The 57671-nt window shown below is 43.9% G+C and carries 57 protein-coding genes (1 of these 57 running past the window's edge); 20 read left to right on the forward strand and 37 right to left on the reverse strand.

From position 1 onward, the window contains the following. Positions 1-30 precede the first annotated feature (30 nt). Positions 31-1047, reverse strand: coding sequence for a tRNA (adenosine(37)-N6)-threonylcarbamoyltransferase complex transferase subunit TsaD (gene tsaD / locus LOZ91_RS00005; protein WP_005171546.1), 1017 nt, complete (start codon positions 1045-1047; stop codon positions 31-33). Positions 1048-1194: 147 nt separating this feature from the next. On the opposite strand from tsaD, the gene rpsU reads away from it, so the two are divergent. Next, the gene (gene rpsU / locus LOZ91_RS00010; RefSeq protein ID WP_001136722.1) at positions 1195-1410 is read left to right on the forward strand and encodes a 30S ribosomal protein S21; all 216 of its coding nucleotides are present in this window, start codon (positions 1195-1197) and stop codon (positions 1408-1410) included. 33 nt (positions 1411-1443) lie between these two features. Continuing rightward, a complete protein-coding gene (locus LOZ91_RS00015) occupies positions 1444-1890 on the forward strand; it encodes a GatB/YqeY domain-containing protein (protein WP_004280076.1) in 447 nt (148 codons plus the stop codon). A 69-nt stretch (positions 1891-1959) separates the two neighbouring features. On the opposite strand, the gene LOZ91_RS00020 is transcribed toward LOZ91_RS00015, so the two are convergent. From LOZ91_RS00020 to LOZ91_RS00080, 13 genes are all read right to left on the reverse strand, one after another. Continuing rightward, entirely contained in the window at positions 1960-2319 is a 360-nt protein-coding gene (locus tag LOZ91_RS00020; protein WP_244782436.1) for a hypothetical protein, read from the reverse strand. A 106-nt stretch (positions 2320-2425) separates the two neighbouring features. Beyond that, on the reverse strand, positions 2426-3868 hold the full coding sequence (locus LOZ91_RS00025) for a M48 family metalloprotease (protein WP_244782437.1): 1443 nt from the start codon (positions 3866-3868) through the stop codon (positions 2426-2428). 86 nt (positions 3869-3954) lie between these two features. Then, positions 3955-4923 carry a D-glycerate dehydrogenase gene (locus LOZ91_RS00030; protein WP_244782438.1) on the reverse strand — a complete coding sequence of 323 codons (969 nt, stop codon included), beginning with the start codon at positions 4921-4923 and terminating at the stop codon, positions 3955-3957. Between the two features lie 21 nt (positions 4924-4944). Continuing rightward, positions 4945-5586 (reverse strand): hypothetical protein, encoded by a 642-nt coding sequence (locus LOZ91_RS00035; RefSeq protein ID WP_005096584.1) that lies wholly within the window; start codon positions 5584-5586, stop codon positions 4945-4947. A 205-nt stretch (positions 5587-5791) separates the two neighbouring features. Continuing rightward, positions 5792-7681 (reverse strand): M48 family metalloprotease, encoded by a 1890-nt coding sequence (locus LOZ91_RS00040; RefSeq protein WP_244782439.1) that lies wholly within the window; start codon positions 7679-7681, stop codon positions 5792-5794. A 90-nt stretch (positions 7682-7771) separates the two neighbouring features. Further along, positions 7772-9307 (reverse strand): amidophosphoribosyltransferase, encoded by a 1536-nt coding sequence (purF, locus tag LOZ91_RS00045; RefSeq protein ID WP_005096582.1) that lies wholly within the window; start codon positions 9305-9307, stop codon positions 7772-7774. Between the two features lie 24 nt (positions 9308-9331). After that, the gene (locus LOZ91_RS00050) at positions 9332-9913 is read right to left on the reverse strand and encodes a CvpA family protein (RefSeq protein WP_005096581.1); all 582 of its coding nucleotides are present in this window, start codon (positions 9911-9913) and stop codon (positions 9332-9334) included. A gap of 5 nt (positions 9914-9918) precedes the next feature. Then, the gene (locus LOZ91_RS00055) at positions 9919-10920 is read right to left on the reverse strand and encodes a quinone-dependent dihydroorotate dehydrogenase (RefSeq protein WP_005096580.1); all 1002 of its coding nucleotides are present in this window, start codon (positions 10918-10920) and stop codon (positions 9919-9921) included. A 90-nt stretch (positions 10921-11010) separates the two neighbouring features. Continuing rightward, positions 11011-11490, reverse strand: coding sequence for a type II secretion system protein GspM (gene gspM, locus LOZ91_RS00060; RefSeq protein WP_180083124.1), 480 nt, complete (start codon positions 11488-11490; stop codon positions 11011-11013). Further along, the gene (gene gspL / locus LOZ91_RS00065) at positions 11490-12629 is read right to left on the reverse strand and encodes a type II secretion system protein GspL (RefSeq protein WP_244782440.1); all 1140 of its coding nucleotides are present in this window, start codon (positions 12627-12629) and stop codon (positions 11490-11492) included. The genes gspM and gspL overlap by 1 nt, the downstream gene beginning before the upstream one ends. Before the next feature lie 29 nt (positions 12630-12658). Continuing rightward, positions 12659-13114, reverse strand: a complete 456-nt coding sequence (gene sixA, locus LOZ91_RS00070; RefSeq protein ID WP_005096577.1) for a phosphohistidine phosphatase SixA — start codon at positions 13112-13114, stop codon at positions 12659-12661. 78 nt (positions 13115-13192) lie between these two features. Then, a complete protein-coding gene (locus LOZ91_RS00075; RefSeq protein ID WP_074382969.1) occupies positions 13193-14266 on the reverse strand; it encodes an NAD(P)H-dependent glycerol-3-phosphate dehydrogenase in 1074 nt (357 codons plus the stop codon). Positions 14267-14299: 33 nt separating this feature from the next. Beyond that, positions 14300-14881, reverse strand: coding sequence for a nitroreductase family protein (locus tag LOZ91_RS00080; RefSeq protein ID WP_005096574.1), 582 nt, complete (start codon positions 14879-14881; stop codon positions 14300-14302). 264 nt (positions 14882-15145) lie between these two features. Here LOZ91_RS00080 and LOZ91_RS00085 point away from each other — a divergent pair, with 264 nt between their 5' ends. After that, positions 15146-15523, forward strand: coding sequence for a hypothetical protein (locus tag LOZ91_RS00085; RefSeq protein WP_005096572.1), 378 nt, complete (start codon positions 15146-15148; stop codon positions 15521-15523). Between the two features lie 59 nt (positions 15524-15582). Here LOZ91_RS00085 and rhlB read toward each other — a convergent pair whose 3' ends face one another. Beyond that, the gene (gene rhlB, locus LOZ91_RS00090; protein ID WP_005096570.1) at positions 15583-16734 is read right to left on the reverse strand and encodes an ATP-dependent RNA helicase RhlB; all 1152 of its coding nucleotides are present in this window, start codon (positions 16732-16734) and stop codon (positions 15583-15585) included. Positions 16735-16835: 101 nt separating this feature from the next. Next, positions 16836-17051: a cold-shock protein gene (locus tag LOZ91_RS00095; protein WP_004280099.1), complete on the reverse strand. Its 216-nt coding sequence runs from the start codon at positions 17049-17051 to the stop codon at positions 16836-16838. Positions 17052-17436: 385 nt separating this feature from the next. On the opposite strand from LOZ91_RS00095, the gene LOZ91_RS00100 reads away from it, so the two are divergent. The 5 genes from LOZ91_RS00100 to LOZ91_RS00120 all read left to right on the forward strand — a co-directional run bounded on the left by LOZ91_RS00100 (position 17437) and on the right by LOZ91_RS00120 (position 20191). After that, positions 17437-17670 (forward strand): sulfurtransferase TusA family protein, encoded by a 234-nt coding sequence (locus LOZ91_RS00100; protein WP_225552730.1) that lies wholly within the window; start codon positions 17437-17439, stop codon positions 17668-17670. A gap of 136 nt (positions 17671-17806) precedes the next feature. Further along, positions 17807-18676, forward strand: a complete 870-nt coding sequence (gene rpoH / locus LOZ91_RS00105; RefSeq protein ID WP_005096567.1) for an RNA polymerase sigma factor RpoH — start codon at positions 17807-17809, stop codon at positions 18674-18676. A gap of 119 nt (positions 18677-18795) precedes the next feature. Beyond that, the gene (locus LOZ91_RS00110; RefSeq protein ID WP_005096565.1) at positions 18796-19161 is read left to right on the forward strand and encodes a DUF423 domain-containing protein; all 366 of its coding nucleotides are present in this window, start codon (positions 18796-18798) and stop codon (positions 19159-19161) included. Positions 19162-19196: 35 nt separating this feature from the next. Next, positions 19197-19394, forward strand: coding sequence for a sulfur carrier protein ThiS (gene thiS, locus LOZ91_RS00115; RefSeq protein WP_004280105.1), 198 nt, complete (start codon positions 19197-19199; stop codon positions 19392-19394). 14 nt (positions 19395-19408) lie between these two features. Then, positions 19409-20191 (forward strand): thiazole synthase, encoded by a 783-nt coding sequence (locus tag LOZ91_RS00120; protein ID WP_074382971.1) that lies wholly within the window; start codon positions 19409-19411, stop codon positions 20189-20191. Between the two features lie 324 nt (positions 20192-20515). Here the strand turns inward: LOZ91_RS00120 and LOZ91_RS00125 are convergent, their stop codons facing one another. Beyond that, positions 20516-21127: a glutathione binding-like protein gene (locus LOZ91_RS00125; RefSeq protein ID WP_005171574.1), complete on the reverse strand. Its 612-nt coding sequence runs from the start codon at positions 21125-21127 to the stop codon at positions 20516-20518. A gap of 215 nt (positions 21128-21342) precedes the next feature. Here LOZ91_RS00125 and LOZ91_RS00130 point away from each other — a divergent pair, with 215 nt between their 5' ends. Together LOZ91_RS00130 and trmB are read left to right on the forward strand one after the other, a co-directional pair. Beyond that, a complete protein-coding gene (locus tag LOZ91_RS00130; protein ID WP_244782441.1) occupies positions 21343-22788 on the forward strand; it encodes a SulP family inorganic anion transporter in 1446 nt (481 codons plus the stop codon). 151 nt (positions 22789-22939) lie between these two features. Further along, entirely contained in the window at positions 22940-23656 is a 717-nt protein-coding gene (gene trmB, locus LOZ91_RS00135) for a tRNA (guanosine(46)-N7)-methyltransferase TrmB (protein WP_244782442.1), read from the forward strand. Positions 23657-23748: 92 nt separating this feature from the next. Here trmB and LOZ91_RS00140 read toward each other — a convergent pair whose 3' ends face one another. From LOZ91_RS00140 to LOZ91_RS00160, 5 genes are all read right to left on the reverse strand, one after another. After that, positions 23749-24525: a Rossmann-like and DUF2520 domain-containing protein gene (locus tag LOZ91_RS00140; protein ID WP_159138064.1), complete on the reverse strand. Its 777-nt coding sequence runs from the start codon at positions 24523-24525 to the stop codon at positions 23749-23751. Positions 24526-24607: 82 nt separating this feature from the next. Next, positions 24608-25405: a thioesterase family protein gene (locus LOZ91_RS00145; protein WP_100329793.1), complete on the reverse strand. Its 798-nt coding sequence runs from the start codon at positions 25403-25405 to the stop codon at positions 24608-24610. Between the two features lie 63 nt (positions 25406-25468). Next, the gene (locus LOZ91_RS00150) at positions 25469-26140 is read right to left on the reverse strand and encodes a class I SAM-dependent methyltransferase (protein ID WP_100329794.1); all 672 of its coding nucleotides are present in this window, start codon (positions 26138-26140) and stop codon (positions 25469-25471) included. A gap of 368 nt (positions 26141-26508) precedes the next feature. Then, positions 26509-28197: an AMP-binding protein gene (locus LOZ91_RS00155; protein WP_005171582.1), complete on the reverse strand. Its 1689-nt coding sequence runs from the start codon at positions 28195-28197 to the stop codon at positions 26509-26511. Between the two features lie 96 nt (positions 28198-28293). Further along, on the reverse strand, positions 28294-28929 hold the full coding sequence (locus LOZ91_RS00160) for a TetR/AcrR family transcriptional regulator (RefSeq protein ID WP_035337915.1): 636 nt from the start codon (positions 28927-28929) through the stop codon (positions 28294-28296). Positions 28930-29076: 147 nt separating this feature from the next. Between LOZ91_RS00160 and LOZ91_RS00165 the strand changes: the two genes are divergently transcribed. From LOZ91_RS00165 to LOZ91_RS00200, 8 genes are all read left to right on the forward strand, one after another. Next, the gene (locus tag LOZ91_RS00165) at positions 29077-30249 is read left to right on the forward strand and encodes an isovaleryl-CoA dehydrogenase (protein WP_005096545.1); all 1173 of its coding nucleotides are present in this window, start codon (positions 29077-29079) and stop codon (positions 30247-30249) included. A 35-nt stretch (positions 30250-30284) separates the two neighbouring features. Further along, complete coding sequence (locus tag LOZ91_RS00170; protein ID WP_100535526.1) at positions 30285-31886, forward strand: carboxyl transferase domain-containing protein; 1602 nt, start codon at positions 30285-30287, stop codon at positions 31884-31886. A 12-nt stretch (positions 31887-31898) separates the two neighbouring features. Continuing rightward, on the forward strand, positions 31899-32693 hold the full coding sequence (locus LOZ91_RS00175) for an enoyl-CoA hydratase/isomerase family protein (RefSeq protein ID WP_074382975.1): 795 nt from the start codon (positions 31899-31901) through the stop codon (positions 32691-32693). A gap of 19 nt (positions 32694-32712) precedes the next feature. Continuing rightward, positions 32713-34707 carry an acetyl/propionyl/methylcrotonyl-CoA carboxylase subunit alpha gene (locus tag LOZ91_RS00180; RefSeq protein WP_244782443.1) on the forward strand — a complete coding sequence of 665 codons (1995 nt, stop codon included), beginning with the start codon at positions 32713-32715 and terminating at the stop codon, positions 34705-34707. Continuing rightward, positions 34704-35606: a hydroxymethylglutaryl-CoA lyase gene (locus tag LOZ91_RS00185; RefSeq protein WP_005171595.1), complete on the forward strand. Its 903-nt coding sequence runs from the start codon at positions 34704-34706 to the stop codon at positions 35604-35606. The genes LOZ91_RS00180 and LOZ91_RS00185 overlap by 4 nt, the downstream gene beginning before the upstream one ends. Before the next feature lie 101 nt (positions 35607-35707). Beyond that, positions 35708-36412 carry a CoA transferase subunit A gene (locus LOZ91_RS00190; RefSeq protein WP_074382978.1) on the forward strand — a complete coding sequence of 235 codons (705 nt, stop codon included), beginning with the start codon at positions 35708-35710 and terminating at the stop codon, positions 36410-36412. A gap of 2 nt (positions 36413-36414) precedes the next feature. Next, positions 36415-37053 carry a CoA transferase subunit B gene (locus LOZ91_RS00195; RefSeq protein WP_005096536.1) on the forward strand — a complete coding sequence of 213 codons (639 nt, stop codon included), beginning with the start codon at positions 36415-36417 and terminating at the stop codon, positions 37051-37053. A gap of 97 nt (positions 37054-37150) precedes the next feature. Continuing rightward, positions 37151-38563 (forward strand): TIGR00366 family protein, encoded by a 1413-nt coding sequence (locus LOZ91_RS00200; protein WP_005096535.1) that lies wholly within the window; start codon positions 37151-37153, stop codon positions 38561-38563. 55 nt (positions 38564-38618) lie between these two features. Here LOZ91_RS00200 and LOZ91_RS00205 read toward each other — a convergent pair whose 3' ends face one another. From LOZ91_RS00205 to LOZ91_RS00220, 4 genes are all read right to left on the reverse strand, one after another. After that, positions 38619-40103, reverse strand: coding sequence for an OmpA family protein (locus LOZ91_RS00205; RefSeq protein WP_244782444.1), 1485 nt, complete (start codon positions 40101-40103; stop codon positions 38619-38621). Positions 40104-40295: 192 nt separating this feature from the next. Continuing rightward, complete coding sequence (locus tag LOZ91_RS00210; RefSeq protein ID WP_180083111.1) at positions 40296-41531, reverse strand: dihydroorotase; 1236 nt, start codon at positions 41529-41531, stop codon at positions 40296-40298. A 10-nt stretch (positions 41532-41541) separates the two neighbouring features. After that, positions 41542-42558, reverse strand: coding sequence for an aspartate carbamoyltransferase catalytic subunit (locus LOZ91_RS00215; RefSeq protein WP_005171612.1), 1017 nt, complete (start codon positions 42556-42558; stop codon positions 41542-41544). 219 nt (positions 42559-42777) lie between these two features. After that, positions 42778-43122 (reverse strand): hypothetical protein, encoded by a 345-nt coding sequence (locus LOZ91_RS00220; RefSeq protein WP_159137940.1) that lies wholly within the window; start codon positions 43120-43122, stop codon positions 42778-42780. A gap of 232 nt (positions 43123-43354) precedes the next feature. On the opposite strand from LOZ91_RS00220, the gene rlmKL reads away from it, so the two are divergent. Continuing rightward, entirely contained in the window at positions 43355-45559 is a 2205-nt protein-coding gene (gene rlmKL / locus LOZ91_RS00225; protein ID WP_005096529.1) for a bifunctional 23S rRNA (guanine(2069)-N(7))-methyltransferase RlmK/23S rRNA (guanine(2445)-N(2))-methyltransferase RlmL, read from the forward strand. A gap of 90 nt (positions 45560-45649) precedes the next feature. Here the strand turns inward: rlmKL and LOZ91_RS00230 are convergent, their stop codons facing one another. The 4 genes from LOZ91_RS00230 to crp form a co-directional block, all read right to left on the reverse strand. Further along, the gene (locus tag LOZ91_RS00230; RefSeq protein WP_244782445.1) at positions 45650-46933 is read right to left on the reverse strand and encodes a DUF945 family protein; all 1284 of its coding nucleotides are present in this window, start codon (positions 46931-46933) and stop codon (positions 45650-45652) included. A 228-nt stretch (positions 46934-47161) separates the two neighbouring features. Further along, a complete protein-coding gene (clpB, locus tag LOZ91_RS00235; RefSeq protein WP_180075753.1) occupies positions 47162-49741 on the reverse strand; it encodes an ATP-dependent chaperone ClpB in 2580 nt (859 codons plus the stop codon). Between the two features lie 579 nt (positions 49742-50320). Next, positions 50321-51370 carry an NADP(H)-dependent aldo-keto reductase gene (locus LOZ91_RS00240; protein WP_244782446.1) on the reverse strand — a complete coding sequence of 350 codons (1050 nt, stop codon included), beginning with the start codon at positions 51368-51370 and terminating at the stop codon, positions 50321-50323. Between the two features lie 191 nt (positions 51371-51561). Next, the gene (crp, locus tag LOZ91_RS00245) at positions 51562-52269 is read right to left on the reverse strand and encodes a cAMP-activated global transcriptional regulator CRP (RefSeq protein WP_005171629.1); all 708 of its coding nucleotides are present in this window, start codon (positions 52267-52269) and stop codon (positions 51562-51564) included. A gap of 147 nt (positions 52270-52416) precedes the next feature. Here crp and LOZ91_RS00250 point away from each other — a divergent pair, with 147 nt between their 5' ends. Continuing rightward, positions 52417-52839, forward strand: coding sequence for an OsmC family protein (locus LOZ91_RS00250; RefSeq protein ID WP_005171632.1), 423 nt, complete (start codon positions 52417-52419; stop codon positions 52837-52839). Positions 52840-52927: 88 nt separating this feature from the next. On the opposite strand, the gene LOZ91_RS00255 is transcribed toward LOZ91_RS00250, so the two are convergent. The 7 genes from LOZ91_RS00255 to LOZ91_RS00285 form a co-directional block, all read right to left on the reverse strand. After that, a complete protein-coding gene (locus tag LOZ91_RS00255) occupies positions 52928-53965 on the reverse strand; it encodes a metallophosphoesterase (protein WP_244782447.1) in 1038 nt (345 codons plus the stop codon). Between the two features lie 653 nt (positions 53966-54618). Next, complete coding sequence (locus LOZ91_RS00260; RefSeq protein WP_244782448.1) at positions 54619-55302, reverse strand: hypothetical protein; 684 nt, start codon at positions 55300-55302, stop codon at positions 54619-54621. Between the two features lie 151 nt (positions 55303-55453). Continuing rightward, complete coding sequence (locus LOZ91_RS00265; protein ID WP_244782449.1) at positions 55454-55759, reverse strand: DUF6527 family protein; 306 nt, start codon at positions 55757-55759, stop codon at positions 55454-55456. Beyond that, positions 55756-56502, reverse strand: coding sequence for an N-acetylmuramoyl-L-alanine amidase (locus LOZ91_RS00270; RefSeq protein ID WP_244782450.1), 747 nt, complete (start codon positions 56500-56502; stop codon positions 55756-55758). The genes LOZ91_RS00265 and LOZ91_RS00270 overlap by 4 nt, the downstream gene beginning before the upstream one ends. Further along, positions 56499-56858, reverse strand: a complete 360-nt coding sequence (locus LOZ91_RS00275; RefSeq protein ID WP_244782451.1) for a hypothetical protein — start codon at positions 56856-56858, stop codon at positions 56499-56501. Before LOZ91_RS00275 ends, LOZ91_RS00270 begins: the two co-directional genes overlap by 4 nt. A 58-nt stretch (positions 56859-56916) precedes the next feature. Continuing rightward, positions 56917-57093 carry a hypothetical protein gene (locus tag LOZ91_RS00280; RefSeq protein WP_244782452.1) on the reverse strand — a complete coding sequence of 59 codons (177 nt, stop codon included), beginning with the start codon at positions 57091-57093 and terminating at the stop codon, positions 56917-56919. 3 nt (positions 57094-57096) lie between these two features. Then, a protein-coding gene (locus tag LOZ91_RS00285) for a phage tail protein (RefSeq protein WP_244782453.1) crosses the window boundary here: on the reverse strand, positions 57097-57671 show its final stretch. Its footprint extends 5089 nt past the window's final position; the window shows 575 of its 5664 coding nt (coding positions 5090-5664); its start codon lies beyond the right edge, outside the window — the gene reads right to left on this strand; the stop codon is at positions 57097-57099.

The raw sequence follows: 57671 nt of genomic DNA on the forward strand, positions 1-57671 counted from the left end.
AGGCCTAAGCCTCTTTCTGTCAAGCTGAATTTATACTTCCGCAGGATTGGTTAATTCCGTCATTGGCCAACGTGGTGTCGTCGTCACCGCCAAGCCATCCTGTTGCCCTGCTTTTAAACGCTGATAACCGGCAAAGGCAATCATCGCGCCATTATCAGTACAGAGTGCCGGTTCTGCATAATAAACAGTCGCTTTAATTTTGGCTAAATCTGCTTCTAAACGCTCACGTAAGCGTTTGTTGGCACTGACACCACCGGCAATCACTAAACGCTTCAAGCCCGTCTGTTTCAATGCTTTAACTGACTTTTTCACCAAGGTATCGACAATGGCTTCCTGAAAACTTGCTGCAATATCTGCATCACGGTTTTCATCACCCAGTTTTTTCATTTGTACAGATACAGCAGTTTTTAAACCGCTAAATGAGAATTCCAGCCCTTGATGGAGCATTGGACGTGGGAAAGCAAAAGCAGCAGGATTGCCTTGTTCAGCCAGTTTGGAAATGTTTGGCCCACCTGGATAGGGCAGACCCATCATTTTCGCCACTTTATCGAATGCTTCTCCGGCTGCATCATCAATCGATTCACCCAGCAATTCATACTGGCCAATGCCATAGGCTGCCATCAGTTGTGAATGCCCACCAGAGACCAACAGCGCCACAAATGGAAATTCTGGCGCTGTTTCAGACAACAATGGTGCGAGCATATGCCCCTCCATATGATGAACACCAATTGCCGGTTTGTTCAATGCAAAGGCCAAAGTTCGACCAAACAACGCACCTGTCATTAATGCGCCCATTAAACCTGGCCCACGTGTATAGGCAATGGCATCAATTTCCGATTTTTTGACGTCAGTTTGCTCCAATAATTCATTCATTAATGGAATCAGTTTACGCACATGATCACGTGACGCCAGCTCTGGAACTACACCGCCATATTCTGCATGCAGTTTAATCTGGCTATAAAGCACCTGTCCGCGCAAACCCAACTCGCTGTCATACAGCGCAAGTCCTGTTTCATCACACGACGTTTCCAAGCCTAAAACGATCATTAAACTGCCTATAACCTGTATCAATTCTATTGCAGCAACTATTATAGACTTGTGGTATGAGATGTAAATGAGTAAAATACTGACCTTCACTTGTGATTGAGGGCAATTCAGCCCGAGATCTTACCCTAACTGATATGAGGATTCTTCATGCCACAAGTTAAATTGAAAGAAGGCGAACCAGTAGACGTAGCTATCCGTCGTTTCAAACGTTCATGCGAAAAAGCGGGTGTTCTTGCTGACGTACGTAAGCGTGAATTCTACGAGAAACCAACTCAAGAACGTAAGCGCAAAAAAGCTGCTGCTGTTAAACGCTACCAAAAGAAATTGGCGCGTGAATCAGTACGTACGACTCGCCTTTACTAAGATTAATTTGTGATTGATTGCCTGGAATAAATAATGACGACTTTAAAAGACCAAATCACGGATGTTTTGAAAGCAACAATGCGTGCCAAAGAAATGTCCAAGCTGACGGTCATTCGTAGTCTACAGGCAGCAATTAAGCAAATCGAAGTCGATGAGCGCAAAGAACTTGACGACGCTCAGGTTCTTGCGGTCATTGAAAAACAAATTAAACAACGTAAAGAATCGGTTAAAGCCTTTGCAGGCGCTGGCCGAGATGATTTAGCTAGTAAGGAACAAGCCGAAATTGAGATTTTGTCTCAGTTTCTACCAGAAGCTATGACTGAGGAAGAACTTGATTCCATGATTGCGCAAGCTATTGCAGCGCAACAAGCTACTAGCATGAAAGATATGGGTAAGGTGATGAATTCTCTGCGTCCGCTCATAGCCGGGCGCGCCGATCCTGCACAAGTTTCCGCCAAAATCAAAGCGCAACTTGCTTAATCCCTACTTTCTAGTATTTCCTCTTTAACGTTGAACTGCCTTTAATCAAAGACAGTTCCTGACGTATTCTTATTGCAAATTACAATCGACCTGATAACGTTTCAGTAATTGCATCTCTTTAGACGATTTCACTTCTACAATTACATCCTGTTTACTCATATTTTGAAACTGACGATCCAGATAAGCACGATTCTGGTCAGCGGCTTGATATAAACGATCAACATAGCGTCCTACTATTCCACAAAATTTTGCATTCTGCTCAGGACTAAATCCCTGTTGCTGCGGATTTAAACCACTTAAAAATTGACGCGATTCCTTTTTATAATCCGCATTAATTCGTTCTACCGCTTCTACATATTCAACAGCACTCGCAGCAAAAACCCCATAATTCCACCCCAGTAGACACACGCCCAATAGTATTTTTTTCATATCATGCTTCGGATTTAATCACACTAATATTTAGAAAGATTGTAGCCTGATTGAATATATTCTTGCCATAACATCCTGATACAAAAACTTAAAACCCAGTTCAGCTTTAAATCTTATATTGATGTGCCTGCTGCATCTGTTTCAGACGTTGGCGAATGGCGGACGATAAAGATTGATTGTTTTTCACGCTACGCTGTGCATGTAATAATGATTTGATCGCGGTTTCTTCATATCCCGACCAGTATTCTACTTCTGCACGATAGCGCAGCACATTAGCAGCCTTGATCGGCGAATCTGGCTCTGCATTGGCAGCCAGTTGCATCAGTCTCCAGCCACTGACATCACGTGAATTGGCATTTAAAAATCGCTGTACCAAGACTTTTGCCTGATCCAGTTGCTTGGCACGAATCAACACTTCTGCATATTTATAATTAAGCGCTCGATTCTCCGGCATGATCCGCGCTGCTGACGCTACACTTTTCAAGGCTGCATCAAGCTGGTTCTGTGCTAAATAAATATCGCTCTGAAATAAAACTTGTAAAGGATGCATCTGGTTATGCTTTTTTGCTCGATCTAAAGTAGCCTGCGCGGCCTGAAAATCGCTCTGCTGGATTTGATAGGCAGTTAAGGCAAGCTGGCCTGCAAAATTTTTTTGCTGGTCCATCAGGATAAGCTGCTCTGCATTGGTCTGACCAGACAATACCCTGCTATACCACTTGATAATCTCAAAGTCTTGGTCATTGAGATTGCGTTTCACCGCAGGAAGCTGGTTGGCACGTAAACGCGCCTCACTCATACGCTCAGTCGTCAGTGGATGAGTGAACCAGAAATCCGGCAGAAAGCTCAATCGGCTGGTCGAGCGATGCATGACTTCAAAAAAGTCTGCCATGCTATGCGGGTTATAGCCGGCACGATACATATATTGCATACCAATCCGGTCTGCTTCACGCTCCTGATTACGACTATAAGTCAGCTGTTTATCCATCAACGCGGCTTGCGAACCCATCATCACCGCAGCACCCGCATCACCATCCGCCTGAGAGGCCACCAATGCCCCGACCAAAATTCCGGCCAATGCCAGTAAACCCTGCCCTTTAAAAGCATCTTGAGAGCGACTGTAATGACGTTGTGTGACATGTGCAATTTCATGCGCCATCACCCCCGCCACTTCATCCATATTTCGGGCTGAATTGATTAAACCAGCATTAAGAGCAAACAGCCCTCCCGGCACAGCAAAAGCATTAATTTGTGGATCATTAATCACCAGCAAACCAATGGGCTGTTGTAACTGAGTCTGACTGAGAATATGAGAAAATACCGACAGCAGCTGGTCTTCCAGCCATGGATTCTGCATGACTGGCATTTGCTTATGCACTTCGCGATAGACTTTTTCACCGATCATTCTTTCTTTTTGCTGATCGAGTAAACCCACGCCTGTACCAATATCAGGCACAGAAAAGTGTGCAGTCGCTTGATTAGAATCATGGCTAGAGCTATGCCCTGTCACCATGCACATCGTTAAGCCACACGCCAACGCCAATCGTTTCAATGAAAAATCTCTAAATCTATTGTTCTAAGCTGCCTTGAATATAGCATTGAAAAATGGGCATATACGCAAGAAAATGTTATTTAATATTATTGAAACTCAGGATTAACCACATAGCGTGGCACTCGCCCTTCTAAAGCATCCACCAGATTCTGATAAGCCAATTCGGCCATTTTTTTACGGGTGGCAGTCGTCGCAGAACCCACGTGTGGCAATGTAACCACATTGTCCAACTGAAATAATTCAGATTCTTTTAAAGGCTCTTTCTGATAGACATCGAGACCGGCAGCAAAAATCTGCTTGGCTTTTAAAGCGTCAATTAAAGCCTGCTCATCAATGACTGAGCCACGTGAAATATTCACCAATACCGCATGTGGTTGCATTTTTGCCAACTCAACCGCTGTAATCAGCGCTTTGGAATCAGCATTTAAGTCAACCGCAATAACGACAAAGTCGGAACGCTGTAATAGTTCATCTAAGTCAGAATACTGTGCATTCAGGCCTTGGGCCAATTCTGGTTTTTCACGGCGGTTATGGTACAAAATATTCATATTGAAACCATAAAAACCACGACGTGCAACTGCAGCTCCAATATGACCCAGACCGATAATACCTAAAGTTTTTCCAAAAATATCCAGACCAAATTGTGCTTCACCAACAGTACGCTGCCATTGTCCTTGTTTGGTCCAGTGATCCAGATAGGCCACTTTACGTGCCGCAGACATCAGCAATGTAAAAGCCAGATCTGCCGTGGTTTCAGTCAGTACATGCGGGGTATGGCTGAGATAGATATTTTTTTCATTTAAATAATCAAGTTCATAGTTGTCATAACCGACACTGACACTGGAAATGACTTTAAGCCGGGTGGCAGTCGCCAGATTGTTACGATTCAGCAATCGACCTGCTCCAATCATGCCATCGGCATCCTGAACCTGCTGCAAAAGCTGCTGGTTCACATCGCCTAACTTGGGTTGTATATAGGCGACATCATAAGTTTGTTCAAGTTTATTTTGAATATCAGCATCGATCTGACTAAATACAACCACTTTTTGTTTCATATTTTTTATTCCAAACTCATATTATTTCAAGCTGGCAGACCTATTTTGCATAAACTGCCATAAACGTTTTTTCAAAATTGGCTGATCCAGCATTTCCTGTAAAGAAGCCAACTGGATTATTTTACTATTTGAAATATAAGGTACAGTTCCCAAGAAAATAATATTTTTCTCGGCACTCATCCCATCGAGAAAACCCTGAATATAAGAGTCCACACCGCGCCCATCCTGAACATTGGCCCAAGGAAATGGCCAGTTCAGCTCACAAAACTCGCTGACCACTGCACGCTGGATATTCGTCCATAAATTCTGGGTTTCTTCAGTCATTGCAGTCGCATCAATCACAATACTGCAATAGGCCAGACTTAAAATCTGCAAACTAAATGGCGGAATTTGTATGATTTCACGCTGTTCCTGAACCAGTACTGGCGTGGGCACTGATACCACAGGCATGACTTCAGCTTCGGGTTGAATAACCGGCTCAGGAATTGATAGATCTGTAAATACCTCGGGCTGCTTGGACTGAGGCAAGACAATGTCACTGTGAAATTCTGGTGCGGCCTGATCACGCCAGATCGAGACCTGATGTGGCTGACATGCGCTGTCCCTAGGAATCCAGAGATCAATTCCTAATGTTGCCAGTATGTCACGCTGATGCCCTATCATCTTTTCATCATCACCAATTTCAGGCTGAACATTTTAGCCGGATTGCCTCTACTTTGCCGAACTTTTTCCGCTTTTCTTTTTTATCCTGATGGATTCTAATACAAAGTCGATCTGCCTGCTAAAAACTGTATTTTTAATACGCAATTAAATCACTGCCTCTGTTATAACAGATGCAGTCTCAAACTCTGAATTGTTATCTTCTTTTTTACATAATGGTTAAACTGTTTTTCTTCAACATTTGTTGAATAATCTGCTCTGCCTCAAAACCCAAGCGCCAATAAAGCAGTTCCATCACATCCAGTTCGTCCTGAGTCACAATACGGTCGCTCCACAAACAGGCTTCTGCGATCCCCAAAATCCCGAGACGTTCACGCAGTAAAAGTCCCGCAATATCATTCAGAATTTCCGCCAGATCAATCGGCTCATCAGAAATTTCATTGTATAAGTCCAATTCTCGAGCCGACAAAATCCGGTTTAAAATGCGTTCGCGAACCTCAAGCTGGTTTCCGCTATTAATCTGCTGCACATGCAACAAGGCATCAATCAGACGCACAATCTGGGGCTTAACTTCATCCAAAGCTGTTGGAATATGTGCAGACAATAGATTCAGCTCATATTTGACACATTCCAGCAATAAGGCATCAAGCAAGCCAATTTCACCATCTTCCTGAATAATTCGTGCCAGTTTCATCAAAAACTGACGTGCAACTGTGGTGGGCATCCCGCCAATATTCTTGCAGGCTTGCTGGAAAATCGAAATATGCACCCGCCCATCCAGATTCAGCAGTGAATCTACAATGGCGCGGCTCACTTCAGCCTCAGTCGGAATAAATTCACGATATTGACGAATCATCAAAATGGCGACCATGACTTCACGCGAGCCGGTCGCCGTCTGCAATGCACGTTCGAGCAACTCCGGACGCGGCATACTCAGCCGCAGCTCCGGATTCAGCGGTTTAATCGCATCCTTAATCGCAAAACTGATTGGCGACAGACGCAACAACGGCAGAGGCTGTGGCGAACTCCAGCTCATCGCAGTCTCGGGCACCACTTCTTCCAGAGAACGAAATAAACTGAATAAAGGCTGATTCTTGAGTTTCTTCAAGTTCTCGAGCTGCAAATCCTGAATCAGGGCAGGATTTAATTCATAAATTCGTTGATTAATATTTGGGTGAATATTCAACCAGTTTTGCGGACTCAAGGAATTGGCAAAACACATATGGGAAATGGATTCGGCATATTCACTATAGATTTGCGAACCGGAATGATGCACATGAATTCTGAGTAAAGTCTGGATATTGGCATCATTTTGAATCAGGCGGCGAGTTTTCTGGTCATTCTTAAAAGTGCGTCCACCCAGTGAAATATATTTAATAAAGCGTGTGATTAATACACCTAAACTGCCAATCAGCCAGATTACTGCGCCAATTGCGACATAAAAGGTTTCAAACTTATTTTCACGTCGAATGCCAGTTCGATAGAAACCGGATTTGGCAATTTTGCTGCCCCACTGGCTAAAGGTGGTTAAACTGCTATACAAAATTTTTAAGCGGGTATTTTCCGCAGTTTCACCCGACAGAATTTTATTAAATTCGTGACTGAGTAAACCATATAGCTCGACTTTATCCAGAGTTTGTACCGCACCCCAAGTCAGAATAATCGCGGTATCTCGCGGGCTAAAACCCGCCGTCAGCGTATTAACTCCAACTTCATCGGGCAGTACATACACCGCCGGAGGTTCAATTAAAAAGGTATCGGCCAGCTGCTGGGTAATTTGCAGTGCCACACTTTCCTCAGGAATACTTTCCATCGGGCTGAGACGGCGCGCACCCATCTGTTTTGCCAGCGAATAACCGCCATTCCGGAAAAGATAAAATTCATAGATGACCGAGATCATCATGGCACATAACAGCAAAGCAATCAGATAAGGACTGAGCATATGCCAGAAAATAGACTGGGTAGAATCAACATAAAAAACGAATAGACCAACAACGGTATTGATAATAAAAATAGTTAACAGCACAGCAATCAAGCAGAAGCTTACAGGCAATACGATATTCTTGTTTTTTATAAAATCATATCCTACGTTGCGCAATGTAGAACCCTAGTTAAGATTATTTTCAATGGGTTCATCATAAAACAAAAAAGCGGGAAATTCCCGCTTTTTCATGATGATTTTAAGCGCTTAGACTTCACGTACGCCAGTTAAATCCACAGAAGCTGCATCGATATTCACATCGATGTAATTCCCTTCTTTCATGGCACTGTCACTACGTTTTTGCTGTAGATCATCCAGATACTGCGCATCAATACCACCCGCGACATAAACGCCGTCAAATACCGAACAGTCAAAATCTTTCAGATCTGGCACTTTGGTGGTTCGAACTGCATCTTTTAAATCTTCCAGATCCTGGAACACCAAACGGTCTGCACCAATAATTTCACGAATTTCTTCAACGCTACGATCTGAGGCAATTAGCTCTGATTTTGCCGGCATATCGATACCGTACACGTTTGGATATTTCACCATCGGTGCTGCGGAAGCAAAGAAGACTTTTTTCGCACCAGAATCACGTGCCATCTGGATAATTTCATTACAGGTCGTACCACGCACAATCGAGTCATCGACCAATAGTACGTTTTTACCCTTAAATTCAAGCTCAACCGGGTTCAGTTTTTGACGTACCGATTTTTTACGTAGTTGCTGACCTGGCATAATAAAGGTACGACCGATATAACGGTTTTTCATGAAACCTTCACGGAATTTCACACCCAGCATATTGGCAAGTTCCAATGCAGAAGTACGTGAAGTATCCGGAATCGGAATCACCACATCGATATCATGCTCTTCACCCCACTCGCGCAGAATTTTTTGCGCCAGCTTCTCACCCATTTTCAGACGTGCTTTATACACCGAGATTCCATCAATAATGGCATCCGGACGGGCAAAATACACATATTCAAAAATACATGGACGATATTCAGGATTGCTCGCACATTGCTTGGTAAAGAAATTACCTTGTAAATCGATAAATACCGCTTCACCTGGCTGAATATCACGCTCAACTTTGAAGCCCAGCGCAGTAATCGCAACCGATTCAGAAGCTATGATATATTCCATGCCCTGTTCAGTTTCACGTGAACCGTAAATCAGTGGACGGATACCATTCGGATCACGGAAGCCCACCAGACCTTGTCCGGTAATCATTGCTACCACACCATAAGCGCCTTTACAACGCTCATGCACACGTGTTACCGCATGGAAAATATCTTCCGAAGTCGGCACCAATTTGCCATGTTTTTGCAATTCATGCGCTAGCACGTTTAGCAGCACTTCTGAATCAGAATCCGTGTTCATATGACGCAAGTCAGTTTTGAACAGGTCATCGTGAATTTCTTCGGCATTGGTCAAATTACCGTTATGCGCCAAGGTAATTCCATACGGCGAGTTCACATAAAATGGCTGTGCTTCTGCACTGCTCGATGAACCGGCTGTTGGATAACGCACATGACCAATCCCGTAATTTCCTTTCAAGGCACGCATATGACGGGTATGAAATACATCACGCACCATCCCATTGTCTTTACGAAGGAACAGACGCCCTTCATCACATGTCACGATCCCAGCTGCATCTTGTCCACGATGTTGTAACATCGTTAATGCATCAAACAACATTTGGTTAACGGGTGATTTACCAGCTATACCAACTACTCCACACATAGCAACCTCGCAGACAAGCTAGGATTAATAAAAAGGATTATTTGTAGACTCATCTGCAGCTCCAGATTTGGACGATGTTTCAGATGATACAGCTGAAGGTTTCGATGTCCCTTCAGGCTTGATATGTTGTAGTGCGCCATTCGCGGCGTCTTTCGACATTTGAGTCGCCCAAGGTGCATAAGGCAATAAGGCTTGAATAAACTTGGACTGTTTCCAGTGCGGTGAGCTTTCTACCCATGGGCCAATGCCTTGCATAGTAATCAGTACAATCAGCAAGCCTTTCAGGCTACCAAAGACACCACCTGCCAGACGGTTAAGCGGACCCAGTTTAAGACTCTTTAAAATACGGTTTAAAAGCGCAGTGACGATCCAGGTCAGAACCACAATTAACAGGACGATAAAGGCGAAGGCTGCTATCTTTTGTACGACTGGATCTGTACTCAGAGCAACCATAGACGGCGCAAGTAGCGTTGAATATTTTGCCGCAACAATCAGGGCAAAGATCCATCCCACTAAGTTCGCAAAGGCTTTAATAAATCCTTGACGCAAACCGTTGAGCCCTCCAATGAGCAAGATAATCAGCAGAAAGATATCAATGGCATTCATAGGATTTAAAGTGCGTCTACACAATCTTTTACAAGTTCAGGTCCAGTATAGATGAGGCCACTATAAACTTGTACAAGGCTGGCACCTGCCTGTTTCTTGGCAACAGCATCTGCGCCTGAAAGAATACCACCCACACCAATCAAGGGAATTTGTCCTTTTAACACCTGAGCAAATGCAGCCAGACATGCGGTACTTTTCTCAAAGACTGGCGCGCCAGATAGACCACCTGCCTCCTCTGCATGCGCCAGACCTTCCACCCCTTCACGTGACAGTGTGGTATTGGTCACGATCAGACCATCAATCTTGAATTGCAGTAACTGCTTGGCAATAAAGGCAATATCGGTTTCGTCCAGATCAGGCGCTACTTTCAGTACCAAAGGTACATAATGCTGGTATTCCTGCGCCAATTCAAGCTGACGGTTTTTCAATGTTTCAAGCAGTTCGGTCAGTGCATCACCACTTTGTAAACTGCGCAGATTTTTGGTATTGGGAGAAGAAATATTGACGGTAATGTAAGACGCATAATTATAGACTTTTTCTAAACAGATAAGGTAATCATCTACTGCTTTTTCTACCGGAGTATCAGCGTTTTTACCGATATTGATGCCGAGAATGCCTTTAAATTTGGCCGCTTTGACATTTTCCACCAGCTGATCTACACCCTCATTATTAAAACCCATACGGTTAATAATGGCTTTGGCCTGTGGCAAACGGAATAACCGCGGATGGGGATTGCCGGCTTGCGGTCGCGGGGTAATGGTGCCAATTTCAATAAAACCAAAACCTTGACCAGCAAGGGCGTCAATATAAGCACCATTTTTGTCTAAACCTGCCGCAAGACCTACTGGATTGGGAAATTCGATTCCCATACAAGTCACAGGTTTCGCAGCAACATTTTGACGCATCAAGCCCATTTTATGGGATGATTTTAATAGTGATAGTGTCAGCTCATGTGCACGCTCTGGTGCTAAAGAAAACAACAAAGGGCGGGCTAGAGAATACAACATATCTAGAAAAGTCTACTGCTTTTTAAGTCGGCATATTATAGGCATAGGCTGACAAAAAAACCATGCTTTGCAAATCTTTATTTTTACCGTTTATTGCACGGTCGCGGTTAATTTAATCTGTCCTGCTTCATTATTTAGTTCCATTTTCTCAACACTTAGACCCATTTGTGCCAGTTGAGTCAGGAAGTTTGCCAATACTGCATAATTTTCATGCATGACCGCCAATTGAATTTTTCCATCTATTTGCTGGGATGCAACCGAAAGACCTTGTTGCTGTGCCACCCGCTGTACTTTCTCTGCGGCATCCAGCTGCATGTCTCCAGCAGGTTTCATGGTGACTGCATTACTTTGCATCCAGACAATGGTATCTTTCAGCTGATTTAAACGTTTCTGCTGGGTGTCTGCTGCCTGATGCATATACCAGAGTGCTGAACTGACCGCAGCCACAACTACAAAAATAGTGGTAAAAATCACCAATACCCGTTCACGTGCCGAGAGACTGTCCAGATAATCACTCATTTTTTCAAAAGACTGATCCATGCGATTTTGTAGCGCTTCGATGGCTTTCATTATTGCACCCTCACCAGCCCAATGGCACCTGTTCCGCTGGCCTGAATATTCCCCAGCTCCACTTTAAAGCCTTGCTGACTCAATTGCTTGGTCAATGCATTTAGCGTATCTGATGAATTGGCCTTGAGCTCCATACTCAACACAGACGCATCATAATTGATCCGTTGTGCCACAATCTGGTTCTGCATCAAGACTGGTCCAATCCGACTAATCAGCTGTAATGCCTGTGTATCGGCGATCTGGCTTTGACGCAACTGCCCTTCAAACTGGCTTTTGATATTCTGCTCAGTGACCGGATAATTTTGCCCAAACCAGTACTTGAACTGATCAACGGCCTGTGCAGCGGTCTGATTTGCCACTTTTTTATATTGATACCAGCGCACCGCATCATAACTAAACTGTAAGACTAATATGCCCAGAAATACAGCTGCACATGCTTTCCAGTAACCGGAAATGGCACCTTCAGATTTAGCTTTGGGCAATACATTAAACGCATGTTGTTTGGGTTTTTTCAATACAGGAAGGACATACTGAAAAGATTCTAACTGCTCCTGTGTGACCAGTGCTTCTAGGCTACTTAACTGATCCTGATTCAGATTACTAACTTTATAATGCAAATCTTTGGGCTGATAATCCAGATACAGACTCAGATCATCCAGCGACTGGCCGATATATTCTGCCTCTCGTACCAACAAGCGCCCACCAATTTGGGTAATCACCCGCTGATTGGCTTCAGGAACTGGCAGTACCAAAAAGTCTGGCAGCAAAGCCGCCAGCTTGACGGGAATCAGGTTGAGAGAATACTGCAAGGTCTCGAGGGTCGAATTCGCAATCCCCATAATACTGACCTGATCAGGCTGCTGAAAATGATGCAGCACTTTCATGGCATCGACGGGCAGCACCACATATTCTTCAAGCAGATACTTGATGCCCTCATTGCCCATTTTTTTATATTGGCTCTTGGGCAAAGTCTGCTGCAAAATTTGCACATGACGGCTCGGGAAAAACACTACTGCTTCTTCGCCATGATGAGCCTGGATCTCCTGAATCAACTGCTCAAGTGTTTCCGCAGTATTCCAGAATTCCCCAGTTGACCATTGCCAAACCCCATTGGCCTCAGGCATCCATAAATACAACATCGATTGTGTACTACCGTTTTAATTGGTTTTTATAATGTAGGAATAAAACTTTTAACTGTTGTCGACAAACCCGCGGCAATGACTGGCTGCGCATAGATACGTGCTTCTGCCAATGCATAGGGATGAAAAGACTCCGCCAGCAAAATAGAAGAAATGTGCGCCACCACATTCATATGACACACCACGGCAATCGATTCATAAGGCAGTTGCGACAACCATTCAACCGCGACCTTGGCATCATCATCGGGTTTAATCGCATTACAGATCACCACCGGCACATCTTGAAAATACTGCTGCAGATGGGCCAGGGTTTCCTGCGCACGCAATAAGGGACTGACCACAAATACTTCAGGTTTAATCATATTTTTTAAGAACTGTGCAGTTTGCTCAGCCTGCTGATGACCACGCTCCGTCAATGGACGCTTGCTATCATTGCCATTGACTGGTGGAGCAGCCTCACCATGTCGCACTAAAGTCAGTTGCATTGGGTTTCCTTATTTTCTTTTGCCTGCATGATAACTGGCCAATATGACAATTCACATACAGTCCCTTTGTGTTATAGATCAGACTTGATGATGTGGCAAGACAAATTCCACATCACTGCGATGACCGTTTTTCATCAATGACAATGCAATGCTGAGTGGTGGTGCACCTTCAAAAATCACATCATACAAGGCAGAAGTAATTGGCATATAGACATCCAGTTCTTCGGAACGCGCCTTGACCTGTACGATGGTATTGATCCCTTCTGCAGTTTGACCCAGTTCAGTAGTAGCCTGCTCCAAAGTCTTGCCTTTGCCCAAGGCAAAACCAACCTGATAATTACGACTCAGCGGACTGCTACAAGTCGCAAATAAATCACCCACACCGGAAAGCCCAAGGAAAGTCAGCGGATTCGCGCCCAATTTTACCGCAAAACGGCTCATTTCGGCCAGTGCACGGGTCAGGATCATACTCTTGGTATTTTCACCCACGTTATACGCGGCTGCCATCCCCATCGCGACGGCATAAATATTTTTTAAGGCACCACCGAGTTCTACACCATGTACATCATCACTGGCAAAAACACGGAACAAGGCACTATGTAAGGCTTGCTGTACGGCATAACGTACCAGCTCAGACTCGCTGGCAATCACGGTTCCTGCCGGCTGACCTGCCACAATTTCCTTGGCGAGATTCGGTCCTGATAACACGCCATAAGGCACTTCTGGCAACACTTCCCGAATAATATCACTCATGAAGCTAAAAGTTTTGGCTTCAATCCCTTTGGTGAGTGAAATCACGGCTTGTGAGGTGATAAAAGGCTTGATTTGTTGCAGGACATCCCGAAAAGAATGACTTGGAATCGCGACTAAAATAATATCGCGATCACGCACAGCCAGTTCCAGATCCGACACAGCCAGTAAGTTTTCTTCCAGCTGGAAATCGGGCAAATAACGTTTATTGATATGCGTGGCATTAATATCTGCCGCAACGGCTTCGTCACGAATCCAGATCATGGTATTACAACCATTACGCACTGCAGTATTGGCCATTGCGGTACCAAAACTGCCCCCACCCAACACCGTGACTCTTAAAGCGGTCTTATGATCGACTGCAACCGGCTCGACCAGTGCTGAAAAATTTAATTCTGACATGTTATTTTTTAATACCCTGTTATACCGTGCAAATTAACCGTTCTGATTCCAATAACTTACAAAATTACTGGTCTGAATCTCTGCGCGTGCTGGAATTGCTTTTGCTGCAGTGCCAATATAAATAATACCCGAGACCAAATCATCTTTTGAAATTCCTAATGCCTGCTTAAACAGGCCAGACTCGACTACAGCACCACTGCGCCACATGGTCGAGAAACCCTGAATCTGGAGTGATAACAGAAAATTCTGTATGGCGGCGCCTGAACTGAGAATCTGTTCAAAATGTGGAACTTTAGGATGATCTTGCAAACGCGTTAAAGCCAGCACCAATAGTGGCGCACGGAATGGATGATTCTTGACCCGTTCAATCTGTGCCGTTTCAGTTTCACCCAGATCGACCAGTGCCTGAGACAACAGCTCCCCAAATGCTTCACGCTGTGCATCAGGTATCACCACAAAGGTGGTGGGTTTCAACCGATGATGATCTGGTGCTGTCAATGCCGCCTGAAAAGCCAGCTCCAGCTGTTCTGCATTCGGTGCCGGTGCCAGCAAATGTCCTATTGATTGACGTTGGTGAATATTTTGATGAACGATGTCGACCACGGATTCCGTCATTGCTTTGTAGATCTATACTTAAAAACTGTTTTCAAGATTAGCATATTCCAGCTGTAATACTCTATAAACTTCACCGCGACTTAGCCGCAAAAATTACTCAAGAACATTACAATATTTTTATTTTAATCAATGAAATACTCAGTTGAATTACTTTTTTAGCATAGAGTCACACTAAAAATTTCCAAACTTATACAACAGCTCCAAATTCTGTGCGCTTTACTATGCTCAAATAAGCTTAATTCTGTTTTCACCCGAGATTTTATCATGAAAAAAACAATTGCGATCAGCGGATTAGCAGCTTCAGTTCTACTTTTAACTGCCTGCGCTTCCAACCCAACCTCACTGGCAATTCAGAAAGAAAATAATCAGTTTGAGGTCACCGGATTAGGTAAAAATCAACTAACTGCTAAAAATAATGCCATTAATGCTGCCAGCAAAACCTGTGGTTCGAAAGCTACTGCGATTATTATCGATGAAAAGACGGGTTATAACGGGGCATTAAAAGGTGTCGTTGATGATCAGACTGGACAAATGATTCAGGCAGCAGCTACCGTTCTCGGGAATATCGCAGGCACCAATACTGGTTTAAACCAGAATGATGACTATCAAACCATTTTGACTTTCCGTTGTCAGGCCAAATAAGTCCAGATCACATGGTCATAAAAAAAACCGCTCTTGAAGAGCGGTTTTTTTAATCTGGATTAGCAATAACCTTCTAGACGAGTTAAAGGCAATTTCTGTCCAATCGCCTTCTCAATTTCTGGTAGATAGAACGCATCATCTTCGGCAAGGAAACTAATACTCACACCACGTGTTCCCGCACGGCCAGTACGTCCAATACGATGTACATAATCATCTGACTGTTCAGGTAAAGTGAAGTTCACCACATGTGAAACACCATCCACATGAATACCACGACCCGCAACATCTGTTGCAATCATAATGTTGTGCTTACCATTTTTGAACTGGTCTAGCATTTTTAGACGCTTGTCTTGAGCAATCTCACCAGACAGCATGACCACCTTATAACCATCACGTTTTAAATGATCATAAAGCTTACGCACCTGATCACGACGGTTGGCGAAAATCATCACCTTTTCAATCGGCTCATCACGCAAGATTTCTTGCAACAGTTTATATTTATCGGCCTTAGCCACCATATACACCCGTTGCTCGACATCGGCATTGGTTTTCTTTTCCGGTTCAATTTCAACTGTGACCGGTTCAAATAACCATTGCTGGGCCAAATTTAGTACATCATAGCTGAATGTTGCAGAGAACATTAAAGTCTGACGTTGCTCCTTACGCGGCGAAAAACGCACAATGCGTTTCACTGAAGGAATAAAGCCCATATCGAGTAGACGATCCGCTTCATCAATGACCAGAAATTCAATCTGATCCAGCCAGACTTCTTTTTGCTCGACAAAATCGATCAAACGACCGGGTGTCGCGACCATAATATCGACAGGTGCTTTATTTAGTTGATTCTTTTGCTTGTCAAAATCTACACCACCCAGCAAAGTCACGACATTGAGACCGGCATATTTGGCCAGATCCTGTGCATCGCTTTCAATTTGCAGTGCCAGTTCACGGGTCGGTGCCAAAATCAGGGCACGCGGTTCACCACGATAACGCTGCTCCTGAATTGGGTTATTTAATAGATCATTCATGATACTAATTAAAAAAGCTGCAGTTTTACCTGTACCTGTCTGTGCGCGGCCAATGGCATCATGTCCTGCCAGCGTGAATTTTAAAACCTTCTGCTGGATAGGCGTCATGGTGGTAAAGCCTAAAGCATCAATCGCTTTTTTTAGATTGGGATGTAAATTTAAGGTTTCAAAACCAGATGACATAAAGCGGTGCTCTACTTGGGTAATCACTAAGATGGGGATAGTATAAACAAAAAACGCCCCAAGTTATATTGGAGCGTTTTCTTTTTAGCTTAATCCGAAGATTAGTCTAATGGTTGAACTTCTTCAGCTTGAAAGCCTTTTTGGCCTTTAACAACACTGAATTCAACGCGTTGACCATCACGAAGTGAACGGTGGCCGTCACCTTGGATAGCACGGAAATGAACAAATACGTCATCACCGCCGTTACGTTGAATAAAGCCGAAGCCTTTAGTATCGTTAAACCACTTAACTACGCCTTGTTCGCGAGCAGCTGTCATAAGTTAATCCTCATTGAAACTAAAAGAAGGACCACCCGGTGTTGCAAACAGCAGAGCAAACAAGTTTGAAAATATTATTTTTAAGCTTGTAATCATTCTGTAAAACTATCAACAAAATCCCGGTTACATCCATTTATGTAATAGGGTGAAAAACAATCACTTTGTTTATTCAAAGTCCCAAATACGCAACGAGCTTAACATGGGTTTATCACAATTAATAGATTTTTTTTAGCATGTTCTGTTTGATTTAGTTATTTTTTTCATGAAAATTGTCAAAAGACTTTATATCTTCTTTTAGATTGTGATTTTTATTAAAGCAGTTTGGTTCTATACGCTTCTTTGTTACTATTTATTGTCATTTTTTTGCTATGTGAATGAAACCCTAATGTCGCAAGATCCAGAGCAATATTGTCTTATCGATGCCATAGGAAAACCCTGCCCGATGCCGCTATTAATGTTAAAACGGGCACTAAAGGCCGGTAATCAGAAAACTTTCTTGCTCAAATCCTCTGATCCACATAGTCAGACGGATATCAGCCGTTATTGCCAGATTCATCAACTCAAGCTTGAATCAAGAAAAATTTCTGATTCAGAGTTTCACTACTTGATTGAATCTTAAAAATTTTCAATTAAACTGTTTATCTTAGTTTCGTATACTTTTTTACATTTCTCTACCCAAATATCCATTATTTGCGGAGAGATTGGATTAAGATAAAACCTATGTTTAGGGTTATCCCGCACTTCAAGGAGAACACATGAGTGACAGCCGCAATCAGTTGATGCCCCTGTCATTATCGGCGCCAGGGGTCAACCTCGGTGCTTATATCAGCACTGTCAATCAGATTCCGATTTTAACGGCCGAACAAGAAAAAGAGTTGGCTGAACGCTATTACTATGACCAGGATTTAGATGCAGCAAAAATGCTGGTCATGTCACATTTGCGTTTTGTGGTGCATATTGCACGCAGTTATGCAGGTTATGGTCTGCCACAAGGCGACCTGATTCAGGAAGGCAACCTGGGTCTGATGAAAGCTGTAAAACGTTTTGACCCGAATATGGGCGTACGTTTGGTGTCATTTGCTGTGCACTGGATTAAGGCGGAAATTCATGAATATGTGATCCGTAACTGGCGTATTGTTAAAATCGCCACCACCAAAGCGCAACGTAAACTGTTTTTTAATCTGCGTAGCCTGAAAAAATCATCGAAAAAGTTGACCCTCGCAGAAGCACAGTCGATTGCCAATGATTTAAATGTCACACCAGAACAAGTTCTGGAGATGGAAGGCCGTTTGACGGCATATGATGCTGCTTTTGATGCTTCCGGCGATGACGATGATGAAGGTTCAACTTATGTTGCACCGGCTTTATATCTTGAAGATAACCGTTATGATCCGGCCCGTCTGATTGAAAATGAGGATTATGAGGAACAAAGTACCTCTGCCCTGCACGAAGCCATGGATCAGCTCGATGATCGTTCACGTAATATCTTGCAGCGCCGCTGGCTAGATGATGAGAAATCCACCCTGCATGAGCTGGCCGCCGAATATAACGTTTCCGCGGAACGTATTCGTCAGCTGGAAAAAAATGCCATGGAAAAAATTAAAGTGGCGATGTCCTCCAATTAATACCAAATTCTGTTATTGATTTAATCTGAAAAAGCCTTCATCAAAGAAGGCTTTTTTATGTCCGAATTTTGAATTTATGCTAAGGTTGAGCGCAAACTTTATCAGGAAGATCAATTCAAATGTGGATTGCGATTTCAGCACTCAACTTGGCGCTTGCCGTGATGCTCGGTGCCTTTGGTGCACATGGTTTAAAAGCGCGCGCGACTGAAGCCCAGCTCGGCTGGTGGCAAACGGCAACGGATTATTTTTTCTATCATGCCTTAGGTTTGCTTATTCTGGCCTTGCTCGCGAAAGTCATTCCAACACTCCCGATTCAATGGAGTTTTTGGCTAATTCAGGTCGGTATTTTATTATTTTCTGGTTCACTGTATATCATGGCCTTGGGTTTACCACGTGGATTAGGCGCAATTACGCCAATTGGTGGTGCTTTAATGATTGCAGGATGGTTAATTCTGGCTTGGAATGCTTTAAAATACGCCAGATAAGTCTGAAAATCACTTAATCATGGAGGGTAGCTAGAATGATGATTTATATCAATGGCGAACAACAGGAAACTCACTGCAAGAATCTGCTGGAACTGATTCAGAGTATGGCGCTTGAGGGTAAGCGTTTTGCAGTTGAAGTCAATGAAATGATTATTCCTAAAAGCAGATTAGGCGATACGCCGATTTGCGATACAGACAAAATAGAAATTATTCACGCGGTCGGTGGCGGCTAATACTCGGGACGATTATGCAAGATTTATTACAGATTGGTTCACGCCAATTCCAGTCTCGCCTTTTGGTAGGCACAGGCAAATATAAAGATTTAAATGAAACTCAGCAAGCCATTGAAACCAGTGGCGCAGAGATTGTTACTGTCGCGATTCGTCGGGTCAATATTGGACAGCATCCAGATCAGCCGAATCTGCTGTCAGTCATTCCTCCGGAAAAATATACCATTTTGCCGAATACCGCAGGTTGTTTCGATGCCAATAGTGCCGTTCGCACCTGTATGCTGGCACGCGAACTCCTTGATGGCCATAATCTGGTCAAGCTTGAAGTTTTAGGCGATGAAAAGACCTTATATCCGAATGTGACTGAAACCTTGAAAGCTGCACGTACCTTGATTGACGATGGCTTTGAGATCATGGTCTATACTTCGGATGATCCAATCGTGGCGCAAGAACTGGAAAGCATGGGCTGTGTGGCAATTATGCCTTTGGGCAGCCTGATTGGTTCGGGCTTGGGAATTCTCAATCCACATACCCTGTCGATTATTAAAGAAAATGCCAAAGTGCCTGTACTGGTCGATGCTGGTGTCGGTACCGCAAGTGATGCCGCAATTGCGATGGAACTGGGCTGTGATGGTGTACTGATGAATACAGCGATTGCAGCTGCACAGAATCCGGTACTCATGGCCTCTGCAATGCGTAAAGCAGTCGAAGCTGGTCGTGAAGCTTTTCTGGCCGGCCGTATGCCGCGTAAACGTATGGCCAATGCCAGCTCGCCGGAAACTGGTTATTTCTTTAAATAATATTTAAAGTCTTGGATCATTTTTCAAATAAGGATTCTCAGGAATCCTTATTTTTTTGACTAAAATTCATGGGCACAATTTAAGCTTAAATCATTCAGCTATTTGATCGAGCTTTTATAATAATGAACACTCGATAATAAAAATAAGGATGTACGCTGGCGCTACTCAACTGCAGCGCGATGATCGACGTTCAAGTCTCATCAGCGATTCTATTAAAATAACATTGATTTTGTTAATTTCTATTCACACTTTAATGATGAAGACTGACAAATAAAAACCGCTTTCAATAAAGCGGTTTTTTTAAGCCTGATGATGAATACTCATTTATGGAATTAGACCTTCATCTCGCATTGCAATCTGTACAGACTGACGCTCTGCGACTTTATTGCGGATATGAATAATATTCTTATACGGACTTAAATCATGCTCAATATGATTCGACCAATTGGTCAACACAAACAGATAAGCATCGGCTGGGCCAAAGTTATCATCAACCAGATAGTCATTGTCTGATTCAGCAATCGCTTTGTCGATATAACTCAATAGACGATCGACTTCTGCATAGGCTTTTTTCTTTTCATCATCGGATAACTTGCCACCAAAGAACACCGCATAAGCATCATGCAATTCTGAGTTGAGATAACCCAGCCATTCCAGAACTTTGGCACGTCCCATACCAGATGGCGGAATCAGATCTTGTTTTGGATCGTGTTGAGCCAGAAAAGGTAAAATGGCTACGTTTTCTGTCAGGATCAGACCAGGATTAATTTCTAAGGCTGGTACATAGCCTTTAGGATTAATTTCGTAATAATCCGTACCTTTCTCTGTTTTATGTGTTTTTAAGTCAACACGTTCCAAATCAAAATCGACATTAATTTCATTTAAAATAATATGAGCTGCCAGTGAGCATGCACCCGGCGAATAGTAAAGCTTCATTTCTGATCCTTGTTATACACTTCTCTATGTTTTAAATCGCTTCTGTCAAACTTTCAAGTGATCAAACCTGTAAATTGCAAAAAAGCGTAACTGCCCCTCAAGACATTTACTCATTCAATATTCAGGAAATTAACGGCTTTTTCAAGCCCATCTCTGTAGATTTTTGACCGCATCTGTTTAAGATACCCAGGTTTTCCAAATTTAGATGATATTTCGTGATTAGCCTTAAAAAAGAAGAATGGTTTTCCAATGTCCGGACTGATGTACTCGCAGGTTTGGTGGTTGGACTGGCCTTAATTCCCGAGTCGATCGCCTTCTCTGCAATTGCTGGCGTCGATCCGCAGGTCGGTCTCTATGCTTCGTTTTGTATTGCTGTGACGATTGCTTTTTTTGGCGGCCGCCCTGCCATGATCTCAGCGGCTACGGGTGCGATGGCACTGCTGATGATTACGCTGGTAAAAGACCATGGACTGCAATATCTGCTGGTAGCGACTATTCTGACCGGAATTATTCAGGTCATTGCCGGTTATTTTAAAGTGGCCAAGTTGATGCGCTTTGTTTCGCAAGCTGTGGTGTATGGATTTTTGAATGCATTGGCAATTCTGATTTTTGTCGCACAGCTTCCCGAGATGCAAAAAATGGATGGGATGGGCTATCTGTTTATTGCCATGGGTCTGGCGATTATCTATCTATTTCCTTATCTGCCTGAAATTGGTAAAGCCATTCCTTCTCCGCTAATTTGCATCATCGTGCTGAGTGGACTGGCGCTGTTCTTGGGTACAGATATGCGAACCGTGAGTGATCTGGGGCAATTTCCGGACACCTTACCAATGTTCCTGCTGCCAGAGATTCCGCTCAATCTGGAAACCCTACAAATTGTACTGCCTTATTCATTGACGCTGGCGACTGTCGGTTTGCTGGAAAGCATGATGACTACGACTGTAATTGATGAAGTGACCGGAACTGAAGGTGACCGCCATCAGGAATGTCGTGGTCAGGGTATGGCCAATATTGTCAGTGGTTTTATGGGTGGCATGGCCGGTTGTGCCATGATCGGTCAATCGATTATTAATGTGTCTTCCGGTGCACGAACCCGTTTATCAACGCTGATTGCCGGTGTATTTTTGCTGTGCCTGGTGGTGTTTCTGAAAGACTGGCTGGCTTATATTCCGATGGCGGCTTTGGTGGCGATTATGGTGATGGTCGCCTTTACCACTTTCCAGTGGGGTTCAGTCAAACAATTCAATAAACATCCGCTGGAATTTAATGTGGTTATGATTGCGGTGGTGCTGGTGGTTTTAGCCACCCATAATCTGGCACTGGGTGTATTTGTTGGCGTGCTGCTTTCTGCTCTGTTCTTTATCAATAAACTGGAAAGAACCGTACATGTCTATACGCATTTGAATTCGGCTCATTCACGCAGCTACTTTATTTCTGGACAGATTTTCTTTAGCAGTTCAGAGAACTGCTATCAGTTCTTTGATTTTAAAGAAAAGCTTGAACATGTTGAACTTGATCTGACCCATGCGCATATTTGGGATGTGACCTCAGTGAATATGCTGAATAACGTCATCCAGAAATTTAAAGCTCAAGGTATAGAGGTGACCGTGATTGGTTTAAATGAAGCTAGCAGCACCTTGATTGACCGTTTTAGTAGCTGAGGCATGATGATTAATAAAAGAGCCAAGCGAGGCTCTTTTATTGTATCTGGAAGATCTTGCCGATTTTTATGGAGAAATACCGAGAAAAGTTTGACTTGCTCGGCTCAGGACTTAAAATACCGCATTCTGAATTTTTAGATTTGCCAAAGTTATGTCGAACGATCAATTAGACCAGCAAGTCGTGGAGCTGGACAATTTAAGCGAGCACCGTGAAATCGTGACGTTTATGCGCCGCTCAATGCCGCTGAACACCTCTCAACGTACTGCGCTTGAACAATATGGTCACTTAATTTTGGAATATCCGGTGGGCGATTTACGTCAACACTTTGAACATCCGGAGCGTCCTTTAACGGTAGAAATCGGTTTTGGTATGGGTCGTTCTCTGGTGCTGATGGCCAAGGCCAATCCCGAGCGTAATTTTGTCGGGATTGAAGTTCATGTACCAGGCATTGCGCAGTGTGTCTATGAAGCAGGTATGGCCGGCGTAACCAACTTACGCGTACTGGATGCCGATGCGATTCAAGTGCTGCGTGAAATGCCGGACAATAGTATCAATACGGTTCAGCTTTACTTCCCTGATCCATGGCAGAAAAAACGTCATTTTAAACGCCGTTTTGTTTCACATGAACGTATGCCACTGGTTGAGCAAAAGCTGGAGCTGGGCGGCACCTTCCATGCTGCAACAGATTGGGAACCATATGCAGAATGGATGCTTGAAGTTTTGGAAGAACGTCAACGTCTGGAAAACCTCGCAGGTAAAGGCAACAGCTATCCTCGTCCTGACTGGCGTCCACAAACCAAGTTTGAGCGTCGCGGCATTGAAGCCGGTCACAAGATTAATGACTTTATCTTCAAGAAAATTTCTTAATCTAAGACTCAAAAAAGCGCTGATTATTCAGCGCTTTTTTATAGAGAAAATTTGTCTTTGAACCCTGCTCTGTAGATAAATCATTAGCTTCTTCATTTTTGATGACGCGTGAGAATCTGCTGGCTCAACAACTGATAGACATTTTGTAAATCTGCTCGCTGCCGATTCGCCAGCATCTGCTGATGCATATTTAGGATATTTTGATCACCACGCATGGCGGGGCCAGTCTGCATTTGCCTTGGATCATTTTCGGTAGCTTTATGGGCAGTTTCTAGTATTAAGGGATACAGCAGACTGAAATCGACCTGCTCAGCATCTACAATCTGTTTGGCCATATCATAACAATAATTACTGAAATTACAGGCAAATACTGCGGCCAGATGCAAACTTAAGCGTTGTTCAGAGCTATAGTGATAGACTCTATTGCTTAGGCTATTTGCTAGATCATGCAGTTTTTCTTGATCTTCAGCATTATCCGCTTCAATAAATAAAGGCGTATTCGACCAGTCGATGTCACGTTCCAGACTAAAAGTCTGTAAAGGGTAAAATACACCTGAACGTGGGTGAACATCCTGCAAAACGTTTAAGTGGGTACTGCCAGAAGTATGTACGATCAACACATCAGGAAGATAGGCATGTACCTGCTCGATGACAGATCGAATGAATTGGTCACTGACGGCAATGATTAAAAGATCAATTTCGGAATGCAGTAATTCAGGAGCGTTGATCGCCTGAGCCTTAAATTTAGATGCCAGCTGTTCTGCCTTGGCAAAACTGCGGCTATAGATTTGTACAAGCTCATGCTGTCCATTTAAGCCTTGGGCAAGATGAAAGGCAACTCGACCTGCCCCAATAATACTAATCCGCATCTGCTGATCTTCCTGAATAATTGCGCACAGCATGCCAATAAAAAAAGGACGAAGCAATTCGTCCTTTTGTGTAAATCAGATTTTAAAATTTACGTAAGGTTAAAATCTGCTCACTGCGACCAAAAGGCCCATGAAGATCATGTAAAATTCCACTGGTTAAACCAATGCCATCTTCACCATATTGCTGTAGCACTTCTAGTCCTAGCCATGTGCCTTTAGGTAAACGATGCAAATGAATCTGCAAATCCAGATTTGGGAAACCCCATCCCGCATTTGGATCCTGACGCGGCACCACGCCATTGGCTGTATCCACCATTCCCATCAAACGGCTAAAGTCGCTGGTCGTCTGACCTTCTACCATTTCCAGGGCATTGGATAACCAGACAATACCTTTGCCAGCACGATGATCGACATGGGCACGGGTATTAATACTTTGAATATAACCACCTGGCCAGCAGCGCATCCCTTCCCACACCGGCAGGTCTTCAGGGTGCTGAACCGGAAAATCCTCCAGACCGGCGATCGTACGGGTATCCGAAGTCATCATTTTCCAGGCACGTGCCACAATACAGGTTTTCCCGTTGGCACACATTTCTGCTTCAATGAGTTCGATGGTTTTACCCGGACGAATCATGCGCGTAGTAATGGAAAATTCACCAAAAGCAATCAGTCCAAAGATATCCAGACTCACCCGGCCAATGCGCATCTCTGCACGTGGCTGAAACTGTTCCAGTTCTGCACAAATAATACCAGTCGCGGGCGCCATATGCTGCTCATGCGGATTCCATGCACCTTGCGCATGAATATTAGATTCATAATAAGCAGTGCTGCTGCCATCGGCATGCTGTTCGCGGTTGATGAAACGATAGTAGGCTGACATTGTTTTTACACTTCCTTGAATCTTATATTTAAATTTCTAGTTAACTGTTTCAGTTAGCTATGCTTATTTCTGTATAAAAAAACCATAATAATTCATGATTTGACAGTAAATTTTGCTATGTTTAAATCCGACTTTGGTTAAAAGCGCTGCTAAATCTTGGGCAGAGATTAAATGAAAATCCTGCTGTAACCGTTCAAGCATTTTTTCGCTTTGTTGAATACTGAGTCCTGTCTGCTGTGCCATTTTTTGCAAGATTTTTAATTCAGTTTTATTTTCAGGTTGCATCAAGTCATAGGTTAACAGGATTCCATCGGTCTTAAGACTATCGGATATATCCTGAAAAAATTCAGTTTTATTTTCTGATGGAATAAAATGTGCCACCAAAATTGCTAGAGCCGCATCGAACTGATTATCTTGATTTAAGCTTTGTGTATCTGTCTGAATAAAACGAATCCGCTGCGATCCCAGGTCTAACCCAATATTTTTCTGCGCCTGTTCCAGCATAGTCGCCGATGGATCAATTGCAGTAAATGTCCAGTTTGGGTGGCGTTGCAACAGATAAGATAGCTCATAGCCTGTCCCGCAACCAACCACCAATATATGGGCAATTTCGGGTAAATGAGTGGTTAGGATGGCATCAATTTGCTGATGTACCAGTTCATAGCCGGGAATCAATTTACGGATGTGCTCATCATAATTAGCGACGACGAGTTCACTATGGAAGTTTTTTGCCATATTTTCACTTTACCTCACACCATTCAACAGACTAAAGAGCATTAGGTTTATCAGTTATTACAATATTGATAAAGATTCCATCTAAAGGTTTTAAATTTTCGACCATTATCCTAAATCTAATCACATGACAGGCGACATGAATGTCGCCATTTTGCTGAAGGGACATGGATGTCCCTTCAGCAAAATAAAGGGCTTTTGTTTACTTTTAGCCCATCGAAAGTCAAAGCATGGCCTACACGTTAAAATTAAAATCTTTCTTTCTAAGTGAGGCTGTGCAGATCTTTCGCTTTTTCTTAATAGTTTCTCTTCAACTTTTTTTAATGATAAAAAAGTTGAAGAATTCACCAATCTCAAAAACTAAACAATACTTAAGCTATTTCCTTTAAGTTCAACTCTTCACGCATAAATTCACGTAATTTAAACTTCTGCGCCTTACCGGAAGCTGTCATCGGGAACTCATGGAAGAAACGCACATAGCGCGGCACTTTATTGTGTGAGATATGCTCGGCACAATACTGGCGAATAGTTTCTTCAGTACACGGATCGTTTTCATGCAAAATGATGCAGGCACAGAGTTCTTCACCATACTTATGATCTGGCACACCAATCACCTGAACATCTGAAACCGCAGGATGGGTATAAAGGAAGTCTTCAATTTCTTTGGGGAACAGGTTTTCACCGCCACGAATGACGACATCCTTGATTCGCCCCTTGATTTTGACAAAGCCTTCATCATCCATTTCAGCAATATCACCCGTATGCATCCAGCGCGCATTATCAATTACTTCTGCAGTTTTATCCTGATCTTCCCAATAACCGAGCATCACCGAATAACCACGCACACAGAGTTCACCGAGTTGTCCGCGCGGCACCACCTTGCCATCTTCATCGACAATTTTCACTTCCAGATGCGGATGTACCCGGCCGACTGTCGTAACACGCTGTTCAATGGAGTCTGCGGTAGAGCTTTGCGCACTGACCGGTGCGGTTTCAGTCATGCCATAGCAAATGGTGATATCTGACATATGCATCCGCTCAATCACACGCTGCATGATTTCCTGTGGACATGGACTGCCGGCCATAATGCCGGTACGTAAACTGCTCAGATCAAATTCATCAAACTGTTCATGCTCAAGAATGGCAATAAACATGGTCGGCACCCCATAAGCCGCCGTACATTTTTCTTGTTGAATGGCTTTGAGGGTTTCCAGAGGATTGAAAACGGCAGATGGATAAATCATGGCTGAACCATGGGTAATACAGGCCAGATTTCCCATCACCATACCAAAGCAGTGGAACAGTGGTACCGAAATACAAACCCGATCTTCTGGACTTAAATGAATGGCTTCACCGACAAAATAGCCATTATTTAAAATATTGTTATGGGTCAACATAGTACCTTTCGGATTCCCCGTTGTACCCGAGGTGAACTGAATATTGATGGTTTCATCAAACTGCAATTCACTCGAAATTTGCTGCAATTTTTCTAAGGCGTTTGCGCTTGGTTCCACCAATAAGTCCTGAAAACGATGTAGACCCGGATGTTCCTGTTCATCAATTTTAATCACATGCTTCAAATGCGGCAGACGCTCTGCATTGAGTAATTTACTTTCAGTCTGTGTTAGCTCAGGAGCAATTTTAGTCAGAATTTCCTGATAGTCAGTGGTTTTAAACTGCGCTGCAATCACCAGTCCCTTACAGGAGACCTTGTTTAAGACATATTCCAGTTCATTACTTTTATAAGCTGGATTCAAGTTCACCAGAATAATTCCCGCCTTAAATGCAGCAAACTGGGTAATGGTCCATTCCACACAGTTCGGCGACCAGATGGCCAGACGGTCACCTTTTTTCAGGCCCAGTTTTTGCAAACTACAGGCAAAAGCATTCACTTGCTGCTGCAACTGCTGATAGCTCAGACGCACATTCTGGTGCAAGCTGACGATTGCATCAGAATGTGCATACTGTTCGCATGCCTGATCAAATTTTTCGCCAATTGTCATGCCCAATAAGGGTTGGCTGCTTGTTCCGTAGGCATAGCTTAACCGTACTTGTGTCATTGAATCGATCTCCTTGATTCTTTGTAATTCTGATTTTCAACTCTATTAATTGTTTTTGACCACGACAACCCTGTCTTCCTGCCTGTTTTTTGTGTTTTATGCTCCTGCTACTCCCTCCTGTCGACGTACTGCGTTGACACAAAAATCGGCAATCTGTTTGACAAAGTGATCCTTATAATTTTGATCAAACCTGATATTCCGAGATGGATTCAAAGGTTCAATTACCACAAAGGTCATGGAACCAACCACACCCAGCGCTGCGGTATTTAAATCTTCAAATTCAAACTCGCCATTGACTTTTCCTTCAGCCAAAATTTCCTTAATGCTTTGCTTGATTAGCTGTTTACTGTGAAAACGCTCATGTTCCATTTCCGGATCGACCGGTTCGAACATCAGCGAATACGCCAACTGTGGGCTGTTCATGGCTCGCTTCACAAAAGTTGTAACAGATTTTTGCAATTTCTGTTTTGGCGATAAATCCGAGGCAGCAATGTGATTTAAAATCTCAATCTCAAGCCGAATTGCTTCTGACAAAACCTGAATCAAAATCTGATTCTTGTTTTCGAAATATCGATATACCAAGCCTGTAGAAACGCCTGCACGTTCTGCAATCGCCTGAATCGACGCCTCTTTAAAGCCCCCTTGAGTAATCAGCTCACGAGCAGATTGCAAGATCGCCAAGCGATTTTGCTCCATTCGTTCCTGCATCAATGATGATCTTTTATAACTCATAAAATTAATCTCAACAAGATAAAATGAATTGTAAATCATTTTGTGAATATTGATTCACTTTTTTAAATTTTCGATGTATGTTAAATAACAAGCACAACAAAAATGCTTTTTTGGATACAACAAATAGAACCACAGGATGGATGAACAATGAATTTACAAAGCTTGGATTTCGGTTTGGACGAAACACTTATTGCACTTCGTGATTCAGTGGCTGCATTTTGCGCCAAGGAAATTGCTCCAATTGCTCAACAAGTGGACCGTGACAATGAATTCCCTGCTCACCTTTGGAAAAAATTTGGCGAGATGGGCCTGCTCGGTCTGACGGTCAGTGAGGAATATGGCGGTTCAAATTTCGGTTATCTGGCACACATCATTGCCATGCAGGAAATTTCCCGCGCTTCAGCATCGATTGGTTTGTCCTATGGCGCACATTCTAACCTATGTGTAAACCAGATTAAGCGTAATGGCAGTGAAGAACAGAAACAGCGCTATCTGCCCAAACTGGTATCTGGTGATTATGTCGGTGCATTGGCCATGTCCGAACCCAATGCCGGATCCGATGTGGTCAGCATGAAACTCAAAGCTGAAGACAAAGGTGATCATTACCTGCTGAATGGTTCGAAAATGTGGATCACCAATGGCGGCGATGCCGATGTACTGGTGGTCTACGCAAAAACCGATTTACAAGCCGGTGCCAAAGGCATGACCGCTTTTCTGGTTGAAAAAAATATGCCGGGGTTTAGTCACGGTACGCACCTAGACAAACTCGGCATGCGTGGCTCAAACACTTATCCACTATTTTTTGACAATGTCGCAGTGCCAAAAGAAAACGTGCTCGGCGGTGTCGGCAATGGCACCAAAGTGCTGATGAGCGGTCTGGACTATGAACGTGCTGTTTTAAGTGCAGGCCCACTCGGCATTATGGATGCCTGTATGGATACCGTGATTCCGTATATTCATGATCGTAAACAGTTTGGTCAGGCGCTGGGTGAATTCCAGTTGATGCAGGGCAAAATTGCTGACATGTATTCCACCTGGCTGGCCTGTAAAGCCCTGGTCTATGCAGTTGGCGCAGAATGTGACAAGGCAGAGCATAGCCGTAGCCTGCGTAAAGATGCCGCCAGTGCGATTTTATATGCAGCTGAAAAAGCCACCTGGATGGCGGGCGAAACCATTCAAACCTTGGGTGGCAACGGTTATATCAACGAGTTTGCTGCGGGACGTCTATGGCGCGATGCCAAACTGTATGAAATTGGCGCAGGCACCTCAGAAATTCGCCGCATGCTGATTGGCCGCGAACTGTTTAATGAAACTGCCTAAAAAATAAATCACAAGAATAGACAAGGATGTTCGGCATGAATCAATTAAAGAGCAAAATTAATATTCGCAGCGACGAATTTAAAAACAACCAGACGGCGATGCAAAATCTGGTCGAAGACCTGAAACAGAAAGTCCAAAAAATTGCCTTGGGTGGGGGTGAAACTGCCCGTCAAAAACATTTGGATCGCGGTAAATTACTAGCCAGAGAACGTATTGATCATCTGATTGATCCTGGCACGGCATTTATTGAAATTGGACAACTGGCTGCCTATCAGGTCTATCAGGACGATGTGCCTGCTGCGGGCGTGGTCGCTGGCGTTGGTCAGGTCAATGGCGTAACCTGCATGATCATTGCCAATGATGCGACTGTTAAAGGGGGCACTTATTATCCACTGACCGTAAAAAAACATTTGCGTGCTCAGGAAATTGCCGAGCAGAATCATTTGACCTGTATTTATCTGGTCGATTCTGGCGGTGCCTATTTGCCGCTACAAGATGAAGTCTTCCCGGATCGTGATCACTTCGGACGTATTTTCTATAATCAGGCGCGTATGTCGAGCCAAGGCATTGCCCAGATTGCCGTGGTAATGGGCAGTTGTACGGCGGGTGGTGCCTATGTGCCTGCCATGTCGGATGAAACTATTATTGTACGCAATCAGGGAACCATTTTCCTCGGTGGCCCGCCACTGGTCAAAGCTGCAACCGGTGAAGTTGTTTCCAGTGAAGACCTTGGTGGTGGTGATGTGCATACCCGCCTCTCCGGTGTAGCCGATCATCTGGCTGAAAATGACCAGCATGCCCTGGAAATTGCCCGCAATATTGTGGCCAATTTAAATAAAAAACCAAATCCGTTGCCTGAACATGTGGAAGCGCCTTTGTTTGATGCTTCAGAGCTATACGGTATCGTGCCAACAGATTCGCGTAAACCTTTTGATGTCCGTGAAGTGATTGCCCGGATTGTCGATGGTTCGCGTTTTGATGAATTCAAGGCTCGATTTGGTACTACCTTGATTACCGGATTTGCCAGCCTATACGGTATGCCAGTCGGGATTATTGCCAATAACGGCATTCTGTTTTCCGAGTCAGCACAAAAAGGTGCACATTTTATTGAGCTGTGCTGTCAGCGCAATATTCCCCTGCTATTTATCCAGAATATCACTGGCTTTATGGTTGGCCGCCAGTATGAAAATGAAGGCATTGCCAAAAATGGCGCCAAACTGGTGATGGCTGTGGCCAATGCCAATGTGCCTAAACTGACCATGGTGATTGGCGGCTCATTTGGTGCCGGCAACTATGGTATGTGTGGCCGCGCGTATTCACCACGCTTTATGTGGACTTGGCCAAACTCACGTATTTCAGTGATGGGCGGTGAACAGGCCTCCAGCGTATTGTCGACCTTAAAACGTGATCAGATTGAAGTCAAAGGCGCTAACTGGTCTGCGGAAGAAGAAGATCAGTTTAAACAGCCAATTCGTGATCAGTACGAACGCCAAGGTCATCCTTATTATGCCTCTGCACGTTTATGGGATGACGGTGTCATTGACCCTGCCCAATCTCGTGAAGTGTTAGGTCTTAGTTTAGCTGCGGCACTGAATGCGCCAATCCAGCCGACCAAGTTTGGCGTGTTCCGCATGTAAGAGGTGAAAAAAATGACATATCAATTTTTACAGCTCGAACAGCAAAATCAAGTGGCAACAGTCTGGATTAATCGCGCTGAACTGCACAATGCCTTTAATACTCAGGTCATTGAAGAATTGTATCGCTGCTTCCAGTCTTTAAATAGCCGTGATGATGTACGTGTGGTGATTCTGGCAGGGCGCGGCAAAAGCTTTTCGGCTGGTGCCGATCTGAACTGGATGAAGCAGGCCGGTCAGGCTTCTCAAGCAGACAACGAAGCAGATGCATTAAAACTGGCGAAAATGCTGCAAAGCCTAGCGACTTTAAAGCAGCCAACCATCGCCCGGGTGCATGGCATTGCTTTTGGCGGTGGTATGGGTCTGGCATCAGCTTGTGATATTTGCGTGGCCAGCACCGATGCCAAGTTTGCCACCTCTGAAGTACGCCTAGGTCTGGCACCTTCGACCATCAGCCCGTATGTGATTCGTGCGATTGGTGCGCGTCAGGCTTCACGTTACTTCCTGACTGCCGAGCGAATTTCTGCGGAACAGGCCAAAACCATTGGACTGGCGCATGAAGTCACTCCACCGGAACAGCTCGACAGCAAAATTGATGAAATTGTGGAAGCCCTGTTACTCGGTGGCCCTGCTGCACAAAATTCCTCAAAACAACTGATTCAACTGGTCGACCAACAGGTTTTGACCGAAGATTTACTTCTTAAAACAGCACAGCATATTGCCCATATTCGCCAGGGAGATGAGGCGAAAAATGGACTGAATGCATTTTTAAACAAACAAAGCCCGGCCTGGATCAAGACCACGGCATAACAACAAGAAGGATGCTACGATGTTTGAAAAGATTTTAATTGCCAACCGTGGTGAAATTGCCTGCCGTGTGATTCGTACAGCAAAAAAACTCGGTATTGCCACCGTTGCCGTATACTCCGATGCCGATGCACAGGCACAGCATGTCAAACTGGCGGATGAAGCGATCTATATTGGTGAATCGCCAGCAGCACAAAGCTATTTACAGATCGAACGTATTATTCAGGCGGCCAAAAACACCGGTGCGCAAGCAATTCACCCAGGTTATGGCTTTTTGTCGGAAAATGACCAGTTTGCCCTGGCCTGTCAGGACAATAATATTGTCTTTATTGGCCCGCCTGTCGATGCCATTTTGGCGATGGGTCTCAAAGCCACCTCTAAAGCGTTGATGGAAAAAGCTGGTGTGCCTTTAACCCCGGGCTATCACGGTAGCAATCAGGATGCCGACTTCCTGAAACAGCAGGCTGACAGCATCGGCTATCCGGTGCTAATCAAAGCCAGTGCTGGCGGTGGCGGTAAAGGCATGCGTCTGGTCGAGCGCAGTGAAGATTTTCTGAGTTCGCTGGCTTCATGTAAAAGCGAAGCGCGTTCCAGTTTTGGCAATGAAGATGTGCTAATTGAACGCTATGTGATTCAGCCACGTCATATTGAAGTACAGGTTTTTGGCGATACCCACGGCAATTATGTGCATTTATTTGAACGTGATTGCTCGGTACAACGTCGTCATCAAAAAGTCCTTGAAGAAGCGCCTGCACCAAAAATGCCAGAAGACAAACTTGAAGCGATGCGCCAGGCCGCGATTGATGCCGCACGTGCGGTCGATTATGTCGGTGCCGGTACGGTAGAGTTTATCGTCGAGCAAGATGGTACTGCCTATTTCATGGAAATGAATACCCGTTTGCAGGTTGAGCACCCGGTCACTGAAATGATTACAGGTCAGGATCTGGTGGAATGGCAACTGCGCGTAGCTTTTGGTGAGCCTTTACCCAAACAGCAGCATGAATTACAGATCCACGGGCATGCACTGGAAGCACGTGTCTATGCCGAAGAACCAGAGAAAGGCTTTATTCCTGCGATTGGCCAGATCAGCTATTTACACTATCCAGAGCAAAATGACTGTGTACGTGTGGATAGTGGCATTGTCGAAGGTGATGAAATCAGCACCTATTATGATCCGATGATTGCCAAACTGATTGTCTGGGGCAAAAACCGCGAAGCTGCTTTAACGCAAATGCATCATGCCCTGGGCCATTTCCATGTGGATGGCTTGGGCAATAATATTGCATTCCTCGACCGTTTGGTGCTGTGTGATTCGTTTAAAAATGCCCATCTGGATACCGGCCTGATTCAACGTGAAGAAGAGTTCTTATTAAAACCTTCGACTGAGATCAATGCTGAACTGATCGTTAGTGCTGCATTCATCGAATTATTATCACGCCAAGCTCAAAACCCGGTTGCGAATAACTCAGTCTGGCAACAACACGCTTTCTGGCGCCTGAATCAGCAAAATGCATATACAGTGCAATTACAACGCAATGGCATTATGCTTAAAGTTCAGTTCAGTACGCAAGAGCAAGGTTTTATCGCCACTTATAATGGTCAGCAGATTCAGCTACAAGGTCAGTTGATTGATGCACATACTTTAGCTTTGCAACTGGCAGGCAAACAGCAAAAACTGGCCTTTAGCCAGACTGAACATGGCATTACCCTGTTCCAGAATGGTCAGACACATAAATTCGAGTCTATCCAGCCGGATTATGATCAGCATGATGATCAAGGGACAGAAAACAACCTCACTGCACCAATGCCAGGTGTGATCACGCAAGTACTGGTCGCTGCCAATGACAAGGTCAAAAAAGACGATATCTTGATGACGCTGGAAGCGATGAAAATTGAATACTCGATTCGTGCACCACATGACGGCATCATCGCCAGTTCATATTTCCAGAAAGGTGATCAGGTCAAAGCCGGTGATGAACTGCTTGAGTTCCAGCCACTGACGGAGGATGTTGCATGACCGAATTTGTCAAAATTGTAGAAGTCGGGCCACGCGATGGCCTGCAAAATGAAAAAACGCCATTAACGCTGGATGATCGGAAAAATCTGATTCTGGATCTGATGAAAACCGGTTTACAGGCGATTGAAGTCGGTTCCTGTGTTTCAGCCAAATGGGTGCCACAAATGGCAGACAGCGATCAGCTGTTTGCCGGCTTGCCCAAAGACCCAAATATTCAGTTCAGTTTACTCACCCCAAACCTGAAGGGCTTTGAAGCAGCGCTGGCGGTGGGTTGCAAGGAAGTTGCGGTCTTTACCGCAGCGTCTGAAAGCTTTACCCGCAAAAATATCAATTGCTCGATTGATGAAAGCTTGGAGAAGTTTGCCGATGTGATGGCGGCCGCCAAAGCCAATGATATTCGGGTACGCGGTTATGTGTCCTGTATGGTGGACTGCCCTTATGAAGGTGCGATTGATCCGAAACAGGTGGTCAAAGTCACCCAACGTTTGCTGGATATGGGCTGCTATGAAGTGTCGTTGGGTGAAACCATTGGTACAGCCACACCGGATCGGGTGCAAAAAGTCTGGGATGCTTGCCTGGCTCAGATCGATACCAAGGTTTTGGCAGGTCATTTCCATAATACCTATGGCATGGCCATCGCCAATATTTACCAGTCGCTGTTACAAGGCATCCGGGTATTTGATTCATCCATTGCCGGTCTGGGTGGCTGTCCTTATGCCAAGGGTGCTTCAGGCAATGTTTCAACTGAAGACCTGTATTACCTGCTCTCGAATATGGGCTTTGAAACCGGTATTCAACTGGATGCCCTGATGCAGGCCAGCCGTAATATCAGTGAGGTGTTGCAGCGCAATAATCCCTCCAATTATGCCAATGCCTATTGGCAAAAAGCCTGTGCCTAACAATAGCAATACCCGGACACGATACAAGTCCTCAAGGATATACATCAGTAGTTTCCTGACCAAAAAGGAATCTGCAAGACAAGAATAAATCGAGGTAAAAAATGTCAAATAAAGTTTATGACAGTGCAGAGGCCGCTTTAGACGGCGTGGTTCAGAATGGACATACACTGGCAGTCGGAGGTTTTGGTTTATGCGGTATTCCGGAAGCATTGATTGCCGCATTGAAACAGACCGGTGCCAAAAATCTGACCTGTATTTCCAACAATGCCGGAGTCGATGGTTTTGGTTTGGGCGTTTTACTGGAAACCAAACAGATTCAAAAAATGATTTCATCTTATGTTGGTGAGAATAAAGAATTCGAACGTCAATACCTGAGTGGCGAACTGGAAGTCGAACTGACCCCACAAGGCACCTTGGCGGAGAAATTACGTGCTGGCGGTGCCGGTATTCCGGCTTTTTATACCGCCACCGGTGTCGGAACCGTGATTGCTGAAGGCAAGGATGTACGTGAGTTTAATGGCAAGTCTTATATTCTGGAAGAATCCTTGACTGCCGATATCGCCTTGGTCAAAGCCTATAAGGCCGATAAAGCAGGTAATCTGATTTTCCGTAAAACTGCACAAAACTTTAATCCGGTCTGCGCTATGGCTGGCAAAATCACCGTAGCTGAAGTAGAAGAAATTGTCGAGATTGGTGCGCTGGATCCCGATGACATTCATCTGCCCGGTATTTATGTGAATCGAATTGTCTTAAATACCCAACCGGAAAAACGTATTGAACAGATGACCTTAAAGGCGGAGGCTTGATCATGGCTTGGACACGTAATCAAATGGCGCAGCGCGCTGCACAAGAGCTGGAAGATGGTTTCTACGTTAACCTGGGGATTGGTTTACCAACGCTGGTTGCTAACTACATTCCAGAAAATATCAACGTCTGGCTGCAATCGGAAAATGGCTTGCTCGGTATTGGCGAATTTCCAACGGCTGAAACCGTCGATGCCGACCTGATTAATGCTGGTAAACAGACCGTGACTGCCCGTAAGGGCGCTTCTTTCTTTTCCAGTGCCGATTCCTTTGCCATGATCCGTGGCGGTCATGTCAATATCGCCATTTTAGGTGCCATGGAAGTGTCCGAAACTGGCGATCTGGCCAACTGGATGATTCCGGGCAAAAAAGTCAAAGGTATGGGCGGTGCCATGGATCTGGTCGCAGGGGTACAAAAAGTCGTGGTGTTGATGGAACACTGCGCCAAAGATGGCACGCCTAAAATTGTTGCGCAATGCAGTCTGCCCCTTACCGGACAGGCTGTGGTCAACCGGATCATTACCGATTTAGGTGTGCTGGATGTCACTCCAGATGGTATTCAACTTGTTGAGCTGGCACCAGAGGTCAGTTTTGAGGAGATTCAGAAAGTCACGGGTGTGGCTTTACAAAAAATAGCAGCTTGATTTTCCCGGCCCTTAAAATGAAAAATTTTAAGGGTTTCTTTTCGACCAAAGAAAACTCTAATTTTAAAAATGAATGCAGAATAAATGAATTTTAATCATGCAAACAGAACAAAATATCTTACAACGCTTCGCCCTGCGCGTCAGTGACTGGTCAGAAAAATGGTTTCCCGATTCTTATATTTTTGCCCTGCTCGGTGTCATCATTGTCGCAATTGCCGCTATCGGAATTGGCGCGCCGGCACAGGACGTTGCCATTTCCTTTGGTGACGGGTTCTGGAGCCTGATTCCCTTTACCTTGCAGATGTGCATGCTGATCGTGGTCGGTTATGTGGTTTCGGTTTCAAAACCAATGCAGCTTCTGATCCGAAAAATGGCATGTCTGCCCCATTCAGGGCGTGGTGCGATTGTATTGGTCGCGACAGTCAGCCTGCTCATTTCCCTGATTAACTGGGCCATGAGCACAGTTCTAACTGCATTACTCGTGATTGCACTGGCACAACGTAAAGAACTTAATATGGATTACCGCGCTGCAGCCGCAGCAGCGATTATCGGGATGGGAGCCACCTGGGCACTCGGCATCAGTTCCTCTGCTGCACAATTACAGGCCAATAAAAGCAGCCTGCCTGAACCGATTTACAATCTGACCGGTGTCATTCCATTTACCGAAACGATTTTCCTGCCGCAATCCATGATCATGACGGCGGTTCTAATTATTGCCTCGATTGCCATTGCCTACTGGTCAGCGCCGAAAGGCAGTCATATTAAAACCATTGAACATTTTCCGGTTCAGATTGAAGAAGGAAAACCGGAAGAATCTTCATCAAAACGTCCGGGCGACTGGCTGGAAAACTCACCTATTTTAAGTATTCTGATTGTGGTGCTAGGTGCTGTATGGATGTTTAACGAATTTTCCGAAAGCAATCCTATTCTGGCCATCTCCAGTTTAAATACCTATAACTTTATCTTCCTGATTTTGGGTGTCGCACTACATGGCACACCACGGAATTTTCTCAATGCCGTTTCCAAGGCTGTGCCAGCAATTTCGGGTGTGCTGATCCAGTTTCCTTTATATGGCAGCATTGCCTTTATGATGACCAATGCGCTGAATTCTGCCGATCTGTCCCTATCACACTATATTGCCGAATTTTTCGTTTCGATTGCTTCACAGGAAACCTTTGCTATCGTGATGGGTCTCTATTCGGCAATCCTGGGTTTCTTCATTCCTTCCGGTGGAGGTAAATGGATTATTGAAGCCCCTTATGTAATGCAGGCTGCGCATGATCTGAAAGTGCATCTGGGCTGGTCAGTGCAGATTTATAATGCTGCCGAAGCCTTGCCTAATCTGATCAATCCTTTCTTTATGTTGCCGATGCTGGGCATCCTGAAGTTAAAGGCCAAAGATGTGATCGGTTTTACCGTGACCCAACTGGTTTTTCATATCCCGCTGGTGCTGTTTTTACTCTGGTTCCTCGGCCGAACTTTGACCTATAGTCCACCGGTCTTTTCTTAATTTAAGCCATATAAAAAGGACGAATCATTCTTCCTTTTTCATCTGGAAAATTATTTCAGCTGGCTTTCTTTTCTACAACACCCTCGCTATCCACTGCACGTATAGTACCTGTTTCAGTATTAACCACTTCAAAAGCTACGCGGCGGTTCTGAAACTGTCCGGCAGGTGTCGCATTCGGTTCAACAGGCTGGCCCTCTCCCACGCCTACAGCTTGCAATTGCGCAGGATCAACCCCCTTTTCAATCAGATAACCCACAATTGCTTGCGCGCGTTGCACAGACAGCACTTTATTCTCGGCCTCACTTCCTTGCGCATCAGTATGTCCTTTGACCTTGAGAATAACCTGCGGTGCGCGCTGCAATAATGCGGCAGCCTGATCCAGTACCGATTTATTCACTTCCGGCACGGTAGTCGATGCAGTATCAAAATTAATAATCTGCAAATTCAGTGCGGTCGCAACATCTAAGGCCTGAACATGATCAGTTTTGATACTCGCCAATGCTTGTTCTGCCTCGCTATTGGCAGCCTGAATCGCCTCACTCCTATTGACCGGCTGTTGAGTCACAACAGTGACATTTTTGGCCAGATTACGAATTTGTGTTGCCAGACGTTCTGCTTCTGCATTACTCGCTGCACGTATAGCAACCTGATTACCAATCCAGTCTAGTGAGACATTTGGCATGCCTTGAATCAGTTTCAAAACGGAAGGAATGCTATCCTGATCAATAAATTCCGAATGATAAACCTCACTGCTGAGCGCCCCACAACCAATATTATAATTAAAGATCTGTTTAATCTCGGTTTGCAAAATTTGCATATATTGGGGATTATTCAGCTGTAACTGACAACTGATAATTTCACCATTAGTGCCGGTACTCAACTGTAAAGAAGCCGGTTGGGCTGCGGCAATTTCACGGGTCGTTTGGGTGTTTGCCGAATCCTCAGCATCATCCTGCATACAGCTACGAACAAAAAACAGGATTAAAGCTGCCAGAATCAGAAAAATAATAAACGGCCATAAAAAGCCGGTTTTTTTCTGTTGCTGTACCACAACAGTATATTCTGGTTCTAGTTCAGGCGCCTGATTCAAATGCTGCCCTGCCAATGGAGAAACACCTAATGCCGCTAAAATTGATCCGGCCCAAACAGGTAATGCACGCTGGATCGAGTCGGCGTGGGTTTCCAGCAAATGACTAATCGCTTCTGGACTTGAAGCACCGGCTTCGGTCTGTAAAAAATTGAGGGTCGGTACAATGGCCCGATTCAGGGTCTGCTCTATTTGATCTTGTGGCGCGCTCTGATCAAGTTGATCCAGAAACTGCTGCTTGAGTGCCGAATTTCCATTAAACAGTTCATGGATTTTTGGATTGAGTTGCTGGCTTAAACTTTCAATCCATGCAGGACGTGCACGCAATATACTTAAGAATATGGGATAGAACTGACTCAGTGCCTGATCTTTGGCAAATAGATGTTCGGTTTCACCTTGTAGCACAATCGCTGTAACATCGCTTTTTAAGCGTTCCATCAGATCTACATTCATATTGTCACCATTCTTTTGATTTTTCTAATGTTTAATATTCAATCAGTGTAACGATGCCAGTTTTTTGAAAATGTAAATAATTGTATGAATATCATAAAGTTTCACTGTTTTTGTTGAGTACTCATTTTACTGACACAGAATTCAAAAACAAAAAAAGCCAGCCGAAGCTGACTTTTATAAAAGCTGGATCTATTAAGCGAGGAACGTTTTTAAAACTTTAGCTCGCACTTTTTGATTGATCAGCGGTGTATTTTTACCTTGCGACACGATGCTTTCTTTGTTCAGCGTCCATTCTAGCTCTGGATCTACAAGTACCCAGCCCGCTTCGTCTGCCCAGCGATCTGCCATTTGTGCAACACGTGCCGGAGCCAAAGTCACTTTTTCTACCCATTCCAGTGGTGTAAACAAACCTTCATTGACCAGTTGAATTCCAAAAGGTACATAAGTATCAAAAGCGCTAAAGCCAGGCTGGGTTTCAGCAAATGGCGCCATTTTCGCAGAGCTGCTCAGCGGTTCATGATGGGTACAAATCGCATCAATCACCCCAGATTTTACTCCTTGGCGTAGCAATTCTTTGTCTTGTTCAGCACGCAATGGCGGACGTACATGTGCCAGCGAATTAAAACCGTCAATTAAGGCATCGGTCAGATGTAATTGGTGCATGGCCACATCACAGGTGACAGGCAAGCCTTTTTCTTTGGCAATCCGGATTAGCTCTACTGACGCACCACAAGATAATAAACCGAAATGCGCACGAACTTTGGTCACTTCAATCATTAACAGGTATTTGGCAATTGCCACGGTTTCAGCAAGTGCTGGAATCATCGGCAAGCCCTGACGTGAGGCAATAAAGCCTTCATGCACACAGCCATCTTTGGCAATTTGCGGCTCTTCTGCATAGAACACCACAGTCAGATCTAAACCTGCAGCATATTCCAGGGTACGTAATACCACGTCATCATTGGCAAAAGGCGCACTGGCATTGGACACCGCAGTACATCCGCCTTTTTTCAAGCCGGCCATATTGGCAGGTTGCTGGCCTTGCAAGCCTTGGGTTTGAGCACCAATCACTTCAAGATAGATACCACCGTCCAGCATGGCTTTCTCAACCAGACCATGAATCAGTGCGCCATTGTCCTGCACGATCGGCTTTGAATCTGGTGGCGTAAACACGTGCAAAATCCCATTTTCACGTGCTGCTTTACCTTCAGATTTTAGTGTGCCGTGCTGTTGCTGACCCGGTTCACGTAAACGTGCACACAGATCGACCATGGTGGGCATCAACCATTTGCCCTGACCATCAATGGTTTCAGAAAAAGCAGCCGTTTCCGCAACGAACTTACCATTTTCCAGATACACGGTCTGAACAGAATCAGTGTTTTGGATCGGATCGAGCACACGAACATTTTCAATTTTTACAATAGTCATGACTTATTCCTTAACCCGCAATCGCTGCAATCAAACCCTGTTCCTGAAGCTGGCCTTGCATTGACAAAGCCAACACCGCCATACGTACCGCAATACCATTGGTCACCTGATTCAGAATCACCGACTGCGGTCCATCGGCAATACTGGAGTCAATCTCCACCCCACGGTTCATTGGACCCGGATGCATCACGATACAATCCGGTTTTGCCATCGCTAAACGTTCTTTGTTCAGGCCATACATCTTGTAGAATTCAGCTTGCGATGCCAGTGCCGGAGAATCAATCCGCTCATTTTGAATACGCAGGGTAATGATCACGTCGCAATCTTTGATGCCATCTTCCATGTTGTTAAATAGACGAATACCATCACCATATTCTTCAAAACCGTATGGCAGCAAGGTATTTGGTGCAATCACCCGAATATCTTCGCAGCCTAAGGTTTGCAAAGCCGCTACATCTGAACGCGCGACACGTGAATGTTTGATATCACCAATAATGGCAATCGACATCTCTTCAAATTTTTTATGGGTTTCCCGGCGAATGGTGAGCATGTCCAGCATCGCCTGGGTTGGATGGGCATGACGGCCATCACCGGCATTAATAATCGCCACCGTCGGACAGACATCTTTGGCAATAAAATGCGCCGCACCTGAAGATGAATGACGCACCACGAAAATATCGGCGGCCATCGCTTCAAGGTTCCATAAGGTGTCACGCAGGGTTTCACCTTTAGAGGTACTCGAACGGGCAATATCGATATTCAGAACGTTGGCAGAAAGGCGCTTGGCAGCGGCTTCAAAAGTAGTGCGGGTACGGGTAGAGTTCTCAAAAAACAGGTTCATCACCGTTTTGCCTTCCAGCAAATTATTGGTAATGAGCTGATTTTGGTCATTAAAAAAGGACTGCGCAGTGTCCAATATTTTTGTCAGGGTTTCTTTGGAAAGACCTTCGATGGTCAAGAAGTGTTTTAGATTACCTTCTTTATTGAGTTGAATCTGGCTCGGTGTATGCAATGCCGCCAAGTGCATGAGAGATTCCTTATGCGTTAAGTCAACATATTATACAGAGATTGGCCAGTCTGAGTAGTTGGCAATGTGACTACTTGTACAAAAACCACCTCGATAATAAAAATAGAAATTGAAATTCCTATGTATTTTTTCAATAAGATAATTTAACCATTTTTCCATCCTGCTGACTTTTAGTACAAAATTATGGGGCTTCAGTCTGGCACATTCACACCCATCGTTTTATCGCAGCGCACCGATATAATGATGTGCAACCTGTGCACGGTAGATATCGTCCTGATCGGGTTCAACCGAGACCAATACCTCCTGCTGTGGCAGATGTGCAGATTTTTCAAACTGTTGCTGCCGAACCACAGGCAGATCCCAAACCTGTTTTAAACGCTCGATTAAACGCTGCAACTCTGGATCTTGGGTCTGTTCTACCAGTTCAATCACATGCCGTGCATAGTCCAGATTTTCTGCCAGATAAAGCGCATCCACGACCCGGCCTGACACACGTCTCAAACGTGTATAAATTAAAGTGGCCACTGAAAAAGCGTCATGGTTGCGTAACTGATTCTCTAACATTTTAACCCCCATTATAAAATTGAAAAATCAGGCAGCCATCGCTCTCCTCCGACTGACTGCCTGATTTGCTGTGTATAGAGCAAAATGCGTACCAGTTCATCAATTTATCATGTGAATATTATTTTTCACTCGTACACGGCAAGGCCTTTCAGAGAATTTAAAAAGCTTTCAATATAAAAATACGGTAAACTTGGCGCAGTTTTTTATTTATCTTTTTTGGTCTCTCTATTATATGAATACCTCTCCACGTTTAAGCAATTATTGGGTCACCTGTGCCGATGGTCTGGAAACCTTATTAGAAGAAGAACTACAAGGCTTAGGTGTTCAGAATATTGAGCGTTTTCCAGGCCGTTTAATCTTTAAAGGCAGTCTGGAAAATGCTTATCGGATTTGCATGTGGTCACGTCTGGCTTCACGTGTGCTCATGCCAATTCATACCCATGAAATTGAATTTTCTCACGATGCCCGTGATGTGGCAGAAGAGCTATATGAAGGTGCAATCAGCTTTGACTGGTCGCTCATTTTTGCACCACAAAGTACCTTTGCGATTCGCTTGCATGTCGAGCGTGACATCAAGGTCAATACCCAGTTCGCAACTTTGCGTGCCAAAGATGGTGTCGTAGATTCCTTCATGGAAGCTGTGGGTAAACGCCCAAGTATCGATACCAAACAGCCAGAAATTACCATGTATATTCTGGCTGGGAAGAAAGAACATACCTATTGTCTGGACTTGTCCGGCGACTCATTACATAAACGTGGTTATCGCCACTTTATGACCGATGCACCAATCAAGGAAAATCTGGCTGCTGCGATTTTGCAAAAAGGTCAGCTTAAACAGATTAATCCGGACATCATTGTCGATCCAATGTGTGGTTCAGGTACCTTTATCATTGAATCACTGATGATCCTGACCGACCGTGCGCCTGGTCTGGTGCGTCGTTTCGGTTTTAATGGCTGGAATGGTCATGACCATGAACTCTGGATGGGCATTAAAGCTGAAGCAGCTGAACGCCACCAAGCGGCAATGGAAAATCCATTACCGCAATTTTATGCCTTCGATGCAGACTGGGAAGCTGTAAAAGCGACACGTCAAAATATCATCGCGGCAGGTTTTGAAGCTGCTCTCGACAATATCATGATCGAAGAGCGTACTTTAAATGACTGGCCGGATTTTCAGGCTGAAGGCAAGAAAGTCTTCTTCGTAACCAACCCGCCTTATGGTGAGCGTCTCGGTGATAAAGCGCAGAACCGTTCTTTATATCTTGGTTTATCGGCTTTACTGCAAAAGAATTTCCCGAATCAAAAAGCGGCGGTGATTGCCTCTCAAGTCGAACAGGCTGACGTGCTGGCCTTTAATGATCCGCAAATCCTGCGTTTGATGAATGGTAAATTGCCGATCTATATCCGCTTTGGTACGGTTAAACCTGCGGCTGTGGTGCGTCCGTTTCTGGAAGGTTGGCAGCCGCAACAATTCGAACCAATCGAAGGTGCGATGGAGTTTGCCAACCGTCTGACCAAAAATATGCAAGCCCTGAAAAAATGGGCAGTCAAAGAAGGCGTACACTGTTTACGTCTGTATGATGCCGATTTACCAGACTTTAATGTCGCGGTGGATCTGTATGGTGAGCGCCTGCATGTGCAAGAATATGCTCCACCTAAAACGATTGACCCTGAAAAAGCCAAGAAACGCTTTAACCTGGCACTGCAAGCCATTCGCGCTGTGACCGGTCTGGGCCGTGATGCGATCTTTATCAAGACCCGCGCACGTCAGGAAGGTAAAAACCAGTACACCAAACAAAGTACCGCATCGAAGCGTTTTATCGTACAGGAAGGTAAGGCCAAGATTCTGGTTAACCTGACCGATTATCTGGATACCGGTCTGTTCCTGGATCATCGTCAAATGCGTTTGCGTATTGCCCGTGAGGCCAAAGGCAAACACTTCCTGAACCTCTACAGCTATACCTCTACGGCGAGCCTACATGCTGCCTTGGGTGGTGCTGCAAGTACCACCAGTGTCGATCTTTCCAATACCTATTTGAACTGGTCGAAGGAAAACTTCGTGCTGAACGGTTTAACCGTAGATCACGCCGATGAACAACATCAGTTCTTTGCATCTGACTGTTTTGAATGGCTCAAAGAAGGTCATGAGCAATATGAGCTGATCTTTATTGATCCACCCACTTTCTCAAACTCGAAAAAATTCTACGGGACGTTTGACGTACAGCGCGACCATCTATCCTTGCTTAAACGCGCCATGAACCGTTTAACCAGCGATGGTACCCTGTACTTCTCGAACAACTATCGTGGTTTCGAGATGGATGAAGAAATTCTGGCGTTCTATGATGTCGAAGAAATTACTCAAGAAACCATTGGGCCTGATTTCAAGCGTAACCAGAAGATTCACCGTGCCTGGAAAATCGGCCATCCTAAAGTGTAATCACTGGTATTAGATTGTGATAAAACAAAAGCCTGTTCAGTTGAACAGGCTTTTTCTTCTTAGATTCGCTGTTAAAAAGCGACTTACAACTTATTGTGCAGTTAAGAACTTCTTTTCACCATACAGATAATGCATGGATAGTTTAAACACATCACCATCTCGCTGAATTTGCTGATTAGCTTGCATCGCACTCAGCATTTGCTCCAGCTCTTGATCGGACATATTTTTACCTGCGGCACGCATATAATGATGAGTGAAGGTTTTTACTACCTGTTTATTGAAACTGATATTGGTTTGCACTTCTAACAGATTTGGGAACATTTTTGCCAAGCTTTCCAAGGTGGTTTGATGGCCTGGCATTACTTTTCCGACTAAATCTGCCTGAATACTGCCTGTGCCTAACTTTAACTGATTCTGCTTCGATTCAAACTTGAAGCCATCATTAATCACCGCCAGCATGGCTTGTATCGCATCTTTTTCAAAATTTCCTGCTTCCAGACAAGAGTTATTTTGCTTTTGCAGAATATCAAATAATATCTGCATTTTTTGACGCTGTAAGTCTTTGAGCTCCCAATTGAGTTCTAAATCTTGCATCGCAGGGACATTATTTAAGCCCATTTCGGCAATTTTAAATTTTGATTGAACATCTACTGTACGCTCATGCAGTTGGGTATCCATACGCCAGCTCAGGTCTTTCAGTTGTCCTGAGCCTTCTGCTTTAGCATCCTGGCGCTGCATTTTGACAATATTGAACTCGAAATAACCCGGTTCTAAATACTGCGCATTTAAGGCCTGATTGGTTTTAAAATGCACACCCTTGAGTTGTGTATTTCCAGACTGATCACGAATAGACAATTCTGGCACATCAAAACTCATATTTAAAATTTTATGTTGTCCCTGACTCTGTTTTGCCTGAAACTTGATCTGTATAGGCTCAATTCTGGTATATAAACCTGCTTCTTTTTTTTCGATGACAGGGGTTTGTAATTGTGTGGTCGATACACCCAACCAGTTGACTTGCGTCGTCACTTTTAAAGGTTGCTGAAAAAATTCAGCATATGCGCCCTGTCCTTGTGCTAAATCGAGTTGAGAATGAATAGTATAGCCTTTCCAAGTACGCTGAATTTGGTCTTGACCATTAAATACTAATTTTTCTTTGGCATTACACGCGTCTGGCACAATGCTCATGCTCCACTTGGCCGTGCCTTGTAGAGCCCCCATAGCGTAGTCAGTATATTGCACACTAATGTTCGGCGCTGGTTTTAAATTTTGTTGATAATGCGCTTTCAAGCTCTTATCTGCATATAAATTACCCGTGCTCACAGCCCCCGCCAACACCACGACACCAATTCCACCCCATACTATTTTCGACATAGTTTTTGCTCAGAATTTATCTATTTTTATTGAACATAAATTATAGTTAATCTTAAAAAATAAAGATAATTGTTTTGCAAATAAATCACTTAAACATAATATTCATCACAAAATATTAAAAATAGCTGTCACTTTTAAGCAATTTTTTTACTGATATGACCTGAATTGTCAGCCATCAAAAAACCTAGCCGAAGCTAGGTTTTCTGAAAATTAAAAGGACAGGCAATATTAGCTAACTTTCATTTTCTCGAAGATTAAATCACCCGCTTCGGCCTGGACCAGAATCGTATCACCCGGCTGGAATTCCCCTGCAAGGATTTTTTGAGCCAGGCCATTTTCAATACGTTGCTGGATCGCACGTTTTAACGGACGCGCACCATACAGCGGATCGAAACCGGCATCAATTAACTGATCGAAAGCACTGTCATCTACCGACAGACGCATATCACGCTCTGCCAGGCGCTGACGCAAGCGATTCAACTGGATATCGGCAATACCGCGAATCTGGTCTTTTTCCAGCGCATGGAAGACCACCAGTTCATCAATACGGTTAATAAACTCCGGACGGAAATGTTCCGAGACCGCATTCATCACTACTGTACGAACTTCATCACGTGTTGCATTAACGCCCAGTTCACGCATATCCTGCGAACCCAGGTTCGACGTCATAACGATCACGCTGTTTTTAAAGTCCACTACCCGGCCTTGCGAGTCAGTTAAACGACCATCATCCAGCACCTGTAGCAAGATGTTAAACACATCCGGATGCGCTTTTTCGACTTCATCGAACAAGATCACGCTATAGGGTTTACGACGTACCGCTTCCGTCAGCACCCCGCCTTCTTCATAACCCACATAGCCCGGAGGCGCACCGACCAAACGACTGACCGAATGTTTTTCCATGAATTCAGACATATCAATACGAATCATGGCATCGTCACTATCAAACAAGAAGTTTGCTAATGCTTTGGTCAATTCTGTTTTACCCACACCCGTTGGACCCAGGAACAGGAATGAGCCACTTGGACGGTTCGGGTCTGACAGACCTGCACGTGAACGGCGTACCGCATTCGACACCGCAACCACAGCTTCTTCTTGCCCCACCACACGGTTATGCAGGAACTCTTCCATATGCAGCAGTTTGTCACGCTCACCTTGCAACATTTTCGCCACAGGAATACCGGTGGCCGCACTGACCACCTCGGCAATTTCATTGTCGGTGACTTTGTCACGCAGCAGTTTCGGTGCTTCACTTTCTTCAGCAGCTTCAATACGTTCCAACTGTTTTTGTAACTCTGGAATGACGCCATACTGATAACGTGCAGCTTCAGCCAGATCACCTTCACGTTGTGCCTTGTCCAGTGCAATACGGGCCTGATCCAGTTTGATCTGTACATCCTTATTGCCTTCGACCAGCGCCTTGTCGGCACGCCAGATTTCTTCTAGGTCCTGATATTCTTTTTCAACCGTGGCGATCTGGTCAGACAGATATTGAATCTCAGCTTTGGCACCTGAGTCTTCATCTTTTTTCACCGCTTCGAGTTGCATTTTTAACTGAATCAGACGGCGTTCCAGTTTATCCAAAGCTTCTGGTTTGGAATCGAGTTCCATTTTAATGCGTGATGCTGCTTCATCAATCAGGTCGATGGCTTTATCCGGCAATTGACGATCGGTAATATAACGATGTGACATTTTCGCTGCAGCAATAATCGCAGAGTCCAGAATCTGTACCCCGTGATGCGTTGCATAGCGGTCTTTCAGACCACGCAGAATCGCAATGGTGTCTTCCACACTCGGTTCATCCACCAAGACTTTCTGGAAACGACGCTCGAGCGCTGCATCTTTTTCAATATACTGACGATATTCATCCAGCGTAGTCGCACCGACACAGCGCAGCTCGCCACGTGCCAGCGCCGGTTTCAGCATGTTACCGGCGTCCATCGCACCATCACCCTTACCGGCACCCACCAAGGTATGCAGCTCATCGATGAATAAGATGATTTCGCCTTCGTGTTTGGCAATATCTTTCAGAACGGCTTTTAAGCGTTCTTCAAACTCACCACGGTATTTGGCACCGGCCAGTAAAGATCCCAGGTCCAGCGATAAAACACGTTTACCTTTCAGTCCTTCAGGTACTTCACCATTAATAATCCGCTGTGCCAGACCTTCGACGATTGCCGTTTTACCCACACCCGGCTCACCAATCAGTACCGGGTTATTTTTGGTGCGGCGTGACAGAACCTGAATGGTACGGCGGATTTCATCATCACGGCCAATCACAGGATCAAGCTTGCCTGCCAAAGCACGTTCAGTTAAATCAATGGTGTACTTATTCAGTGAATCACGCTGATCTTCATGATTATTGCTCATGACTTTTTCATCGCCTCGAAATTGATTAATGATCTGGCCTAAGGTTTCTGCCTTTAGGCCAACACTGTTTAATAAGGTTTTTGTGTTACCTGTTTCTGCCAGCGCCAACAGTACCCAATCTGTAGATAGAAACTCATCTCCGGCTTTTTGCGCGAAGCTGTCTGCCAAATGTAATACTTTTGCCGCTTCAGGGCTGAGATTGATATCCGCGGAGGGATTGCTCAGGGTTGCTGCATTACTTAGGGCCGTTTGCAGCTTGGTTTGCAATTCACGCAGATTGGCGCCGGCCTGCTGCAGCAAGCTGACATTGGATGCTTCATCCATCAAGGTGGCCAGAATATGAATCCCATCAATCGAGCTATGGTCTTTAGTCATGGCCAATGATTGTGCATCGGAAAGGGTTTGCTGCAGGCGATTGGTAAATTTCTCAAAACGCATTTTTGTTATTCCTCACAACAAATTTTCTACTTGATGGATATATGGGTGCGATTAATCAGATTTCAAATTATTTTTGTATATTTTTCAAAAACTTATTATCAAAAAATATACAGATTTCAATTATAATATTGGTGTAGTCAAATCATATTTCAAGTAAGCGAAAGAGAATTTTTAATGAGACCCCAAGACTAGCGCTAACTCATCATCTTGATTAAGCTATTTAGTTGTATCGGGATAATTTAAAACAAAATTGGCTTACATATGCTGTCCTAACCCTTCTACCAAATGAAGAACTTCAGAGAGTTTCTGTTCAGTTTGAATCAATACTCGAGGTGATTAATGGCCTTATCACTGATAAAGAAAAATTAGTTCAGCAACTTCCGTATGGCTTTCGCTCATACTTTTGTTTGGGACAAAGTAGTTTCATGATTCATTTTTATAAGAGCATCTTTTATGGATGATGTTTTAATTATGCGGATTTGACGATCCTTTCCCATACTCTTTTTCATTAAAATAAGCGTGTAATCAACAATAAAAAAACACCCTCAATCAAGGGTGCGTCTAAATAACGATAAAAAATTATGGAGCCGGATTTGGCTGCTGACAGTGAATCGCTTCAATACCTTTCAGTACGTCTTCAGATAAATCGATTTCAAAGGCCTGAATATTTTCTTTTAACTGATCCAGATTGGTGGCCCCAATAATAGTACTGGTTACAAAGAACTGCTGTTTGATAAAGGCCAAAGCCAATTGCGTCAAAGTCAGACCATGCTGCTCGGCCAGTTGTGCATATTGTTCGGTCGCCCATTCACTTTCCGGATTGCTATAGCGGCTAAAGCGCGAATATAAAGTAACCCGAGCATTGGCAGGACGCGCACCATGACGGAATTTACCGGTCAGATAACCGAATGCCAAAGGTGAATAAGCCAACAGGCCTACACCTTCGTATTTGGCAATTTCTGACATGCCCATTTCATAAGTACGATTCAATAAGCTATAGGGATTTTGCACACTGACAAACTTAGATAAACCAAGTTTTTCAGCCAGATGTAAAAATTTCATGGTGCCCCATGGGGTTTCATTGGACAGGCCGATATAACGAATGCGGCCTTTTTGAATCTCTTGATGTAAAGCGGTTAAGGTTTCTTCCAGACCTGTTACTGCACGATCTTCTGCCGCTTCTGCATTACCATAGCCCAGCTTGCCAAAGAAATTGGTTGGACGTTGCGGCCAGTGCAGCTGATATAAATCGATATAATCGGTTTGCAGACGTGCCAAGGACTGGTCAATCGCTGATGCAATTTCATCTGCAACGAAACGGGTTCTGCCATCCCGGATATGACTGCCGCCTTGTGAAGGACCGGCAATTTTTGAGGCCAGAAAAAGTTGGTCACGGCCACCGCGAGAGGCAATCCAGTTACCAATCATACGCTCGGTTGCACCTTGCGTTTCAGGTTTTGGCGGTACCGGGTACATTTCAGCAGTATCCCAGAAATACAGTCCCTGATCCAAAGCATAATCCAGTTGCTGAAAAGCCTCTTCCTGTGTGTTTTGCTCACCAAATGTCATGGTGCCCAAACAAATTTCCGGCAAAAGAATGCCTGTATCTGCCAATGGTCTGAACTGCATAAAAAAATATCCTTAAAATTTATCGGTCGTTTATTGCGATCACATGCGCTATAGCCTATCGGAATGATAAGGGGACTTAAATTATCTTTTCTAAAAAGCTTGTGCCAAATTGTTATGTTCGAATGAATTTGTGCTTTTAAAGTAGGGATAAAAAAAGCAAATCAGAAGATTTGCTTTTTTTTATTTTTGACTTATTCGTCTTCGAGCTCACCGGCACTGACCGTTTCTGGCTCCTCCAGAGAAACATCGAAAATCAAAATGGCTTTACCATCAGTTTCAATCATACCCTGTTCTTCAAGTGTCTTCAGTACACGGCCGACCATTTCGCGGGAACAACCGACAATACGGCCAATTTCCTGACGGGTAATACGAATCTGACGGCCATTTGGTAAAATCATCGCCTCAGGCTGAGAAGACAAGTCGATCAGGCAACGTGCAATACGGCCTGAAACATCAATGAATGCCAGATCAGTCACTTTACGTGTGGTATTTTTCAGACGGCGTACCAGCTGAGCAAATACCGCATAGCTCAGATCAGGATATTGCTTGCTGATTTCATGAAAATTTTCATAGGTGATTTCAGCAATTTCACACACATCACGTGTACGAACTTCTGCAGTACGTTGTGGATTTACCTCAAATAAACCCATTTCCCCAAAAAAGTCACCTGGATTTAAATATGCCACGACAATCTCACGATCATCATCTTCACGAAGAATGATGGATACAGACCCCTTCAAAATCAAATACAAAGATTTAGATTCTGATCCTGCATCAATAATCGTAGTACGTTTTGGATAACGATTAATATATGCACGTTTTAACAGTGCTTTCACGGATTCTGGTAATTGCCCCGGAGAAAGCGCATCTGTGCTCAATTGTGAAAAGTTTGAAGTCATGCTTACGGTTCCGAATATGGATAATGTATAGATCGCACAAGACCTAATGTGAACTTGTCACACAGTGGGATTGAAATTCCGTATCAACCCAATTTATGTTAGTGTACAGTTACTTGACAAATTTATAGCTTTTTTTAGGTAGTTGCAATGCAAACAAGCGTTCATTGGTTAGAGAATGTTGCTTTTGAAGCAAAAACTCAAAGTGGTCATACCATCATTATGGATGGTTCAGCGGAATATGGCGGTGAAAACCGTGGTCCCCGTCCAATGGAACTCCTTTTAACCGGTCTGGGTGGCTGTGCATCTTTTGATATTGTGACCATTTTGAAGAAAGCTCGTCAGGATATTAGCGATGTACGTTGTGAGTTAAAGGCTGAACGTGCGGATACAATTCCGGCAGTTTTCACGAAAATTCACTTACATTTTGTCGTGACAGGCAAAGCCATTAAAGAAAAACAGGTGGCAAAAGCCGTAGAACTTTCTGCAGAAAAGTATTGCTCTGCCAGCAAAATGCTTTCGGATGGCGGCGTTGAAATTACCCATGATTATGAAATTATCGAAGCAGAATAAACTTGCAATCTTCTAAAAATAGCAGCCTGAATGGCTGCTTTTTTATCCCAACAAATTGCCGGGAAAAATTTCTGAAGACTCTATCTGATTAAGTCCCTTGAACCAGGTAATGGGTGCCATCTTCAAAGATCAGAATATTGTCTGGAAATCTTAAAGCGCCAAGTCGATGTCTGAACGCGACGCCCTGCTGACGATCGAGATAGCGTTTGCCCACTGAATAGTCTACACAAAATACGTTTTGCTGTTGTCCATACCATTGCAGTGCATCGATCGATTTGAGTAAACCGGTTTTTTCTTCAGTGGGTTTAAAATTCCGCCAATAATGTCCGGTAATCACTGGAATTTGATCGGTATAACTGTCCCACCATGGCAACCGATCGATCATACGCCATCGGCCACCGGCGTAAATGGGTTGCACCGCGATCTGTTCTGCACCTGAAGTGATGACCCGAATTGGATTATGCATCTGCTCACGCAGCTCTTTTTCTGCGAGGTGTTGCAATAAAGGTAAAGTTGCAGCTGGGTCTTTGAACTGGTGTTGGTATTGTTGCTGTTCATTCTGTATTAATTCATTAATACCTAAGGCTTGCAAATCCAGCGCTGTATGCTCAACGAATTTAGCATAGGCTTCTCTGAGCGAATTGAAATGAGAATCACGTAATCGATCAATGGATTGCTGATGCCAGCAGGCATGTACCACACGCAGCTGCTCAGACTCGAGCGCCACCGGCAAGCGATTTAAAAAATCCAGAATCCACTTATGGTCTGTGGCTGAAGCCTGTATGGAATCAAAAGGTTTCAGATCATCCTGATGCGGTGAACCAAAAAACCAGCCATTGCCTTCCCGAAAAGTATCGGTCAACAGGTTCAATTCATGATTACCCATCACACATTGTGCATAGCCTTCATCTACCAGTTGTTTGACCCGTTTAATCACCGCAACACTGTCTTGCCCCCGATCACACAGATCACCAACAAAAATCAGTTTACGCTGCTCAGGATGACGACCGTGTCGGTCATAACCCAACACATGAATCAGTTGTTCCAGTGCTGCAATCTCGCCATGAATATCCCCAACGATATCCACGGGGCCAGTGAAAGCCTGTTGTATAAATGAATATTTCACTTATGCATCCTGAGTTAAAATGAAGCCAGATGAACATCCTTGGAGTATGCTTTAAATTTTTTTAGATCGGAATACAGAACACTAGATACTTTAAATAGTTCAGTTAAAATATGTCAGGTTTAAATAAAGATTTTTTATAAAATATATTTTATCTTGATTTTAAAATGACCTAAAAAATACCAGACATAATCCTTATATGCTTTAAGAGTTTAGTCCTGCTATTTTTTGTATTTTTGAGGGCAGGCTGGACTTTATGAAACAATTAAATTTATTACATTAAAATTAAGTCATAAAAAAGCCCATTCTTTGAATGGGCTTTTTTGAATCTTGGTAGGTATATCCAGACTCGAACTGGAGACCTCTACGATGTCAACGTAGTATCTTTATAGTAAAAACAATAGGTTATTTTAATATGGGACAATCTTGGTCTAAACGTGACTTTATCCACAAGTCTTAGAATCCTTGTGTAAGCTGATTATATCATCTATTTTGAAATAAAAAACGTGAGAGATAATAATGAAAACATGGATCTACTTTTATATAGAGCACACGATAAAGAATGGAAGGATTTTTAGGAAAGAGTCTGGGTGGGGTGTGATGGTGAAAGCCGCGTCCAATTAGGCGTGGCTTAATAAATCTTTTATAGTTTATGATTATAATTTTTCGTATAGCTGAGCGATGAAATTTTCTATACGCTGAATAGCATTATTTAAAAATGGCAATAAATCTAATTTACTATCACCAATTAAAATTTTCCTATCTTTTGTGATTTTAAAATCCACTGAAATTTCACCTTTCTTGGTAACCATTAAGTTACCTTGATCTAAAATAAAATCATCAGTAGTCTTCCCGCTAACAATATTACCTGACCACGTTACCTTAGTACCTGATCCAACTTGGATTAAACCCATCCCGCCAGCAAATACTGAAATAGATTTAACTACTTCACTATCGTGCGTTATCTGAATAGAGTTATCGTGCTTGGTATGATTTGTAAGATCGCATAAAGTTTTGAGCCATGAATCATCTTCTTTGAAATCATGTAATACAATAATTTCTTCATAAAGTTCTGGAAGTTCAATCTTTAGTAGCGGTAATTTTTTATGAGCCACTTCTTCGAATTTTTCAAGTGTTTTCCCATAAGGGAAATACAAACGGTCTTTTGATTGAGGCTTACTCAATCTTAAATTAATATCCTGTACTGCATACTCTAGGCAGCTGCGTAAGTGCTCTAATATTGATTTTACTTTGGGTTTAGATATCTTCTTATGGTTAGAAATAATTTGGTAAGTGTCTTCTGCTTCTTCAATCAACTCTAAAATAGAATCTTTTCTCATATCGACTCTTCAAAATCAACAATAGCTAAAATTACCTCATTAGAGTTTGTGGAATCAATAGTCCAATAAATTAAATTTTAGAATTACCAATTGATCTGAATAATTAAAATATGCTGTGCAGCCTGATAACAGAATGCACAGCGTTAAAACCCTAAACATCAATTGGTATCATATCAACTGTCTGCCCAGCTAATTCATGATGACAATCAGATAAAAATTGAATCTTTCCATCTGTCAAAAATAAATGGCAGCGGCTTGCTAGATGATGATCATTCACCAGCAATGATGGCGTAAATGTTGGTTTATTTATATCACCATTAAAACTCCATTTACTGCCATTTGGATGTCCACCCACATGGAATGGGTGTAAATACTTGCAGCCAGGACACTTGAATAAGTACATCCCACTACTCCAATACTCCAAATAGGGAGTGAGTTGTGTTACGTCTTCAGTCATGCTACGTCCTCATGCTCAATCAGAACTTTAGCCACAGCCTTAGCAGCCAGCCAGTAGCGTGCATTAAATCGGGCAAGTTCGTCTTCATTTGAGATAAAACCAAGCTCCACAATCAAGCCACCGGCATTCACGTATGCCAGACGACCACGCGCAGATTTACTTTGATCAATCCAACCGTTATCACCACGTAAGCGACTGCCAAGCGCATCTGCCACGGCCTTCGATAGGTCTTGAGCTAGTTTTTTGTCTTTCGGCAATGCAATCGTTTCAATGCCATTCGCCTGTTTTGATGTTGCAGCATTCATGTGGAATTCGACTGCCACACTTGAGCCTTGAATTAATTTTACCGCAGCAGACAATGGATCGTTTTTGGTGCCGGTTCCATCAGTTTTGACCTGTAACCCCGCTTCACGCAAATAATAAGTCACTGCATTTCGGAAATTGACGACCAGATCCGCTTCTTTGATTTTTCCATTAACTGCCCCCGGGTCTGTATTACTATGACCGGCTGTAATCGTAGCGAATCCTAAAGGCTGATTGTGTAATTGTGGTTGTGCAATTTTACGGCCCACCCAACTTAAAGCTGGTAATACAGTGCCAATAATAAAAGGTGCATATTGTTCAGGGATAAAATTAAAGTCTAATGCCCACTGAATAACTAAAACTGCAAGCATTAAAAAAGCCCCCAGTAGTGGGAGCTTTACGGATAAGTACTGAAGTGCACTTTCATTGATTAATTTCATTTTAAGGTTTCCTCAAGTCGAGTGACTTTTTCTTTAATTAGGGACTGGTTTTGATGAATTTGAATGATTGAGGCGCCCACACCGATACATGCAGCCAGGATTGAGCCACCGCAGAGACCGATCCAGAACTTTAAAACTCCAAGGCCGCCATCCTGTCTTGCAGACTTATTCTCAAGGTCTGATACCTTCAGCTCCACTGCATCGAGTTCCTTGCGGATTTCATCAATCGAGTTCTTGTGGTGTTCATTGATAAAGGTTTGCCGCGCAACATGGTCCAGAATCAATCGAATGTCTTTATGAATGGAGTCAATTTTTCCCTCCCATCCATTATTGTTGTACGGCCTATTTTCAGGCATACATCCCCCTAAATTTTGGCAATAAAAAAGCACCCGAAGGTGCCTTTGATCTTATCTACTATATTTTAGTCAACTCACCATCACGCACATGAAATTGTGCAGGAGATACTTGGGAATCAACCTGTATATACTCTTGACTATCTTCAAGATGAATCGTCTCAGCCAAGAACTCAGGGCATTCAACTACATTTTCAATCTCACCAGATGATTTATCATAAACTGCATAATAAGCCACTTTTTATTTCCTCATTGTCATTGCGTGTATGTATCGCTGTGAAACACTAATATTTCCTCCTGATACTGCAATTAATTGAAGCTGGAAGGTTCCTGCAATTCCAGTAGAATCATGCCTTGAAATATTCATGGTTCCTGCTCCTCTTGATTGGTTGTCAATATCTACTGAGTGCGTGTGCCCGGGATCGGCTGCAGATGTAAAACTAGAACTATTCACATTAAATGAGTGGCTATGCGTTCCAGCAGAATTGGTTCCTGCTGAATCACTGAAGCTGTGGCTATGAAAAGTACCACCGGCATTAGTTGAGCCCGTATTTCCAGAAACACTTACACTATGGGAGTGACTTCCTTCATTGCTTGTATTTCCTGAAAAAGAAACTGAAACCCCGTGTGAGTGCGATCCCGATAGTGATGTGGTTTTTCCAACAGTGTTAGACTCTAAATAAAATACCTCAAGATTTTCAAATACAACATTTCCATTTTTAAGAACCCGGCACAATATTTGTTGTTTTGTAGAGAATCCGATAAAGCTAAATACAGCACCGAAAGTTAAAATTGTATGCCCCATATCTGCAGGAA

The organism is Acinetobacter sp. F-1, from assembly GCF_022869025.1.
Lineage (GTDB): Bacteria > Pseudomonadota > Gammaproteobacteria > Pseudomonadales > Moraxellaceae > Acinetobacter > Acinetobacter pseudolwoffii.

What these genes read in the sequence shown, in the direction of transcription:
- tsaD (WP_005171546.1), bottom strand. Translation starts at nt 1,047, where the DNA reads ATGATCGTTTTAGGCTTGGAAACGTCGTGTGATGAAACAGGACTTGCG.
- rpsU (WP_001136722.1), top strand. Translation starts at nt 1,195, where the DNA reads ATGCCACAAGTTAAATTGAAAGAAGGCGAACCAGTAGACGTAGCTATC.
- LOZ91_RS00015 (WP_004280076.1), top strand. Translation starts at nt 1,444, where the DNA reads ATGACGACTTTAAAAGACCAAATCACGGATGTTTTGAAAGCAACAATG.
- LOZ91_RS00020 (WP_244782436.1), bottom strand. Translation starts at nt 2,319, where the DNA reads ATGAAAAAAATACTATTGGGCGTGTGTCTACTGGGGTGGAATTATGGG.
- LOZ91_RS00030 (WP_244782438.1), bottom strand. Translation starts at nt 4,923, where the DNA reads ATGAAACAAAAAGTGGTTGTATTTAGTCAGATCGATGCTGATATTCAA.
- LOZ91_RS00035 (WP_005096584.1), bottom strand. Translation starts at nt 5,586, where the DNA reads ATGATAGGGCATCAGCGTGACATACTGGCAACATTAGGAATTGATCTC.
- purF (WP_005096582.1), bottom strand. Translation starts at nt 9,307, where the DNA reads ATGTGTGGAGTAGTTGGTATAGCTGGTAAATCACCCGTTAACCAAATG.
- LOZ91_RS00050 (WP_005096581.1), bottom strand. Translation starts at nt 9,913, where the DNA reads ATGAATGCCATTGATATCTTTCTGCTGATTATCTTGCTCATTGGAGGG.
- LOZ91_RS00055 (WP_005096580.1), bottom strand. Translation starts at nt 10,920, where the DNA reads ATGTTGTATTCTCTAGCCCGCCCTTTGTTGTTTTCTTTAGCACCAGAG.
- gspM (WP_180083124.1), bottom strand. Translation starts at nt 11,490, where the DNA reads ATGAAAGCCATCGAAGCGCTACAAAATCGCATGGATCAGTCTTTTGAA.
- gspL (WP_244782440.1), bottom strand. Translation starts at nt 12,629, where the DNA reads ATGTTGTATTTATGGATGCCTGAGGCCAATGGGGTTTGGCAATGGTCA.
- sixA (WP_005096577.1), bottom strand. Translation starts at nt 13,114, where the DNA reads ATGCAACTGACTTTAGTGCGACATGGTGAGGCTGCTCCACCAGTCAAT.
- LOZ91_RS00075 (WP_074382969.1), bottom strand. Translation starts at nt 14,266, where the DNA reads ATGTCAGAATTAAATTTTTCAGCACTGGTCGAGCCGGTTGCAGTCGAT.
- LOZ91_RS00080 (WP_005096574.1), bottom strand. Translation starts at nt 14,881, where the DNA reads ATGACGGAATCCGTGGTCGACATCGTTCATCAAAATATTCACCAACGT.
- LOZ91_RS00085 (WP_005096572.1), top strand. Translation starts at nt 15,146, where the DNA reads ATGAAAAAAACAATTGCGATCAGCGGATTAGCAGCTTCAGTTCTACTT.
- rhlB (WP_005096570.1), bottom strand. Translation starts at nt 16,734, where the DNA reads ATGTCATCTGGTTTTGAAACCTTAAATTTACATCCCAATCTAAAAAAA.
- LOZ91_RS00095 (WP_004280099.1), bottom strand. Translation starts at nt 17,051, where the DNA reads ATGACAGCTGCTCGCGAACAAGGCGTAGTTAAGTGGTTTAACGATACT.
- LOZ91_RS00100 (WP_225552730.1), top strand. Translation starts at nt 17,437, where the DNA reads ATGTCGCAAGATCCAGAGCAATATTGTCTTATCGATGCCATAGGAAAA.
- rpoH (WP_005096567.1), top strand. Translation starts at nt 17,807, where the DNA reads ATGAGTGACAGCCGCAATCAGTTGATGCCCCTGTCATTATCGGCGCCA.
- LOZ91_RS00110 (WP_005096565.1), top strand. Translation starts at nt 18,796, where the DNA reads ATGTGGATTGCGATTTCAGCACTCAACTTGGCGCTTGCCGTGATGCTC.
- thiS (WP_004280105.1), top strand. Translation starts at nt 19,197, where the DNA reads ATGATGATTTATATCAATGGCGAACAACAGGAAACTCACTGCAAGAAT.
- LOZ91_RS00120 (WP_074382971.1), top strand. Translation starts at nt 19,409, where the DNA reads ATGCAAGATTTATTACAGATTGGTTCACGCCAATTCCAGTCTCGCCTT.
- LOZ91_RS00125 (WP_005171574.1), bottom strand. Translation starts at nt 21,127, where the DNA reads ATGAAGCTTTACTATTCGCCGGGTGCATGCTCACTGGCAGCTCATATT.
- trmB (WP_244782442.1), top strand. Translation starts at nt 22,940, where the DNA reads ATGTCGAACGATCAATTAGACCAGCAAGTCGTGGAGCTGGACAATTTA.
- LOZ91_RS00140 (WP_159138064.1), bottom strand. Translation starts at nt 24,525, where the DNA reads ATGCGGATTAGTATTATTGGGGCAGGTCGAGTTGCCTTTCATCTTGCC.
- LOZ91_RS00145 (WP_100329793.1), bottom strand. Translation starts at nt 25,405, where the DNA reads ATGTCAGCCTACTATCGTTTCATCAACCGCGAACAGCATGCCGATGGC.
- LOZ91_RS00150 (WP_100329794.1), bottom strand. Translation starts at nt 26,140, where the DNA reads ATGGCAAAAAACTTCCATAGTGAACTCGTCGTCGCTAATTATGATGAG.
- LOZ91_RS00155 (WP_005171582.1), bottom strand. Translation starts at nt 28,197, where the DNA reads ATGACACAAGTACGGTTAAGCTATGCCTACGGAACAAGCAGCCAACCC.
- LOZ91_RS00160 (WP_035337915.1), bottom strand. Translation starts at nt 28,929, where the DNA reads ATGAGTTATAAAAGATCATCATTGATGCAGGAACGAATGGAGCAAAAT.
- LOZ91_RS00165 (WP_005096545.1), top strand. Translation starts at nt 29,077, where the DNA reads ATGAATTTACAAAGCTTGGATTTCGGTTTGGACGAAACACTTATTGCA.
- LOZ91_RS00170 (WP_100535526.1), top strand. Translation starts at nt 30,285, where the DNA reads ATGAATCAATTAAAGAGCAAAATTAATATTCGCAGCGACGAATTTAAA.
- LOZ91_RS00175 (WP_074382975.1), top strand. Translation starts at nt 31,899, where the DNA reads ATGACATATCAATTTTTACAGCTCGAACAGCAAAATCAAGTGGCAACA.
- LOZ91_RS00180 (WP_244782443.1), top strand. Translation starts at nt 32,713, where the DNA reads ATGTTTGAAAAGATTTTAATTGCCAACCGTGGTGAAATTGCCTGCCGT.
- LOZ91_RS00185 (WP_005171595.1), top strand. Translation starts at nt 34,704, where the DNA reads ATGACCGAATTTGTCAAAATTGTAGAAGTCGGGCCACGCGATGGCCTG.
- LOZ91_RS00190 (WP_074382978.1), top strand. Translation starts at nt 35,708, where the DNA reads ATGTCAAATAAAGTTTATGACAGTGCAGAGGCCGCTTTAGACGGCGTG.
- LOZ91_RS00195 (WP_005096536.1), top strand. Translation starts at nt 36,415, where the DNA reads ATGGCTTGGACACGTAATCAAATGGCGCAGCGCGCTGCACAAGAGCTG.
- LOZ91_RS00200 (WP_005096535.1), top strand. Translation starts at nt 37,151, where the DNA reads ATGCAAACAGAACAAAATATCTTACAACGCTTCGCCCTGCGCGTCAGT.
- LOZ91_RS00205 (WP_244782444.1), bottom strand. Translation starts at nt 40,103, where the DNA reads ATGAATGTAGATCTGATGGAACGCTTAAAAAGCGATGTTACAGCGATT.
- LOZ91_RS00210 (WP_180083111.1), bottom strand. Translation starts at nt 41,531, where the DNA reads ATGACTATTGTAAAAATTGAAAATGTTCGTGTGCTCGATCCGATCCAA.
- LOZ91_RS00215 (WP_005171612.1), bottom strand. Translation starts at nt 42,558, where the DNA reads ATGCACTTGGCGGCATTGCATACACCGAGCCAGATTCAACTCAATAAA.
- LOZ91_RS00220 (WP_159137940.1), bottom strand. Translation starts at nt 43,122, where the DNA reads ATGTTAGAGAATCAGTTACGCAACCATGACGCTTTTTCAGTGGCCACT.
- rlmKL (WP_005096529.1), top strand. Translation starts at nt 43,355, where the DNA reads ATGAATACCTCTCCACGTTTAAGCAATTATTGGGTCACCTGTGCCGAT.
- LOZ91_RS00230 (WP_244782445.1), bottom strand. Translation starts at nt 46,933, where the DNA reads ATGTCGAAAATAGTATGGGGTGGAATTGGTGTCGTGGTGTTGGCGGGG.
- clpB (WP_180075753.1), bottom strand. Translation starts at nt 49,741, where the DNA reads ATGCGTTTTGAGAAATTTACCAATCGCCTGCAGCAAACCCTTTCCGAT.
- LOZ91_RS00240 (WP_244782446.1), bottom strand. Translation starts at nt 51,370, where the DNA reads ATGCAGTTCAGACCATTGGCAGATACAGGCATTCTTTTGCCGGAAATT.
- crp (WP_005171629.1), bottom strand. Translation starts at nt 52,269, where the DNA reads ATGACTTCAAACTTTTCACAATTGAGCACAGATGCGCTTTCTCCGGGG.
- LOZ91_RS00250 (WP_005171632.1), top strand. Translation starts at nt 52,417, where the DNA reads ATGCAAACAAGCGTTCATTGGTTAGAGAATGTTGCTTTTGAAGCAAAA.
- LOZ91_RS00260 (WP_244782448.1), bottom strand. Translation starts at nt 55,302, where the DNA reads ATGAGAAAAGATTCTATTTTAGAGTTGATTGAAGAAGCAGAAGACACT.
- LOZ91_RS00265 (WP_244782449.1), bottom strand. Translation starts at nt 55,759, where the DNA reads ATGACTGAAGACGTAACACAACTCACTCCCTATTTGGAGTATTGGAGT.
- LOZ91_RS00270 (WP_244782450.1), bottom strand. Translation starts at nt 56,502, where the DNA reads ATGAAATTAATCAATGAAAGTGCACTTCAGTACTTATCCGTAAAGCTC.
- LOZ91_RS00275 (WP_244782451.1), bottom strand. Translation starts at nt 56,858, where the DNA reads ATGCCTGAAAATAGGCCGTACAACAATAATGGATGGGAGGGAAAAATT.